Origin of the sequence: Kribbella steppae (assembly GCF_004342025.1) — a bacterium.
Classification (GTDB): Bacteria; Actinomycetota; Actinomycetes; order Propionibacteriales; family Kribbellaceae; genus Kribbella; species Kribbella steppae.
Map to the genome: position 1 here is coordinate 618,324 of NZ_SLWN01000002.1, position 56,204 is coordinate 674,527.

The 56,204-nt window shown below is 68.0% G+C and carries 57 protein-coding genes and 1 tRNA gene; 28 read left to right on the forward strand and 30 right to left on the reverse strand.

Translation table 11 applies throughout. From position 1 onward, the window contains the following. Positions 1-72 precede the first annotated feature (72 nt). Both EV652_RS07875 and EV652_RS07880 read left to right on the forward strand, forming a co-directional pair. Complete coding sequence (locus EV652_RS07875) at positions 73-1,122, forward strand: SGNH/GDSL hydrolase family protein (RefSeq protein WP_132208320.1); 1,050 nt, start codon at positions 73-75, stop codon at positions 1,120-1,122. Between the two features lie 124 nt (positions 1,123-1,246). Then, complete coding sequence (locus tag EV652_RS07880; RefSeq protein ID WP_132148165.1) at positions 1,247-1,477, forward strand: DUF4287 domain-containing protein; 231 nt, start codon at positions 1,247-1,249, stop codon at positions 1,475-1,477. 153 nt (positions 1,478-1,630) lie between these two features. Here EV652_RS07880 and EV652_RS07885 read toward each other — a convergent pair whose 3' ends face one another. Next, positions 1,631-2,470, reverse strand: coding sequence for a Bax inhibitor-1/YccA family protein (locus tag EV652_RS07885; RefSeq protein ID WP_132208321.1), 840 nt, complete (start codon positions 2,468-2,470; stop codon positions 1,631-1,633). Positions 2,471-2,953: 483 nt separating this feature from the next. Here EV652_RS07885 and EV652_RS07890 point away from each other — a divergent pair, with 483 nt between their 5' ends. Further along, on the forward strand, positions 2,954-4,147 hold the full coding sequence (locus EV652_RS07890; protein WP_132208322.1) for a bifunctional GNAT family N-acetyltransferase/class I SAM-dependent methyltransferase: 1,194 nt from the start codon (positions 2,954-2,956) through the stop codon (positions 4,145-4,147). 7 nt (positions 4,148-4,154) lie between these two features. Here EV652_RS07890 and EV652_RS07895 read toward each other — a convergent pair whose 3' ends face one another. Beyond that, positions 4,155-4,706, reverse strand: a complete 552-nt coding sequence (locus EV652_RS07895) for an AAA family ATPase (protein ID WP_132208323.1) — start codon at positions 4,704-4,706, stop codon at positions 4,155-4,157. 85 nt (positions 4,707-4,791) lie between these two features. On the opposite strand from EV652_RS07895, the gene EV652_RS07900 reads away from it, so the two are divergent. From EV652_RS07900 to EV652_RS07915, 4 genes are all read left to right on the forward strand, one after another. Beyond that, positions 4,792-5,382, forward strand: coding sequence for a DinB family protein (locus tag EV652_RS07900; RefSeq protein ID WP_132208324.1), 591 nt, complete (start codon positions 4,792-4,794; stop codon positions 5,380-5,382). Positions 5,383-5,489: 107 nt separating this feature from the next. Further along, a complete protein-coding gene (qcrB, locus tag EV652_RS07905; RefSeq protein ID WP_132208325.1) occupies positions 5,490-6,923 on the forward strand; it encodes a cytochrome bc1 complex cytochrome b subunit in 1,434 nt (477 codons plus the stop codon). A 210-nt stretch (positions 6,924-7,133) separates the two neighbouring features. Next, positions 7,134-7,697: a P-loop nucleotide/nucleoside kinase family protein gene (locus EV652_RS07910; protein WP_132208326.1), complete on the forward strand. Its 564-nt coding sequence runs from the start codon at positions 7,134-7,136 to the stop codon at positions 7,695-7,697. 148 nt (positions 7,698-7,845) lie between these two features. After that, positions 7,846-8,391: a DUF2231 domain-containing protein gene (locus EV652_RS07915; protein ID WP_132208327.1), complete on the forward strand. Its 546-nt coding sequence runs from the start codon at positions 7,846-7,848 to the stop codon at positions 8,389-8,391. Between the two features lie 72 nt (positions 8,392-8,463). On the opposite strand, the gene EV652_RS07920 is transcribed toward EV652_RS07915, so the two are convergent. The 4 genes from EV652_RS07920 to EV652_RS07935 form a co-directional block, all read right to left on the reverse strand. Next, a complete protein-coding gene (locus tag EV652_RS07920) occupies positions 8,464-8,829 on the reverse strand; it encodes a nuclear transport factor 2 family protein (RefSeq protein WP_132208328.1) in 366 nt (121 codons plus the stop codon). Positions 8,830-9,057: 228 nt separating this feature from the next. Continuing rightward, a tRNA-Leu gene (locus EV652_RS07925) sits at positions 9,058-9,138 on the reverse strand. A 64-nt stretch (positions 9,139-9,202) separates the two neighbouring features. Then, complete coding sequence (locus EV652_RS07930; RefSeq protein ID WP_242001625.1) at positions 9,203-9,745, reverse strand: peptide deformylase; 543 nt, start codon at positions 9,743-9,745, stop codon at positions 9,203-9,205. A 2-nt stretch (positions 9,746-9,747) separates the two neighbouring features. Beyond that, a complete protein-coding gene (locus EV652_RS07935) occupies positions 9,748-10,254 on the reverse strand; it encodes a glycine cleavage system transcriptional repressor (RefSeq protein ID WP_132208330.1) in 507 nt (168 codons plus the stop codon). Positions 10,255-10,358: 104 nt separating this feature from the next. On the opposite strand from EV652_RS07935, the gene EV652_RS07940 reads away from it, so the two are divergent. The 4 genes from EV652_RS07940 to EV652_RS45740 all read left to right on the forward strand — a co-directional run bounded on the left by EV652_RS07940 (position 10,359) and on the right by EV652_RS45740 (position 13,502). Then, positions 10,359-11,483, forward strand: a complete 1,125-nt coding sequence (locus EV652_RS07940) for a sensor histidine kinase (protein WP_132208331.1) — start codon at positions 10,359-10,361, stop codon at positions 11,481-11,483. After that, the gene (locus EV652_RS07945) at positions 11,480-12,145 is read left to right on the forward strand and encodes a response regulator (RefSeq protein WP_132208332.1); all 666 of its coding nucleotides are present in this window, start codon (positions 11,480-11,482) and stop codon (positions 12,143-12,145) included. The genes EV652_RS07940 and EV652_RS07945 overlap by 4 nt, the downstream gene beginning before the upstream one ends. Before the next feature lie 150 nt (positions 12,146-12,295). After that, on the forward strand, positions 12,296-12,709 hold the full coding sequence (locus EV652_RS45735) for a glycoside hydrolase domain-containing protein (RefSeq protein ID WP_255512585.1): 414 nt from the start codon (positions 12,296-12,298) through the stop codon (positions 12,707-12,709). A 7-nt stretch (positions 12,710-12,716) separates the two neighbouring features. Further along, entirely contained in the window at positions 12,717-13,502 is a 786-nt protein-coding gene (locus EV652_RS45740) for a glycoside hydrolase domain-containing protein (RefSeq protein ID WP_255512579.1), read from the forward strand. Here the strand turns inward: EV652_RS45740 and EV652_RS07955 are convergent. Then, complete coding sequence (locus tag EV652_RS07955; RefSeq protein ID WP_132208333.1) at positions 13,499-14,809, reverse strand: NAD(P)/FAD-dependent oxidoreductase; 1,311 nt, start codon at positions 14,807-14,809, stop codon at positions 13,499-13,501. The two genes, EV652_RS45740 and EV652_RS07955, sit on opposite strands and share 4 nt — an antisense overlap. 227 nt (positions 14,810-15,036) lie before the next feature. Between EV652_RS07955 and EV652_RS07960 the strand changes: the two genes are divergently transcribed. Continuing rightward, positions 15,037-15,408, forward strand: coding sequence for an ester cyclase (locus EV652_RS07960; RefSeq protein WP_132208334.1), 372 nt, complete (start codon positions 15,037-15,039; stop codon positions 15,406-15,408). A 60-nt stretch (positions 15,409-15,468) separates the two neighbouring features. Here the strand turns inward: EV652_RS07960 and EV652_RS07965 are convergent, their stop codons facing one another. Next, entirely contained in the window at positions 15,469-16,290 is an 822-nt protein-coding gene (locus EV652_RS07965; protein ID WP_132208335.1) for a uracil-DNA glycosylase, read from the reverse strand. Between the two features lie 295 nt (positions 16,291-16,585). Between EV652_RS07965 and EV652_RS45140 the strand changes: the two genes are divergently transcribed. Next, positions 16,586-16,825, forward strand: a complete 240-nt coding sequence (locus EV652_RS45140) for a hypothetical protein (RefSeq protein WP_500784488.1) — start codon at positions 16,586-16,588, stop codon at positions 16,823-16,825. Here EV652_RS45140 and EV652_RS07975 read toward each other — a convergent pair. Continuing rightward, positions 16,805-18,223 (reverse strand): MFS transporter, encoded by a 1,419-nt coding sequence (locus tag EV652_RS07975; RefSeq protein WP_132208336.1) that lies wholly within the window; start codon positions 18,221-18,223, stop codon positions 16,805-16,807. The genes EV652_RS45140 and EV652_RS07975 overlap by 21 nt on opposite strands. Before the next feature lie 130 nt (positions 18,224-18,353). On the opposite strand from EV652_RS07975, the gene EV652_RS07980 reads away from it, so the two are divergent. Then, the gene (locus EV652_RS07980) at positions 18,354-18,923 is read left to right on the forward strand and encodes a TetR/AcrR family transcriptional regulator (RefSeq protein WP_132208337.1); all 570 of its coding nucleotides are present in this window, start codon (positions 18,354-18,356) and stop codon (positions 18,921-18,923) included. Between the two features lie 96 nt (positions 18,924-19,019). Here EV652_RS07980 and EV652_RS07985 read toward each other — a convergent pair whose 3' ends face one another. Genes EV652_RS07985 through EV652_RS08010 form a run of 6 tightly spaced genes read right to left on the reverse strand, consistent with a single transcriptional unit; the run spans position 19,020 to position 23,728 of the window. Further along, positions 19,020-19,937 (reverse strand): Ppx/GppA phosphatase family protein, encoded by a 918-nt coding sequence (locus tag EV652_RS07985; RefSeq protein ID WP_199238057.1) that lies wholly within the window; start codon positions 19,935-19,937, stop codon positions 19,020-19,022. Further along, positions 19,930-20,412 carry a DUF501 domain-containing protein gene (locus tag EV652_RS07990; protein WP_132208338.1) on the reverse strand — a complete coding sequence of 161 codons (483 nt, stop codon included), beginning with the start codon at positions 20,410-20,412 and terminating at the stop codon, positions 19,930-19,932. Before EV652_RS07990 ends, EV652_RS07985 begins: the two co-directional genes overlap by 8 nt. Next, positions 20,409-21,017, reverse strand: a complete 609-nt coding sequence (locus EV652_RS07995; RefSeq protein WP_132208339.1) for an FtsB family cell division protein — start codon at positions 21,015-21,017, stop codon at positions 20,409-20,411. Before EV652_RS07995 ends, EV652_RS07990 begins: the two co-directional genes overlap by 4 nt. Positions 21,018-21,021: 4 nt before the next feature. After that, positions 21,022-22,302 carry a phosphopyruvate hydratase gene (eno, locus tag EV652_RS08000; RefSeq protein WP_132208340.1) on the reverse strand — a complete coding sequence of 427 codons (1,281 nt, stop codon included), beginning with the start codon at positions 22,300-22,302 and terminating at the stop codon, positions 21,022-21,024. Between the two features lie 38 nt (positions 22,303-22,340). Then, complete coding sequence (locus EV652_RS08005; protein ID WP_132208341.1) at positions 22,341-22,886, reverse strand: RNA 2'-phosphotransferase; 546 nt, start codon at positions 22,884-22,886, stop codon at positions 22,341-22,343. Continuing rightward, positions 22,883-23,728 carry a LysR family transcriptional regulator gene (locus tag EV652_RS08010; RefSeq protein WP_132208342.1) on the reverse strand — a complete coding sequence of 282 codons (846 nt, stop codon included), beginning with the start codon at positions 23,726-23,728 and terminating at the stop codon, positions 22,883-22,885. The genes EV652_RS08005 and EV652_RS08010 overlap by 4 nt, the downstream gene beginning before the upstream one ends. A gap of 69 nt (positions 23,729-23,797) precedes the next feature. Here EV652_RS08010 and EV652_RS08015 point away from each other — a divergent pair, with 69 nt between their 5' ends. Next, on the forward strand, positions 23,798-24,316 hold the full coding sequence (locus EV652_RS08015) for a hypothetical protein (RefSeq protein WP_132208343.1): 519 nt from the start codon (positions 23,798-23,800) through the stop codon (positions 24,314-24,316). Here EV652_RS08015 and EV652_RS08020 read toward each other — a convergent pair. Genes EV652_RS08020 through EV652_RS08045 form a run of 6 tightly spaced genes read right to left on the reverse strand, consistent with a single transcriptional unit; the run spans position 24,233 to position 31,694 of the window. Next, entirely contained in the window at positions 24,233-25,072 is an 840-nt protein-coding gene (locus EV652_RS08020; protein WP_132208344.1) for a phosphotransferase enzyme family protein, read from the reverse strand. The two genes, EV652_RS08015 and EV652_RS08020, sit on opposite strands and share 84 nt — an antisense overlap. A gap of 44 nt (positions 25,073-25,116) precedes the next feature. Next, the gene (locus EV652_RS08025) at positions 25,117-26,136 is read right to left on the reverse strand and encodes a nucleoside triphosphate pyrophosphohydrolase (protein WP_132208345.1); all 1,020 of its coding nucleotides are present in this window, start codon (positions 26,134-26,136) and stop codon (positions 25,117-25,119) included. A gap of 9 nt (positions 26,137-26,145) precedes the next feature. After that, the gene (locus EV652_RS08030; RefSeq protein WP_132208346.1) at positions 26,146-26,775 is read right to left on the reverse strand and encodes a SurA N-terminal domain-containing protein; all 630 of its coding nucleotides are present in this window, start codon (positions 26,773-26,775) and stop codon (positions 26,146-26,148) included. A gap of 29 nt (positions 26,776-26,804) precedes the next feature. Then, positions 26,805-30,431: a transcription-repair coupling factor gene (mfd, locus tag EV652_RS08035; protein WP_132208347.1), complete on the reverse strand. Its 3,627-nt coding sequence runs from the start codon at positions 30,429-30,431 to the stop codon at positions 26,805-26,807. Further along, positions 30,428-31,003 (reverse strand): aminoacyl-tRNA hydrolase, encoded by a 576-nt coding sequence (pth, locus tag EV652_RS08040; RefSeq protein WP_132208348.1) that lies wholly within the window; start codon positions 31,001-31,003, stop codon positions 30,428-30,430. The genes mfd and pth overlap by 4 nt, the downstream gene beginning before the upstream one ends. Before the next feature lie 43 nt (positions 31,004-31,046). Beyond that, positions 31,047-31,694: a 50S ribosomal protein L25/general stress protein Ctc gene (locus EV652_RS08045; RefSeq protein ID WP_132208349.1), complete on the reverse strand. Its 648-nt coding sequence runs from the start codon at positions 31,692-31,694 to the stop codon at positions 31,047-31,049. 302 nt (positions 31,695-31,996) lie between these two features. On the opposite strand from EV652_RS08045, the gene EV652_RS08050 reads away from it, so the two are divergent. Then, the gene (locus EV652_RS08050) at positions 31,997-32,665 is read left to right on the forward strand and encodes a hypothetical protein (RefSeq protein WP_132208350.1); all 669 of its coding nucleotides are present in this window, start codon (positions 31,997-31,999) and stop codon (positions 32,663-32,665) included. On the opposite strand, the gene EV652_RS08055 is transcribed toward EV652_RS08050, so the two are convergent. The 3 genes from EV652_RS08055 to EV652_RS08065 are packed head-to-tail and all read right to left on the reverse strand — an operon-like array spanning position 32,662 to position 36,069. Beyond that, on the reverse strand, positions 32,662-33,423 hold the full coding sequence (locus EV652_RS08055) for a DUF1932 domain-containing protein (RefSeq protein WP_132208351.1): 762 nt from the start codon (positions 33,421-33,423) through the stop codon (positions 32,662-32,664). The two genes, EV652_RS08050 and EV652_RS08055, sit on opposite strands and share 4 nt — an antisense overlap. Positions 33,424-33,446: 23 nt before the next feature. Continuing rightward, complete coding sequence (locus tag EV652_RS08060) at positions 33,447-34,091, reverse strand: LuxR C-terminal-related transcriptional regulator (RefSeq protein ID WP_439649045.1); 645 nt, start codon at positions 34,089-34,091, stop codon at positions 33,447-33,449. Between the two features lie 34 nt (positions 34,092-34,125). Continuing rightward, positions 34,126-36,069 carry a sensor histidine kinase gene (locus EV652_RS08065; protein ID WP_132208352.1) on the reverse strand — a complete coding sequence of 648 codons (1,944 nt, stop codon included), beginning with the start codon at positions 36,067-36,069 and terminating at the stop codon, positions 34,126-34,128. Positions 36,070-36,203: 134 nt separating this feature from the next. Between EV652_RS08065 and EV652_RS08070 the strand changes: the two genes are divergently transcribed. Continuing rightward, positions 36,204-36,863 (forward strand): hypothetical protein, encoded by a 660-nt coding sequence (locus EV652_RS08070; protein ID WP_132208353.1) that lies wholly within the window; start codon positions 36,204-36,206, stop codon positions 36,861-36,863. Positions 36,864-36,974: 111 nt separating this feature from the next. Next, a complete protein-coding gene (locus EV652_RS08075; RefSeq protein ID WP_132208354.1) occupies positions 36,975-37,454 on the forward strand; it encodes a hypothetical protein in 480 nt (159 codons plus the stop codon). A 44-nt stretch (positions 37,455-37,498) separates the two neighbouring features. On the opposite strand, the gene EV652_RS08080 is transcribed toward EV652_RS08075, so the two are convergent. Then, positions 37,499-38,479: a ribose-phosphate diphosphokinase gene (locus EV652_RS08080; protein WP_132208355.1), complete on the reverse strand. Its 981-nt coding sequence runs from the start codon at positions 38,477-38,479 to the stop codon at positions 37,499-37,501. Positions 38,480-38,492: 13 nt separating this feature from the next. Continuing rightward, on the reverse strand, positions 38,493-39,986 hold the full coding sequence (glmU, locus tag EV652_RS08085; RefSeq protein WP_132208356.1) for a bifunctional UDP-N-acetylglucosamine diphosphorylase/glucosamine-1-phosphate N-acetyltransferase GlmU: 1,494 nt from the start codon (positions 39,984-39,986) through the stop codon (positions 38,493-38,495). Positions 39,987-40,334: 348 nt separating this feature from the next. Between glmU and EV652_RS08090 the strand changes: the two genes are divergently transcribed. Further along, complete coding sequence (locus tag EV652_RS08090; RefSeq protein ID WP_132208357.1) at positions 40,335-40,664, forward strand: VOC family protein; 330 nt, start codon at positions 40,335-40,337, stop codon at positions 40,662-40,664. Between the two features lie 30 nt (positions 40,665-40,694). On the opposite strand, the gene EV652_RS08095 is transcribed toward EV652_RS08090, so the two are convergent. After that, positions 40,695-41,189, reverse strand: coding sequence for a hypothetical protein (locus EV652_RS08095; protein WP_132208358.1), 495 nt, complete (start codon positions 41,187-41,189; stop codon positions 40,695-40,697). Between the two features lie 38 nt (positions 41,190-41,227). Between EV652_RS08095 and EV652_RS08100 the strand changes: the two genes are divergently transcribed. The 8 genes from EV652_RS08100 to EV652_RS08135 all read left to right on the forward strand — a co-directional run bounded on the left by EV652_RS08100 (position 41,228) and on the right by EV652_RS08135 (position 52,255). Next, positions 41,228-41,899, forward strand: coding sequence for a nucleoside/nucleotide kinase family protein (locus EV652_RS08100; RefSeq protein WP_242001626.1), 672 nt, complete (start codon positions 41,228-41,230; stop codon positions 41,897-41,899). Between the two features lie 209 nt (positions 41,900-42,108). Further along, on the forward strand, positions 42,109-44,475 hold the full coding sequence (locus EV652_RS08105; RefSeq protein WP_132208359.1) for an arylsulfatase: 2,367 nt from the start codon (positions 42,109-42,111) through the stop codon (positions 44,473-44,475). Between the two features lie 697 nt (positions 44,476-45,172). Further along, positions 45,173-46,180, forward strand: a complete 1,008-nt coding sequence (locus tag EV652_RS08110) for an acyl-CoA desaturase (RefSeq protein WP_132208360.1) — start codon at positions 45,173-45,175, stop codon at positions 46,178-46,180. Positions 46,181-46,248: 68 nt separating this feature from the next. Beyond that, positions 46,249-46,890 carry a TetR/AcrR family transcriptional regulator gene (locus EV652_RS08115; RefSeq protein ID WP_132208361.1) on the forward strand — a complete coding sequence of 214 codons (642 nt, stop codon included), beginning with the start codon at positions 46,249-46,251 and terminating at the stop codon, positions 46,888-46,890. A 167-nt stretch (positions 46,891-47,057) separates the two neighbouring features. Then, the gene (locus tag EV652_RS08120) at positions 47,058-48,242 is read left to right on the forward strand and encodes a sensor histidine kinase (protein WP_132208362.1); all 1,185 of its coding nucleotides are present in this window, start codon (positions 47,058-47,060) and stop codon (positions 48,240-48,242) included. Continuing rightward, a complete protein-coding gene (locus EV652_RS08125) occupies positions 48,239-48,910 on the forward strand; it encodes a response regulator transcription factor (protein WP_132208363.1) in 672 nt (223 codons plus the stop codon). The genes EV652_RS08120 and EV652_RS08125 overlap by 4 nt, the downstream gene beginning before the upstream one ends. A 101-nt stretch (positions 48,911-49,011) precedes the next feature. Next, the gene (locus EV652_RS08130; protein ID WP_132208364.1) at positions 49,012-49,791 is read left to right on the forward strand and encodes an ABC transporter ATP-binding protein; all 780 of its coding nucleotides are present in this window, start codon (positions 49,012-49,014) and stop codon (positions 49,789-49,791) included. A gap of 1 nt (position 49,792) precedes the next feature. After that, complete coding sequence (locus EV652_RS08135) at positions 49,793-52,255, forward strand: ABC transporter permease (protein ID WP_132208365.1); 2,463 nt, start codon at positions 49,793-49,795, stop codon at positions 52,253-52,255. Position 52,256: 1 nt separating this feature from the next. Here EV652_RS08135 and EV652_RS08140 read toward each other — a convergent pair whose 3' ends face one another. Both EV652_RS08140 and EV652_RS08145 read right to left on the reverse strand, forming a co-directional pair. Then, complete coding sequence (locus tag EV652_RS08140; RefSeq protein WP_132208366.1) at positions 52,257-52,604, reverse strand: VOC family protein; 348 nt, start codon at positions 52,602-52,604, stop codon at positions 52,257-52,259. A gap of 3 nt (positions 52,605-52,607) precedes the next feature. Further along, positions 52,608-53,396, reverse strand: a complete 789-nt coding sequence (locus EV652_RS08145) for a methyltransferase domain-containing protein (RefSeq protein ID WP_132208367.1) — start codon at positions 53,394-53,396, stop codon at positions 52,608-52,610. Between the two features lie 98 nt (positions 53,397-53,494). On the opposite strand from EV652_RS08145, the gene EV652_RS08150 reads away from it, so the two are divergent. Beyond that, complete coding sequence (locus tag EV652_RS08150) at positions 53,495-53,992, forward strand: MarR family winged helix-turn-helix transcriptional regulator (RefSeq protein WP_132208368.1); 498 nt, start codon at positions 53,495-53,497, stop codon at positions 53,990-53,992. 458 nt (positions 53,993-54,450) lie between these two features. Here EV652_RS08150 and EV652_RS08155 read toward each other — a convergent pair whose 3' ends face one another. Then, positions 54,451-56,181, reverse strand: a complete 1,731-nt coding sequence (locus tag EV652_RS08155; RefSeq protein ID WP_439649046.1) for an ABC-F family ATP-binding cassette domain-containing protein — start codon at positions 56,179-56,181, stop codon at positions 54,451-54,453. Positions 56,182-56,204 lie beyond the last annotated feature (23 nt).

Below are 56,204 nucleotides of genomic sequence, written 5' to 3' on the forward strand. Positions count from 1 at the left end.
TCTGGGAAAGTCTGGGCGTGCCGATTCCCCTATTTCACTTGCGCGGGTGTCACAGCGTGTAATCCTGGACTCATGAGTGACCAGGGCGGTGGGGCGGGAAAAGTATCAAGCAGGGCCCGGGCCGCGAAGCGTCTGGCCCAGGCCGCCGCCCTCGGGGGCGGTGGACTCGGACTCATCGGTGCCACGTTGTACGGCGTACTGACGGCTGAAGCCGAGTACGCCAAACGCGTGATCGGACCGATCCGTTACTACCCGACTCCGGGCGACGGCCTGTTCGGCCGGTATCCAGGACGTCCGATCACCTTCGCCATGCTCGGCGACTCCAGTGCCGCCGGTTACGGCACCGATTCGCCGAACGAGACCCCCGGCGTACTGCTCGCCTCCGGCCTCACCGAGCTGGCCAAGCGCCCGGTGCGGCTGGTCGACGTGTCGAAGACCGGAGCCAAGTCGACCGATCTGGCCGCGCAGGTGGATGCCGCCCTGCAGGCCGGGCCACACGTCGCGGTCATCCTGATCGGCGTCAACGACGTCAAGGCGAAAATGCCGCCGTCAACCTCGGTGCAACTACTCTCGGCCGCGGTCCGCAGGTTGCGGGCCGCGCACTGTGAGGTGGTGGTGGGAACCTGTCCGGACCTCGGTGTGGTCCGGCCGATCATGCCGCCGTTGCGGCAGGTCGCCCGGTCCTGGAGCCATCGGCTGGCCGCCGCTCAGACCATCGCAGTGGTCGAGGCAGGCGGCCGAACTGTGTCCCTCGGCTCGCTGCTCGGCGAGGTGTTCCGGACCAACCCGACGATGTGGGGGCGGGACAACTTCCACCCGTCGGCCACCGGGTACGCCGCCGCATCCGCCGCGCTGCTGCCGTCGGTCGCGGCCGCGGTCGGGGTCGGGCCGGAGTCGTTCGTGCATCCGGAATCGTTTCGGGGCGAGGCGATCCTGCCGATCGCGGAGGCCGCCGCACAGGCTGCCCGGACGGCCGGCACCGAGGTCGCGGCGACCGAGGTCGCCGGGCGCGAACGCGGTCCGCGGGGTCGCTGGGCGGAACTGCGGCATCGGCGCCGGCACCCGAAGGCCGACGTCGACCGGGTCGACGAGGACTCGGCGCCAGTTCCTGTTGGGCAATAGCGCGTCCGCTGAGCGGCGATCTTCATACTGTGAGCTGGCGTTTTGATGAAGTCACTCTTGCCTAGCGGCGGCTGCGTGGTGCACAGTCGATAACTACGCGGTACCCCGATGACGGGAGGCGAAGATGGGCTTGAACCACTCCGAGGAGACGCACCAGCGTCTGGTGGAGAAGGTGCCCAGGTGCACCGGACGCGAGATGACCGAGTGGTTCCAGCTGATGAACGACGGACCGTCGTTCCTGCGCTTCGACGACAGAGTGAGATGGCTTTCCAGCGAGTACGCCCTCGCGCACGGGCACGCAACCGCCATCGTCCACGAGTACGACCTGGTCAGAGCGCACCGGCGAATGGGCTGACGAGCCGAACAGGAGTCTGAGAACACCGAAGACCTGCCCTTTCAGGTGGAAGGGCGGGTCTTCTTGTTGTCAGCCCGGGATTCCTCGAGAACCCTCCGAGAATGCCGAAGGGCCGGTCCACCTGGGCCGGCCCTTCGGGTTGTGCGTCTGGGGTCAGTCGCCACCGCGGAGGATGGCGAGGATGCGGAGCAGGTTCCAGTACAGCCAGACCAGGGTGACGGTCAGGCCGAACGCGGCCCGCCAGGCCTCGGCCTGCGGGGCACCGTGCTTGACGCCCTGCTCGATCATGTCGAAGTCGAGGATCAGGTTGAACACCGCCAGACCGGCACCGAGCGCGGCGAACAGCAGGCCCATCGCGCCGAAGCCGCCGATCCCGGAGTTGAAGCCGAACAGGCTGGCGACGAAGTTGATCAGGATCACGCCGGCGAAGCCCATCGTGGCGATGATGACCATCTTGGTGAACCGCGGCGTCACCTTGATCGCGAAGTACTTGTACGTCGCGAGCGTCAGACCGGCTGTGACCATCGTCGCCAGCACGGCCTGCACGATGATGCCGGAGTCACCGACCCATCGCGCGATGAACTCGCTGCCGATCCCGAGGAACACACCTTCGGCGGCGGCGTACACCATCACCAGCGCGGGGCTGACCTTACGGGAGAAGGACAGCACCATGCCGAGCGCGAACGCCAGCAAGGCACCAGCCAGGAACGCTGGGGTGACCAGGGTTTCCGGAACCATGTACCAGGCGAGCGCGGCGAAGACCACGACGACGGCCAGTGTGGCGGCGGTGCGGACGATGACATCGTCCATAGTCATGGGGCGGCTTCCGGCCGGCGCGCCTTGGTACTGCTGGGGCGGCGTACCGGGTCCGCCGTACTGGCCGGGCTGGCCGTAGGGACCCGGCTGACCGTACGGAGCTGCCCCCGGATAGGCCTGGCCTTGGCCAGGCGCGAACGCACTCGACCGGTTCAGCACCGGGTTACTGCTCTGCATTGTCATCCTCCTGGTGACCCACATCCGGGGCCGTAAAGAGATACTACGGTCACACCCTTAACAACGTCTGAGAATCACACCCCTGTTCCCCAACCGCAACCACCCTCTCGGCAAACGGTTGCACAAGCCAATCGCCTGCCGATCGGACGGCCCGGCGCGCCTCCGCAGGCCAGCTCGAGGGTCAGAGGTGGGGATGCAGGGCATCCCGGGAGGAGAGCGCGGCGCCGACCTGGTCGGCCAGGGCTACCGCGACCTTGCGCTGCTCGAGGTCGGGGCGGCCCTCACGTGCTCGATCAGATCGTCCGTGGATCCGCCGTTCGCGACCGCCTGCGACGTGGTGATCACGCCATCCAGGTATCCACGATGCCGCGACGCCCGGGCTTGTTGCCTCCGGCCCCAGATCTCCGGGAGGCCACGGACGGCGAGGTCGGCGCGTAGAAAACCCGTGGAGGATTGCGGGCGGGCTGCGTAGTTTGGCCAGTCATGGCAGAGCCGTACCGAATCCGCCCCGCAACCGCCGAAGACGTCGGCTTCCTCGCGGACGTCTCGCTGGCGACGGCCCAGGGGCGCCTTCCGGCCGACTTCGACGAGGTGGAGTGGCGGGCCGGGTTCTCCGACTGGACGATCGAAACGCTCGCCATGACCTCTGTCATCGAGCTGTCCGACGAACGCGTCGGCCGGCTGCGCATCCGCCGTACCCCCGAATCCATCGAGCTCTGCGGCATCCAGCTCCTGCCCGAGATGCAGAACCGCGGCATCGGTACGGCGGTCATCCGGGGTCTCCAGGCCGAGGCGGCGACAACCGGCGTACCGCTCGATCTTGGGGTCGAGAAGGACAATCCGAACGCCCGCCGGCTGTACGACCGCCTTGGGTTCGCGAAGATCGGCGAGTCGGACACCGAGCACAAACTTCGCTGGCTCGATCAGAAGGGGACTGCTGTGAACGACGACCTATGGGGTGCGGACACCGCGCGGCGCTACGACACACCTGGCGTCGGGATGTTCGCACCCGAGGTGTTGGGGCCGACGGTGGACCGGCTGGCTGCGCTTGCTGGTGAGGGCCGGGCGCTCGAGTTCGCGATCGGCACCGGGCGCGTCGGCGTACCGCTGTCCGAACGCGTATCCGTCACCGGCATCGAGCTGTCCACGGCGATGATCGATCAGCTCCGCACGAAGGTCGACGAGGAGACAATCCCTGTCGTCATCGGAGACATGGCCACCACGCAGGTTTCCGGTGAGTTCACCCTCGTCTACCTGGTCTTCAACACGATCTCCAACCTGCTGACGCAGGCTGAGCAGGTCGAATGCTTCCGCAACGCGGCCCGCCACCTCACCCCTGGCGGCCACTTCGTGATCGAACTCTGGGTCCCCGAACTCCGCCGCCTCCCACCCGGCCTCCCGGCCACCGTCGGCGTCGCCGATCCCGGCTACATCCTCCTGGACACGTACGACGTCCTGAACCAGCACGTCGTCTCCCACCACTTCCACTTCGACGAGGACGGCGGCACCGAAGCCCACCTGGCCCGCACCCCCCACCGCTACATCTGGCCCGCCGAACTGGACCTGATGGCCCAACTAGCCGGCTTCACCCTCGAATCCCGCCACGCCGACTGGTCAGGCGCCCAATTCACCGCCAACTCCCCCTCCCACATCTCGACCTACCGCCTGAACCCCTGACCCGCAGTCAGGTCACGAGGGCACGGCGGCTTGCTTCGCGGACGATGCGATCGGCGGTTTGATCGGGGGTAAGGGTCGCGGTGTCGAACCACCAGCCGACGTCGCCGAGCTCGCGTTTCATCTGGGCGTCAAGGGCTTCGTAGCCGTCGAAGTCGAACCGTTCACGTGGATCCCTGATGGTGTTGCGGTATTGGCAGACGTCGGCGCCCGGCGTGAGGACAACGAACAAGACCCGGCGAGGCGCGAGGAGCTCGAGGAAGAAGTCCAGCTTCTCGCGGGAGGGGATCATCGCGTCGATCAGGGGTGTGAATCCGGCGTCGGAGAAGTTGTTCGCCAGCGCGCACAGATTGCGGTGCAACAGCTCCACTTGCCGCGCTGCTTCGTCGGCGGGCTCGCCCAGGGCCCACACGAAACCGCTGACAATCATCCGGTTCAGCTCGTCGCCGTCGAGCCGAGCGGAACGTGCCAGCCGCTGGGCGACCAGCCTGGTCACGGTCGACTTTCCGGCCCCAGGCATCCCCGTCACAAGCAGACAGTCCGGTCCTCCAACACTGCTCATGACCGGCATCGTGTCAGCGTGCCCACAGGTCGGCAATCGTGTTTCCAGACGATCCTCAGTGAGAAGCGTGGCAGGCTGCTGTCCCATGATCGATGACTCCGCGAAGGCCTATCTGCACAATTACCTGCAACATCTCCGCGAGGCGATGCTCGCGAAGGTCGATGGGCTCTCCGAGTACGACGCCCGCCGCCCGCTGACCACTACTGGGACCAACCTCCTGGGCTTGATCAAGCACCTGGCGACCTGGGAAGCCAGGTACTTCGGCGAGGTCTTCGACCGACCCTTTCCCGAACCCTTGCCCCGCTGGGATGTCGAAGCCGAGCGCCTCGCCGACATGTGGGCGACCGAGCACGAGTCCCGCACGGACATCGTCGACCGATACCGGCGAGTGTGGGCCCACAGCGACGCGACGATCAAAGCCCTCGCCATCGATGCCCCTGGCCACGTGGCGTGGTGGCCTCGCCCCGACGTGAAGCTGTTCGGCGTCCTGGTCCACATGCTCGCCGAGACCAGTCGGCACGCCGGCCACGCCGACATCCTTCGCGAAGAGCTCGACGGAGCAGTCGGAACAGACGCCGAAAGCATGGCCCTGCAAGAACACGACCCGACCTTCTGGGCGGAGCGCCGCGCGACCATCGAGCACGCCGCCAGAGCAGCCGACCCAGCCAACGCTTGACGGTTACGTGAGGTGCGACACGCGATGTCACAGTCGCGAGGGCTGCGGGGTCGTATGGATGACCGCGGATTGCGGCCGCATGGAGGATGACTGAGGAGGGTGGAGCCATGCACCGCCCATGGAGCAACCTGCGAGCACGGGTATTCCCCGACCATTGGTCGCTGCTGTTCGGCCAGATCGCCTTCTACAGCTTCGTTGTGATCGTGCTCAGCGGCGTGGTCCTGACGGTGTACTACGAACCGTCGGTCGATCCCGTCGTGTACGACGGACCGTACGCACCGCTGCACGGCGTGGAGATGTCGCGGGCACTGGATTCGACCATGGCGATCACCTTCGAGGTCCGCGGTGGGCTGCTGATACGCCAGGTCCATCACTGGGCCACGCTGATCATGGTGGCGGCGATCACGCTGCACTTGTTGCGGCTGTTCTTCACCGCCGGGTTCCGTCGGCCACGGCGCCTGAACTGGCTCGTTGTCTTCGGGCTGCTCATCGTCATGCTGGCCGCAAGTCTCACCGGCACCTCACTCCCTGACGATATGGCGTCCGGCACGAGCCTCGCCGTACTCGACGGTGTCCTGCAGGCGACTCCGCTCGTAGGCACTGCCCTTTCGGCCCTGCTGTTCGGGGGAGAGTTCCCGGGCGATGTGCTCTCGTGGTTCTACCCGTTGCACATCGTCGTCCTGCCTGCCGTACTTGTCGGCCTCTTCATTGTCGGCGCGGTCCTTGCGCTCCGGCACAAGCCCGCGCAGCTCGCAGGACCCGGGCGAACCGAAGACAACGTGGTGGGACGTCCGGCGACTGTCGCCGCGGTCAAGGGTGTTGGCCTGCTCGGCATCGTCGCGGGGGTTGCGATCCTCATGGGCGCGACGGCGACCATCAACCCGGTGTGGCTGTACGGCCCCGCGGATCCGGCGAACGCCTCGGCCGGTGTCGGCCCGGCGTGGTATCTCGCCTTCCTGGACGGCTCACTTCGGCTGGCGCCAGGCTGGGAATTCGTCTGGTGGGGCAAGACTTTCAGCTTGGCGGTACTGCTGCCGGTCACGGTCTGCACGCTGTTCCTCGCGCTCGTGGCCGTCCACCCGTTCATCGAAGAGCGGCTGACCGGCGACCGGAGGCATCACCATCTCCTCGAGCATCCACGCAACAACCCGACCCGAACCGGCATCGGCCTCGCCGGTGTCACCTTCTACGGCATCCTGTGGGCCGCAGCCGGCGCCGACACCATCGCCGTGCTGTTCCACCTGTCGGTCAACTCACTCCTGCACGTCTTCCAGGTCCTCGTGATCCTGGGCCCGCCCGCAGCACTGGTGATCACCCGTCGCATCTGCTTTGGGCTGCAGGAACGGGATGCGCGGATCGCGATGCTCGGCGTCGAGACCGGCCGGGTAGTCCGGCGGGCGGACGGCGGGTACGTCGAGCAGCACCGTCCAGTCGACGTATATCGGCGCTGGCGGCTCGTGGGTTCAGCCGCGGAGACCCGCGCGTCGACCACGCAGACCATCCCCGCGACGAGGGACATCGAGCACGAAGGTGCTGAATGACACCTATCAGGAGCCTGCTCAGGGTGCAGTTCTTGTAGTTAGTGCCAGGACGGGATTCGAACCCGTACGCCTTTCGGCCGCGTCCGAACCACCCCGTACCAGAGTGAACTGCGACCGCCGATTCAACCGTGGGCCGCTGGTATCGAGTTGCTAGGGTGGCCCGCCAGAAGGCACGCAGACGTCGGGGTCGAGGCGCCGCGGCAGCGACGAATGGAGGATCGGGACGCGATGTTCCTGCTTCAGATGTCGGGCGTTCCAGGTTCTGGGAAGTCGACCGTGGCCGCCCACGTCGTCGAGACGTGTCGTGCGGTTGCCGTTGACTACGACGTCATCAAGTCCGCTGTTCTCGACGCGGGCTTCGACCTCGCCACGAGTACCAAAGCGGCGTACGAGGTGATGTACGCCCAGGCGCGTCATGTGCTAGCTCAAGGGCATCCCGTAGTCATGGACAGCCCGTGTTTCTGGCCGAGGATCCTGGCCGAGGGCATGGAAATCGCCAGGCAGCACGATGCGAGCTACAGATATATCGAGTGCCAGGTTCGTGATCTGAAGGTCCTCGACGAGAGGCTTGCTCGGCGGCCGAGGCTGAGGACCCACCGTCGCGGCGTGAACTGTCCGCCAGTCGACCTCGGTGACGAGCTGGTGGACGGCGAGGCGCTGTTCCGCGATTCGATGGACCGCGTTCAACGTCCCTCGGGCAACTACCTCCAGTTGGACATGCACCGACCGCTGTCCGAAGTGCTGCCCGAGGTCGACGTCTATCTGAAGCCATAGGCTGAAATGCGTCGACACCCATCCGCCAGGTGATCTGCGACAGCCGAAGGCACGGATCGCGGCAGGTCTGCGCTTCTGCCACCGGCGTACTCAGGACAGCGTCAGCGAGCGCTTCCAGGGGCGACGGCCGTGAGCGTATCTTGAGAGCGTGGCATCGAGATCCTTGCCGCAACGCGCAGTCCGCGCGGTCGGCGAAAGCCCGCTCTCCGAGCGGCTTGCCCGCGCTCAGGAGCTGGCTTACGGGCCGCTGATCGAACGGGTACGACGCAGCCCGCTGCACACCGACGTGCTCGGACATTCGTTGCATCCGTCGCTGACCGACGTGACCACCGGGTGCTGGCTCGGCACGTCCATTCTCGACCTCGCCGGTGGGTCCGAGTCGCGTCGCGGGGCGGCGCTCCTCGCCGGGTTCGGACTGCTGGCGTCCATGCCGACGGCTCTCGCAGGCGCCGCCGACTGGGCGGAACTGTCAGGCGCCGAACGCAGGATCGGTGCGGTCCACGGGCTCGGCGCGGACGCTGCGATGTTCCTCTTTGCCGGCTCGCTCGTCGCGCGTCTGCGCGGCAGGCACCAGCTCGGCACAAAGCTTGCTGTAGCCGGGAACCTGGTGATCGCGGGTGCGGGCTTCCTCGGCGGCCATCTGGCTCTGCACCGCGGAACTGCTCGCCGAACTTCCATGACTGAGCCCAACTAGAGCTCTCAACCCAACGCCTTGCCCAGTCGATGTGGAAGCCCGCAGCAGCCTGGGGGCTCAGATCAGTCGCTATTAGGGCGTACACCAGAGCGCATTCGCGATCTTCCAACCGTCGCGAGTGCGGACCAGGTGAAGGTACTCGTGGTACGGCTCAGAGCGGACAAGCACTGAAGCGATGTCGTGCTTGACGTCGAGCACGTCGACCTCGATCTTGCGGTCAGCGAGACCACTGGCGACCTGTACACCCTCGCCCTCGCCCGTCCAGGTGATCATCTGCTCGGCCGTCACGAACGAGAGCGTGGATGCCTGATCCTGCCCAGGCGACCGCTTGACGAGATCGCGGTGGAGCGCTCGCTCCATGCGCGACACGTCACCGTCGAACCACCCGGTGAAGTAGTCGTGAACCGTCGCGACGATGAGTGCTGTGTCGTTGTCCATGACGGTTCCCCTTCAGGGTCACAGCGGCCAAGGTGGCTGCCTCAACCCTATTCGTTGCTGCGCAATGAACGCATGTCACGGAGCACGCTCGTCGGCCTCATGATGCTCGCCGTACCGCCGCGACGTTGCTCCTGGAGCAGGGCGTTGACATAAGGAGCAACTATCGCGCTGATCGGTAAGTCGCGGCTTATGTCACAGTTCGTGATACCCGCAGGTCGAAGCAGGATGTGCCCGGGACGGGATTCGAACCCGTATGCCTTTCGGCCGCGAGGTTTAAGCTCGCTGCGTCTGCCGTTCCGCCACCCGGGCCCGCACGGCAAGGTCTGACCTTACAAGGAAAACATCCGGGCGGCTGGCGAGGCGGTGGCGGCGGCTACTTGTAGACCTTGCGGGGGTAGATGGCGTGGGCGCCGGCGACTCGGTCGAGGAAGAGTTTGCCGTTGCAGTGGTCGATCTCGTGCTGGAGGGCGCGGGCCTCGAAGGCGTCGGTGGTGATGATGACCTGGTCCGTCGTACCGGGGAGGATGCCGGTGACCGTCAGGCGGGTGGCGCGTTTGACATCGCCGGTGAAGTCCGGGACTGACATGCAACCTTCACGACCCTTCTCCTGTCGCGAAGCCTCGACCACGACCGCGTTGCAGAGCACGAAGATCCCGTGGCAGGTCCGCGTCTTCGGGTGCTCGGTCACGTCGAGCGAGAACATCTGGGCCGCCACCCCCACCTGCGGGGCCGCCAGTCCGACACAACCAGGTGACACCCGCATGGTGGCGACCAGGTCGGCGGCGAGCTGAATCATCGACGGGTCGAGCGGATCCACGGTCGCGCCTTCGGTGGCCAGGACCGGATGCGGCGCCCGTAGTACCTCGAGAAACGAGCCCTCGACGCCCAGCGCAGAAGGGGACCAACCGGTAATCACGGTCACAGCTCGTCGCTCTCCGCCGAACGCAAGGTGACGCCGACGCCGAGCTCCTCGGCGGTGATCTCCAGGGCGCGGTTGAGCATCTCGAGCTCGGCGGTCAGCGGCAGCTCGACCTCGGCGGTCAGCACGTACAGCTCCCCACTCAGCCGCGTCGTCAGGTCGGTGATCGTCCCGCCAGCCGAGGCAATCATCCGCGTCACCGCGGCGACGATCCCCGGTCGGTCCGCGCCGTGCACGCTCAGGATGTACGACGGCCCGATCGGCGCGTGCTCGTGTTCGGGGACGACCTTACGGACCGTGATCACCAGTTCCCCGCGCAGCGGCTCGACCGCGGCCTTGACCTCCTCGAACGGCCCGGAGCAGACGATCATCATCGCGAAGTGGCCGCGCAGCAGCGTCATGGTGGAGTCCTCGAGGTTGACTCCGGTGCCGGCCAGGGCCTCGGTGACGTCCGCGATGATGCCCGGGCGGTCCGGACCGATGACGGTGACTGCGAGCTGACTCATGCCCGGAAACCTACCGTCCGACCTAAGTAGCCAAAGAAACGACTTCGGTATCCGGACAGCCGCGAAACCTCCGGAGAGCGCTTACGCACCGCTACATTCGTGCCATGACCGAGTCCCCGCGCCGCCCGCGCCGCAGCAGGCGCGACTGGATCGTGGACTCGCTCGTCTTCGTCGTCGCGGTGTTCACCGGCTTCATCCTCTACGACGACGGCAGCAAGGACCCGGTGAGCCCGGACCTGCTCGCCTTCGACTTCGTCTTCGGGATGGCGCTCTGCCTGACGCTGTGGTTCCGGCGCCGCTGGCCGGTCCAGCTGGCGTTGATCGCGGCCGTGATCGGCACGTTCTCGGACACGGCCGGCGGGGCCGGCGTCATCATCATCCTGACCGTCGCCATCCACTGCCGGCTGCGCACCACGCTGCTCATCTTCGCGGTCAACGCGGTGAGCCTGCTGATCTACGTCCAGGTCAGGCACAAACAGGAGACAGAGGCCCTCGTCGTGGCCGCCGTGGCGATCTACATCGCCCTGATGGCCTGGGGTCTGTACATCCGCTCCCGCCGCCAGCTCCTTCAGACGCTCCGCGACCGCGCCGAGCGGGCCGAGATCATGGCCAAGCTCCAAGCGGAGCAGGCCCAACTGAGAGCCCGCGAGGAGATCGCCCGCGAGATGCACGACGTACTCGGCCACCGGCTGTCCCTGCTCAGCGTCCACGCCGGTGCGCTCGCCTACCGTCCCGATGCGTCCACCGAGGAGGTCGCCGGGGCGGCCGAGATCATCCGGGCCAGCGCTCATCAGGCCTTGCAGGATCTTCGCGAGGTGATCGGCGTACTGCGGGCACCCGTCGGTGAACTCCCGCAGCCGACGTTCGCCGACCTGCCTGTGCTCGTCGAAGGTTCGCGAGAGGCCGGCCTTCCGGTCGACCTGGTATTGGACGCTCCTGGCACGTTGCCGGAGCACGTCGGGCGTACGGCGTACCGGATCGTGCAGGAGGGGTTGACCAACGCGCTCAAGCACGCGCCCGGTGAGCCGGTCCGGATCAGCGTGACCGGTGCCCCCGGCAACGGTTTGTCCGTGGAACTGCGCAACCCCGCACCCAACCGTCGCCGAGGAGATGGGAAAGGCCTGCTCGGACTCGCGGAACGAGCCGCGCTGGTCGACGGCCGGCTGGAACACGGCCGAACCCCCGAGGGCGAGTTCCGGCTCTCCGCTTGGCTACCGTGGCCGGCATGACCATTCGGGTATTGATCGTCGATGACGATCCGCTGCTGCGGGCCGGGCTGAAGTTGATGCTCGGCGGCGCGCCGGACATCCGCGTGGTCGGCGAGGCGGGCGACGGCACCGGCGTACAAGGGCTGATCGACCGGCTCGCGCCGGACGTCGTACTGATGGACATCCGGATGCCCGGCACCGACGGCCTGACCGCGACGGAGGCGGTACGGCGTCGTCCGGGCGCACCCGAGGTCGTCATCCTGACCACGTTCGACGCCGACGAGCACGTACTGCGGGCACTCCGCGCCGGCGCGGCCGGGTTCGTGCTCAAGGACACCCCGCCAGGCGAGATCGTCGATTCGGTACGACGAGTGGCCGGCGGACAGCCCGTCCTCTCGCCGGCCGTGACCAAGCGCCTGATCACCCGGGTCGCGGCGTCCGGCAACGACCAGCGCAAGACCAAGGCGGTCGACCGGCTGGCCGAGCTGAACGTCCGGGAACGCGAGATCGCGGTCGCCGTGGGCGAGGGCAAGTCGAACGCCGAGATCAGCGCGACGCTCTACCTCAGCGTCCCGACCGTGAAGACGCACGTGTCGCGCATCTTGACCAAGCTCGATCTGAACAACCGCGTCCAGATCGCCCTGCTGGTCCACGACGCCGGCATGCTCGACGACACCCGCTGACTCAGGACGGGTGCAGTCGCTGCCAGAGCTCCCCGACCTCGCCGCGCTCCACCGACGCACGGAAGCGTCGGACGAACTTCTCCTCGGCCTCGGCCGCAGGCAACCGTCGATCGGATCGCGGCCGACGGATATCGCGAATGGCGGCGCGAGCTGGAGAACGTCCGCATCACCGGTGGAACGGACACGCAGCGCATAACCTTCTACACCGCGCTCTACCACGCGATGTTGCAGCCGAACGTCTTGAACGACGTGGACGGCCGCTACCTCGGCAGCGACTGGCAGATCCACCGGCTTGCGCCGGGTCAGCGAGCGCAGTACGGCACGTTCTCCGGCTGGGATCAGTACCGCGCACACATCCAGCTATTGGCCCTGCTGAAACCGGAGATCGCGGGTGACTTCGCTCAGTCGATGCACCAGTTTGCCCAGCAGAACCAGGGGATCTGGGACCGCTGGCTGCACAACAACGGACCCACCCACGTGATGACCGGCGATCCGGCCGCACCGACGCTGGCGACGTTCGCGGCGATGGGGGGTGCGCAACTTCGATGCCCGCAGCGCCTATGACTCATTGGTGCGCCAGGCAACCGTGCAGAACGTCGACGCCGAGAACGATGGCGGTTGCCCCGGGCAATGCACCGGGCAACGACAGGCCTTGAACACCTACCTGGCCAAGCAGTACGCACCGCAGGACGCGTGCCACTGCTGGGGCGGTGCCGCCGAAACGCTCGAGAACTCGCTCGCCGACTTCTCCCTGGCTCAGTGGGGGTCCCGGCTCGGCGCCGACGTCCAGTCCCTTCGCGAGCGCGGCGATTGGTGGAAGAACACCTACGATCCGGCCGTCGGATATCAACGGGCTCGGAAGGCTGATGGCACCTGGCAGCCCGGCTTCACCCCCTCGACCGATGTCGGCTTTGCTCAAGGCTCCAGTGCGACGTACACCTGGATGGTGCCGCAGGACGTCTCCGGGCTGGCTTCGCTGATGAACGGCTCGGCGGTCCAGCGTCTTGACGCGTTCTTCCACGACGAGAACGGCAACTGGGCCGTCAAGGGCGGCAGCGCACTCCGCAACGTGTTCGCCGCGATCGGCCTGTTCCCGCAGACCCCGGGCCGCGCGGAACTCCTGGTCGGCAGCCCGCTGTTCCCGAAGGTCGAGGTACGACGAAGCAACGGCGTACGACTGACCATCGAGGCTCCGGCGACATCGGACACCAATCAGTACGTGCAATCGCTGGCCTTGAACGGTCGCAACCGCGCCGAGTCCTGGCTGCCGGAGTCGTTCATCACGCACGGCGGACGCGTCGTCGTACAGATGGGAGCGGCGCCCACCGATTGGGGCGCCGCTCCGGTCGATCACTAAGACCGCGTTGCGCGGCGGAACTCCTCGTTCGGCATCTGGAGACTGCCGAGGCTGGTGACCTCACGGCGGAAGAACAGCGCGAGGGTCCAGTCGAGGATGACGCGGGCCTTGCGGTTGAAGGTGGGGACGCGGGACACGTGGTAGGTCCGGTGCAGGAACCAGGCCGGCCAGCCCTTCACCTTCACGCCGTACAGCTGGGCGACACCCTTGTGCAGGCCGAGGCTCGCGACCGAGCCGACGTACTTGTGCTTGTAGTCCTCCGGCGCCTTGCCGTCGACCACACGCAGGATGTTCTCGGCCAGCAGGTGCGCCTGACGGACCGCGTGCTGCGCGTTCGGGGCGCAGTACACCCCGGGCTTCTCGCTTGTCAGGTCCGGCACGGCGGCGTTGTCGCCGGCCGACCACGCGTCGGTGACACCCTCGATCCGCAGGTTCGCCAGGCACTTGACCCGGCCGCGCTCGTCCAGCGGGAAGTCGGTGGCCGCGAGCGCCGGGTTCGCCTTCACACCGGCGGTCCAGACGATCGTGTCGGCGTCGAACTCCTCGCCGTCACTGAGGATCACGCGACCCTTCTCGCAGGACTCCAGCCGGGTCTCCAGCTTGATGTCCATGTTGCGCTTGCGCAGCTGGTCGACGGTGTACTTGCCGAGCTCCTCGCCGACCTCCGGCAGGATCCGGCCGGTCGCCTCGACCAGCACCCAGCGCATGTCCTCCGGGTTGATGTTGTCGTAGTACCGGGTGGCGTAGCGGGCCATGTCTTCGAGCTCCGCGAACGCCTCGACACCGGCGTACCCACCGCCGACGAAGACGAAGGTCAGCGCGGACTTGCGCAGCGCCGGGTCGGGCTGTGACGACGCGACGTCCAGCCGGTCCAGCACCTTGTTGCGCAGCGCGATCGCTTCCTCGACGTTCTTGAACCCGGTCGCTTCCTCGGCCAGCCCCGGGATCGGCAGCGTCCGGGCGATCGAACCGAGCGCGACCACAACCTGGTCGTAGGCCAGCTCATACTCCGGGCCCTCCTCCGGCATCACCTTGGCGACCTTGTTCTCGTGGTCGATCCCGGTGACCCGGCCGGTCACCACCCGGCAGCCCTTGAGGGTCTTGCGCAGCGGCACCACCACGTGCCGCGGTTCCACCGAGCCGGCCGCCGCCTCGGGCAGGAACGGCTGGTACGTCATCACCGACCGCGGGTCCACCACGGTGACCCGGACCTTGCCCTTCCTGGCCGCGCGACGCAGTCCGTACGCGGTGTACATCCCGACGTAACCGCCTCCGACGATGAGGATGTGCGGCACCTGGGCTGTCATGCGGTTCACTCTCCCTGAGTGGATCTCTGACTTCATGTCTACTTCAGGTTACTGCACTCGTGAAAACTTTCACAAACCCTCTGCCGGGTGATCTCACCCACCGAAACACTCCCCCTCGAGAGGGATTTCGTCATGTAGTCATGGTGCTCCCCCACCCCCCGATCCACCGAGCCCCGACCACTCCCGACACACAACCGCAAGACCGCCCGACCTGCCAGGATGGGTCGATGGAGGCCTTCTACCGGCGCTACCTGACGCGCTGCAACGAGCACCGCTTCGACGACCTCGGCGAGTTCGTCGACGCCGACGTCCGGGTGAACGGAGTACCCACCGGGCTCGACCAGTACGCCGCCGGCATGCGCGCAGTCGTCGACGCGTTCCCCGACTACCACTGGGACCTGCAACATCTCCTCGTCGACGGCGACTGGCTCTCCGCCCACCTGATCGACACCGGCACCCACACCGGCACCTTTCTCGACGTCCCGGCGACAGGCCGAACAGTCAGCGCCGAGGAGTTCGCGATCTACCGGTTCTCCGACGGCAAGATCGTCGACTCTTGGGGCAACCTCGATTCCTCGGTCCGCCACCAACTCACCTGACACGCGCCGATCTGACCATCTGCACGTCGCTGGGCTGAAGTTGATGGTCTGAGGAGCTGCTCATGGGAGGTCTGCCAGGGACTTTGCGCGGGTGAGGACGGCGTCGAGCATCGGGGCGGTGAGTTTGCCGGTGAAGGTGTTTTGCTGGCTGGGGTGGAAGCAGCCCAGGACGGTCAGGTCGCCGATGCGGTGCTCTACTGCGTGACCGAACTTGGGGCGGGGTCTGGGTACGGCGGCGCCGACGGACGCGAGGGCGTTGAGGAGTGCGTCGTACCCGAACTTGCCCAGGCAGACGATGGCGCGGGTGGTCGGGAGGGCCAGTTGTAGTTCGCGGCGGAACCACGGGGCGCAGGTGTCGCGTTCCTCGGTAGTGGGTTTGTTGGCGGGTGGGGCGCAGCGGACGGCGGCGATCATGCGGGTGGCGGTCAGTTGGAGGCCGTCGCCGGCGTGTTCGCTGGTCGGCTGGTTCGCGAGGCCGACGCGGTGGAGGGCGGCGAACAGCCAGTCGCCGGAGCGGTCGCCGGTGAAGACCCGGCCGGTCCGGTTGCCGCCGTGGGCCGCGGGTGCCAGGCCGGCGATCAGGATCCGCGGCTCGGCCGCACCCCAGCCGGCGATCGGCCGGCCCCAGTACGGCTGGTCGGCGAACGACTTCCGCTTGCCTAGGGCAACTTCTTCGCGCCACTCCACCAACCGCGAGCAAGCCCGGCACACCGACACCCGAGCTTCCAGCTCCGCCAGCTCACCGGTCTCCGCGAGCTCGACCACCTCGGCAGCCGAGCGTGCCACCGGAGTACGCCGTACGGCGGGATCCTCCGGCCACCCGGACCCTGGCGGCACCGGACTCTCGAACAACTCCCCCGTCAACGGGTGCGGCAACTTCATACCCCTCAGACTAGAGAGATGAGCGTCGTAGGAGTCGTTGCGTCGGCAACGGGTGGGGTCGAGCAACTGCGCGAGCACCTGATCAAACCGCTGATCGCGCGAGGACATCAGCCCGCCATCACCCTCACGCCGACGGCGGCCGAGTGGCTCGCGCCGGCCGAGCGGTGGGAGCTCGAACGCCTCACCGAACTCCCGGTCCGCTCGCATCCCCGCCGAGGAACGCCCGCACCCTCCGATCGACCTGTTCATCGCCGCCCCGGCCAGCGCGAACACTGTCGCCAAGCTGGCACTCGGGATCGGCGACAGCCAGGCGCTGACTGTGCTGTGCGAAGGGCTCGGCGGTACGCCGATGGTCGTCTTTCCACGCGTGAACGCGGCCCACGCGAGGCATCCCGCGTGGGCCGGTCACTTGGACACCCTGCGTACGGCGGGTGTCGTGCTGGTGGAGTGGGAGCTGCTGGAGCCGCGGTCCGAGGACGGCCCACGGCGGCTGCCGTGGGACCGGATCCTCGAATCAGCCGACAAGCTCCTCTAGAACAGGCTCAGGTGTGGCAGTCACGCGGCGAGCCCGTGGGATGGCCAGGGCCAGGAGTACGGCGACCGCGCAGAAGGCGGCGAGGAGCAGGAAGGTGTCGGTGAAGCCGGACTCAGCCGGCAGGCCGCTCGTTTGGACATGGCCGGTGATGATCGAGCTGGCGATCGCCGTACCGATCGAACCGCCGATGGTGCGGATGTTGGCGCTCATGCCGGTCGCGGCGCCGGTCTGTTCACGCGGCACGTTCTGCACGATCAGACTCGTCATCGACGCGTAGGCCAGCCCCAGACCGAGGCCGAACACGGCGGTCGCGATCGCCACCTGCCACGGCTGGTCGTGGAACTCGGCGAAGGCCACGGACGCGACCAGGCTGAGCGCCGATCCCCAGACGACCTGCGCCTTCACGCTGAACCACGGCGCGATCGGCCCGCTCAGCGAACCGCTCACCGCCATCGTCACCAGCATCGGCAGCATCAGCAGCCCGGCCTGGCTCACACTCGACCCGAACCCGAAGCCGGCCACCGTCGGGATCTGCATGAACTGCGGCACGAACGCGTACACCGCGAACATCGCCGCACCGAACAACAGCGCCACCAGGTTGGTCGTCCAGACCGCCGGCAACCGCATCATGCGCATATCGATCAACGGGTTCCGCGACCGCAGTTCGACCGTGATCCAGCCGACGAGCAGTACGGCGGCCGCCACGAACAAACCGATTGTCGACAAAGAACCCCAGCCCCACGACCGACCCGCACTCAACGGCAGGAGCAGCGCGACCAGCCAGCCCGACAGCAACGCGGCGGCCAGCCAGTCGATCCGGCCCGGCACCCGCTGCGGCGACTCGGGCACGTACCGGCGAGCCATCACAGCGGCCAGCGTGACGACGACGAGCGGAATCCAGAACAGCCAGCGCCAGCCGAGCGCCTCGACGATCGGGCCGGCCAGGACGATGCCCAGACCGCCACCGACCGCAATGACAGCGGACAGTACGCCGACCACGGACGGCACCCGCTCCGGCGGGAACTCGTCGCGGATGATGCCGAACGCAAGCGGGAACACCGCGCCGCCGAGGCCCTGGACCACCCGGGCACCGATCAGTACGCCGATGTTCGGGGCGATCGCAGCGAGCAGACAACCGACCGCGAGGGCAGCCAGCGCGATCAGCAGCGTGCGCTCCTTGCCGACCATGTCGCCGATCCGCCCGAGCAGTGGGGTCGCCACCGAGACCGAAAGGAGCAGTGCGGTGAACACCCAGGTGACGGTGCCGGCCGTCGTACCCAGGTCGCGCTGGATGACCGGCAACGCCGGGCTGACCAGCGATTGCAACATCGAGAACGCGGCCACGACGGTCGCCAGCACAGCCAGCGTCAGGCGTGGAGAGGAACTACTTCCAGGCATGCAGAAGTCCTTCGAAAGGGTGTGAGTACGCCACTTGCGGCGGCGTCAGAAGTCCCCGGCCTGGTAAAGTCGAGGTACGCCTCCACTATAACGGAGGCATACCTCCGGTTCCAAGTCGTTAGGGTGAAGTGTGGATCAGACCAGGCCGGCGTTGCGGGTCGACGTACGACGGCCGCAGCGGGCCGACGCGCGGCGGAACTTCGACGCCCTGCTCGCCGCCGCGCGGGAGGCGTTCGCGACCAAAGGGGTCGATGCGTCGCTGGAGGAGATCGCGCGTCGGGCCGGTGTCGGCATCGGCACGCTGTACCGCAACTTCCCTACCCGGCAGGACCTGCTGAACGCGGTCTACCTGGGCGAGATCGAGGAGTTGTGCATCGCCGCCGAGGACGTGGCCGACCTGCCGCCGTGGGAGGCTTTGACCACCTGGCTGCGCCGGTTCGTCGGGTACGCCGCGACCAAGCGCGCGATCTACGAGTCGCTGAACCGGGAGTCCGAGAGCTTCAAGATCTCCCGGGAGGCGATGTTCGCCGCCGGCACCCCACTGTTCGAGCAGGCGCAGAAGTCCGGCGACGCCCGCTCGGACGTGAACTTCGACGACGTACTGCGGATGGTCAGCGGCCTGACCGCGGCCGGGTACGTCGACGACGCGCAGCGCGACCGGGTCCTGGCGATCGCCCTCGACGGCATCCGCAACCGCTGACCCGCGGACGCCCAGGCCATCACAACCGGGCCTGATGACCGGCAACAGGCGCGGTGACGTGGATTCGGCGTCATTGTGATGGCCTGGAGATCCGGCTCAGGCGAGTGAGAGTGCGACGCCGTCCAGGATGTCGTGCTCGGACACGAGCACTTCCTCCACGGCCAGCCGGTCGTACAACCGCTGCAGAATCAACGCGCCCGCACCGATCACGTCCACCCGTCCAGGATGAATCACCGGTACGGCGGAACGCTCGGCGCGACTGGAGTTTGTCAACCAGGCGGTGGTGTCGCGCAAGACCGGCCCGGCGATCCGCGCGTGGTGGATCTGCGACCAGTCGTACTCGGTCAGCTTGAGCGCGACAGCGGCGACTGTGGTGACCGTCCCGGCCACGCCGACCAACGCCCGGGCCTGACCGATCGGCACCGAGGTTGCGTCCAGCAACGCGTCCACGTCCTTGGCGATGGCGGCGAGCTCGTCCGGCGTGGTCGGGTCGGAGGTGACATGCCGCTCGGTCAGCCGCACCGAGCCGATGTCGAGTGACTCGGCTGCGATCACTCCGTCCGGGTCACCCAGAACCAGCTCGGTGGATCCACCGCCGATGTCGGCCACGAGGTAGGGGCCGGGTACGTCGAGCGCGGTCAGCCCACCGGTTGCGCCACGGAAGGTCAGCTCGGCCTCCTCGGCACCGGAGATGATGTCCGGCTCCACGCCGAAGCGCTGGGAGACTCCCGCGAAGAACTCGTCCCGATTGCTGACGTCCCGCGCCGCCGAAGTCGCCACGAAACGGGTCCGGGTCGCGCCGGACTGGCGGATCACAGCGGCGAAGTCGTCGGAGGCTGTGAACACCCGCTCGAGGGCTTCCGGTGCGAACGCTCCCGTCGCATCCACTCCCTGTCCGAGGCGGACGATCGTCATCCGCCGGTCGACCTCGACGAGCTCACCGTGTGCCAGGTCGGCGATCAGCAAACGGATGGAATTCGTCCCGCAGTCCACCGCGGCGACGCGGTCAGACACACGGACCTCGGCGGCCCCAGTCTTCGAGGGCTTCGAGGGTTTCGTCGCCGAGGGGGTTCACGCCTGGGCCGGCGGCCAGGGAGTGGCCGGCCAGGACGTGGAGGCATTTGACCCGGGTGGGCATGCCACCGGCGGTGATGCCGGCGATCTCCTCGACGTGTTCGATCGACTCGCGGTGGGCCAGGTAGGACTCGTGGGCGGCGCGATAGCGAGCGGCCAGGTCCTCGTCGGTGCCGAGCCGGTCCGTCATCTCTTTCATCATGCCCTCGGCCTCGAGCGTGCCGATCGCGGACGCGAGTCGCGGGCAGGTCACGTAGTACGTGGTCGGGAACGGCGTACCGTCCGGCAGGCGGGGCTCGGTCTCCACCACGTCGGGCAGGCCGCAGCTGCATCGGTGGGCGATGGACCGGATCCCGCGCGCGGTCCGTCCGAGCTGCTTGCTGACCGCTTCGAGGTCGTCAGGACTAACGGTCACCGGGTCGCCTTCGGAGATGGGGTCAAGATCGGCTTCGGGGTCGGCTTGGCCGGCTTCGGGGTCGACGGGACGGCGGGTTTGCCCGCGCCCTCGACGCTCCCCCACAGCCTGGTGTACCAGGTCGGCTGCTGCTCGTCGGCCGAGGCGTCGGACGGCGTCGAAGGCTCCGGCGGCGCACCGATCGGCTTCCCGTCCGCGCCGATCACGCGGTAGCCGACCTCACCCGGCATCACCCAGCCGAGCCGCTGCCGGGCCTGCGCCTTCACGTACGCGTCGTCGTCCCAGCGGGCGATCTCGTCGTTCAGCTCGCCGACCCGCTTCTCCCGGTCGCGGATCTCCTGCTGCAGCGCGGTGATCTGCTGGTGCTGGTCGAACCACACCCGCAGGCTCTGCGCGTACGACACGATCAACGCACCGAGCACGAGCAGTACGACGGCCGCCCGGCCGGTGAGGTTGCGGGAGCCCCGGGTCCGGGCCGGTTCGGCCGAGGTTCCCGTCGTACGGCGTTTGGGCTGGTCGCCCCGCCGGGCCGGTGGACGCGACTGGGTCCGACTCGACGGACGCGAGCCGGGGCGTGCACCGGATTCCCGACGGGACGAGGCCATCCAATCAGCCCTTGAACCGCGGGAAGGCCGAGCGGCCGGCGTAGACCGCCGCGTCGTCGAGCTCCTCTTCGATCCGGAGCAGCTGGTTGTACTTCGCGGTCCGGTCGGACCGGGCCGGCGCGCCGGACTTGATCTGGCCGCAGTTGGTCGCGACCGCCAGGTCGGCGATGGTGGTGTCCTCGGTCTCACCGGAGCGGTGGCTCATCATGCAGGTGAAGCCGCTGCGGCGGGCCAGGTCGACCGCGTCCAGGGTCTCGGTCAGCGAGCCGATCTGGTTCACCTTCACCAGCAGCGAGTTCGCCGCCTTCTCGGTGATACCGCGCTGCAGCCGCTCGACGTTGGTGACGAACAGGTCGTCGCCGACGATCTGGATCTTGTCGCCCAGCTGGGTGCTGAGGTTCTTCCAGCCGTCCCAGTCCTCCTCGTTCAGCGGGTCCTCGATCGAGACGATCGGGTACGACGCGACCAGGTCGGCGTAGTAGGCGATCATCTCGTCGGCCGACTTCTTGCCACCCTCGAACGCGTACACGCCGTCGGTGTGGAACTCGCTCGCAGCCACGTCCATCGCCAGCGCGATGTCCTTGCCCGCCTCCAGCCCGGCCTTCTCGATCGCGACCAGGATCAGGTCCAGCGCCTCGCGGTTGGTCGCCAGGTTCGGCGCGAAACCGCCCTCGTCACCGAGACCGGTGGACAGTCCGCGCTCCTTCAGCACCGCCTTCAGCGCGTGGTAGACGCCGGCGCCCTGCATCACTGCTTCGGCGTACGTCGGTGCGCCGATCGGGGCGATCATGAACTCCTGCACGTCGACGTTGCTGTCCGCGTGCGCGCCGCCGTTGAGGATGTTCATCATCGGCACCGGGAGCACGTGCGCGTTCGGGCCGCCGACGTACCGGAACAGCGGGAGGCCGGCCGACTCCGCGGCCGCCTTGGCGACGGCGAGGCTGACGCCGAGGATCGCGTTCGCGCCCAGCTTGGCCTTGTTCGGGGTGCCGTCCAGGTCCAGCAGGGCGTGGTCGATCAGCCGCTGCTCGTGGACGTCGTACCCGACGATCTCCTTGTCGATGTCCTCCAGGATGGCGGTGACCGCCTTCTGGACACCCTTGCCGCCGTACCGGGCCTTGTCGCCGTCACGCAGTTCGACGGCCTCGAACTGACCGGTGGACGCACCCGACGGCACGGCCGCCCGGGCTACGGTGTCGTCGTCGAGCAGAACCTCGACCTCGACAGTGGGGTTGCCGCGCGAGTCGAGGATCTCGCGGGCGCCGACGGCCTCGATGGTGGCCACATTGACTCCCAAGTTCTCGATGACGAATCAGCCTGAGCCTAGCTGCCAGACCAGCGAGCAGGGTGGACCGCGTCGGCCTCCACGATCGCATCCGGGGGTACCGACCGCGTGAGTAACACTCCGTTGGGTGCGCGATAGACGGCCAAATCCCTGGAATCCACGCCCAGCAAGACTTCTACGGCCGATCGCCGCCTGACCGGACTGTCCTTCGCAGGGGCCAGATGGACATGGGTACGCCGTCCCGGCAGCAAACCGTCACGCTGGATCGCCGGCAGCGCTTGCCGGTTGGTCCCGTGCCAGAGCAGGTGATCGGGGTGCACCCGTTCCCAACTGTTCTCCAAGGCTTCACACGTCACCGGCATCCCGGCGAGCGAGTGGCCCTGACACGCCCGGATCCGGTCGCCGTCCACCTGTAGGCGCTGCTTGTCGTTGTGCTCCACGGCGGCATCGAGCGCCGTACGGTCCATCTGCAGGACCCGAAGGACATCGTCGATCAGCGCCCAGCCGTCCGCACTCATCGTGAGACCGCGCTCACCTGCTGTATGCCTGAGCAGCCTGGAGACCTTCCGGCTGTCCCTGCTCACAGCAACATCCCCTTCAGCTCGTCCACCCGATCACTCGCATCCCCGCGCGTGACGATGTAGTACCGCACCGGCGGCAGGTCCTTCACCGGAATCCGCCGTACGGCGCTCGTCACCCGGACCGACCCGTTCACGACGGCCGGACCTACTCCTAGACGGACGAAGTGGACCAGCAGTTCCCACCCCTCCGCCTCCACCGCGACGGACCACCGGATGCCTTGATCCAGCATGCTCCGCTCCAGCTGCTGCCGGTGCGGACGCCCCTTCGGCGGTACGACGAGCGCCTCGTCCTGCAGGTCCTTCAGCCTGATGCTCCGCCGATCGGCCAGGCGGTGATCAGCCCGGGTGATCAGGGTCTGCGGGTACTGCGACAGCACCTCGCACTCGAGATCGTCCGGCGGAACTGTCAGCGCCGTGACCCCGACATCTGCCGTGCCCTCCCTCACCGCCGCGAGGGTCTCACTGGCATCTCCGGTCCTCAGCTGCAGCTCACGCCCTTTCGCCAGGAACCGTCTGATGGGGTCGCCCAGGAGGTACAGGTACGTGCCTGAGCCCGCCACGAGCACGAGCGGTCTGGACGGCGCCAGATCCAATGTGCCGAGGAACTCGGCCGCCCTGTCGCGGCTGTCGTTCGCGAAAGCCGCCAACTGCTCCCCGACCTCGGTCAGCCGCAGCAGCCGGCCCTGCTTGAGATACAGCGACCTGCCCAAGCGCGCTTCGAGCTTGCGGATGCGGGTGTGGAGGGCCGGCTGGCTGACGTGCAACTCGGCTGCGGCGCGGGTGAAGTTGCGGTGCCGGGCGAACACCGCGAACGCTTCCAGGTCCTCCGCGACCAATCCAATCATTACTTCAAACTATAGCTGTTGAGCTGATTGATAGTTCTGCTGGAGAGTCCGAGTCGTCAGCCTGAAGACATGAACAGATTGGGAATCGACATCGGCCGGGTGATCATCGACGGATCCTCGGGGACCGGTGACACGTCGTTCTTCTCCGGCGACACCACGGCCATGCTGCGGACCCCCGCCGTACCAGGGGCTTTCGAGGCGATCACGCGATTGGTGCGGTTGTTCGACGGGCAGGCGTGGCTGGTGTCCAAGTGTGGACCGCGGGTGCAGCAACGCTCACTGGAATGGTTGCGGCATCACCGCTTCTTCGAACTGACCGGCATTGCCGAGGGCAACGTCCGCTTCTGTCTGCAACGCCCGCAGAAGGCGATCCACTGCGCCGACCTCGGCATCACCCATTTCGTCGACGACAAGCCGGACGTGATCGCGGCCATCGAGGGTGTGGTCGCCTACCGCTACCTCTTCAAGAACTGGGCGTCGACCGAGGCCCAGATCCTCGATGACCTACAGGCCGAAGGCGCGGCGGGCGTCGGCAAGCCCTTTGCGGTTCTCGGCCGGGTCGGCGATCCCGGTGCGGACGTCGTTTGAGCACCGCCAGGCGAAGTAGCCGGCCTGGACGGCGTACCGCACCTGCAAGAACGCGTCGAGCCCGGCCTCGACCTCATCGCGCAACTCCGGCCGCTCCTTCAGGTACGCCGGAACGACTGAGCCGGGTCCGTTGACGTACATGACGGCCGAGGCCACGTCGTACAGCACCGGCCCGTGCATCGCCGCACCCCAGTCGATCAACGCGGTGGCGCCGTCCTGCAGACGCATGAACGCCTCCGGGGACGGGTCTCCGTGCAACCACCCCCAGGTCAGCGGACCGAGCCGTCGTACCCCTTCCATCGCACCCTCGACGGCAGGCCGGATCCACTCCTCGAGGTCCAGCGACGACTCGAAGACCCGCAGGAACTGAAGCCATTCGGCCACGTCCCCCTCGGCAGTCCGGCTCTCCTGATGCACCCGCCCCAGCAGCTCACCAACCGCAGCCGCGTCAGCGTCGGTCAGCGGCACCCCGTCGACGAACTCCAGTACGCCGACCCACCGGCCGTCGTACGCCTCGACCAGCCGGCGAGCGTTGCTGGGGACCGGCCGACCGGTCACAAACCCCGCGTCACCAAGCCGAGCCGCCAACTCCAGCCCAGGCCCGAACCCCTCGTCACTCGCATCCACCGCCTTGACGACAACCCGCCACTCATCGCCCTCAGCCAGCCAGGTCGTCGACCCCATCCCACCCGGCAACCGCGCCACCCGCGTCGCCTTCCGCCCCCACCGCTCCGCCAGCAACTCCGCGACATCCACCCGCCCCACCCTGCCAGCCCGGTCGCTGGGCTCGCATCGGGTTTTCAGCCGGCGGACTCGGTGGTGCGGATCTCTTGGGCCAGGTGCTGGATGGTGGTGCGGAGGGCTTGTTCGGGGTCGATGCCTAGGGTGCGGGACTCGCGGACCAGATCCAGCAACTGCTGCCCGATGCGGTCGGCATCGTCAGCAGGCTCGGCCCTCTTCACCTCCGCGGGGAGATGCTTGGCGGCTCGGCCGAGGACCTTGTCGGCCAAGGCCAGGGCGGGGAGGGCCAGGGGGATGCCTTCGAGGACTGAGGTGCGTTGTTTCTCGGCGGCCTTGATGGTTTCCCAGTTGGCTTCGACGGCGGCCGCGTCGGCTGCGTCAACGGTGCCGAAGACGTGCGGGTGGCGGCGGATGAGTTTCTCGACGATGTCGCCGGCCACGTCGTCGACGGAGTAGCCCTCGTCCGGGTCCTCCTCGGCGATCCGGGAGTGGAACGCGACCTGGAGGAGGAGGTCGCCGAGCTCTTCGCGAAGGTGGGCGCGGTCGCCGGTGTCGATGGCCTCGAGGGTCTCGTAGGTCTCCTCGAGCAGGTACTTCGCCAGGCTCTCGTGCGTCTGCTCCTGGTCCCACGGGCAGTTCCGGCGCAGCCGGTCCATCACCCGCACCAGGTCGATGAGCCGCGCGCCGGGTACGTCGTACGACCCGTGCAGGATCTCCACCTCGTACGGCGGACGGGGCTCCCGACTCAGCTGGTCGGCCACCACCCGCAACAACCCGGGCTCCCCGTCCTCACCGACCAGCCAGACGACTCGCTGACCCGCGCCGGCCGCAGCCGAAAGCCACGCCCAGTGCTCGGCGACTCCGCCTTCGACCTGGGAAACCACCAGGCCGGACCCCACCAAAGCCTGCACATCCGGCCTCGCCGGAACGGCCGCGCCGGCGCCGGAGGAGATCCCCGCGGCGCCGATGGCGTCGGCGTCGGCGAAGGCCTGCCAGGCCGCGCGGGTGAGCAGGCCTGGTGCCACCCGAGGGCTGGTCAGGACGACCTTGATCGCACCGCCCGCGGTGTCACCAGGCATCCAGGTACCTCAGCCCTGGGGCTGGTTCTGCTGGGCGGCCTGCTCGGCGGCTTCCCGCTTGGCCTTGGCCTGGGCGGACTCCTCGGACAGCGAGCCGGAGATCTTGCTGTCGATCCGGCCGTCGGTCCACTGACCGAAACGCGGCGAGATGTCGACGTCGACGTCCTTCGAGGCTTCCTTGATCGCCTGCAGACCGGCCTGCTGGGCCACCTGCACCTTCGGGTCCTTGACCCCGGTGCCGCCGCCGAGCTTGATGGTCGCGACCGCGGCCGCGGCGACCTGGTGCAGGAAGTCCCGCGCCACCGGGTCCGCCTCGAACTTCGCGTACGCCGTCGGGTCGTTGACCACCAGCTTGGCCGCCTCGGCGGTCTCGGCGTCGCTGACCGCGATCGACCGTTGCTCGCTGACATGGGCCACCAGCGCGTTGTTCACCAGTTCGCTCAGCGCCACCGTGCTGTTGAAGTCCTGCCCGAGCGCGGTGCTGACCGCACGGGAGGTGGTGTCGACGTCACCGACGGTGATCTCCGTGTCGCCGACCACGGCCGCCGCACCCGGGTGCGTCCCCGCCGCGCAGCCGCCGACCAGCAGCACTGTCGCCACTGCCGCACCGAGGGCCCGAAGCCGTCGCGATGTGCTCACCGAATCTCCTCGCCTTGTCCAGTTCAAGTTCACGCCGGCACCCCGATCGGTTCGGCGATCACGTCGTCGATCAGCCGGGTGCACCACTGCAGCAGCTCCTGGTCGCGGAGCGGCTGACCGGCGACCGGCCGGGTGGCAGGTCTCGGCACCAGGATCGTACGCAGTTGCGGCTTCACCAGACTCTTCGGGTACAGCCTGTTCAGCCGGAGCACCTTCGAATCGGGCAGCTCGACCGGCCCGAACCGGATCAGATTGCCCTGCAGCGTGACGTCGTGCAGACCGGCCTGGCGGGCGTGGTTGCGGAACTTCGCCACCTCGACCAGGTTCAGCACCGGCTGCGGGATGTCGCCGTACCGGTCGTGCAACTCCTCGACCAGCTCGGCGACGCCGTCCTCGTCGCGGACGGCGGCCAGCCGCTGGTACATCTCCAGCCGCAGCCGCTGCGACGGGATGTAGTCGTGCGGCAGGTGCGCGTCGATCGGCAGCTCGATCTTGACCTCGGGCTCCTCGGTCTGGGTGTCGCCGCGGTACTCGGCCACCGCCTCGCCGACGAGCCGGACGTACAGGTCGAAGCCGACGTCGGCGATGTGGCCGGACTGCTCACCGCCGAGCAGGTTGCCGGCGCCGCGGATCTCCAGGTCCTTCATCGCGACCGCCATGCCGCCGCCCAGGTCGGCGTGCTGCGCGATGGTGGCCAGCCGGTCGTGCGCGGTCTCGGTCAGCGGCTTCTCCGGCGGGAAGAAGAAGTACGCGTACGCGCGCTCCCGGCCCCGGCCGACCCGGCCCCGGAGCTGGTGCAGCTGGGACAGGCCGAGCAGGTCGGCGCGCTCGACGATCATCGTGTTCGCGTTGGAGATGTCGATACCGGACTCGACGATCGTCGTACAGACGATCACATCGGACTGCTTCTCCCAGAAGCCCTGGATCACCTGCTCGAGGTGGTGCTCCGGCATCTGGCCGTGTGCGACCGACACCCGCGCCTCGGGCACGAGCTGGCGGATCCGGGCGGCGGCCTTCTCGATCGTGTTCACCCGGTTGTGGACGACGAAGACCTGACCCTCGCGGAGCAGCTCGCGCCGGATCGCGGCGGTCACCTGGCCTTCCTCGTACGCGCCGACGAAGGTCAGCACCGGGTGCCGCTCCTCCGGCGGGGTGGCGATCGTCGACATCTCCCGGATGCCGGTGATCGACATCTCCAGCGTCCGCGGGATCGGCGTCGCCGACATGGTCAGTACGTCGACCGCGGTCCGCAACCGCTTCAGCTGTTCCTTGTGCTCGACGCCGAACCGCTGCTCCTCGTCGACCACGACCAGCCCGAGGTCCTTGAACGCGACCTCGCCGCTGAACAGCCGGTGCGTTCCGATCACCACGTCGACCGACCCGTCGGCGAGACCGTCGACCGTGGCCTTGGCTTCCTTGTCGGTCTGGAACCGCGACAGCGGCGCCACGTTCACCGGGAAGGCGGCGTACCGCTCGGCGAAGGTCGCGTAATGCTGCTGCACGAGCAGCGTCGTCGGCACCAGGATCGCGACCTGCTTGCCGTCCTGCACCGCCTTGAACGCGGCCCGGACGGCGATCTCGGTCTTGCCGTAGCCGACGTCACCGCAGACGATCCGGTCCATCGGCATCACGCGCTCCATGTCGCGCTTCACGTCGTCGATGGTGGCCAACTGGTCCGGCGTCTCCACGAACGGGAACGCGTCCTCCAGTTCGCGCTGCCACGGGGTGTCGACCGCGAACGCGTGGCCCTTGGTCGCCTGGCGGGCGGCGTACAGCTTGATCAGCTCGCCGGCGATCTGGCGGACCGCCTTACGGGCACGGCCCTTGCGCTTGGCCCAGTCGCCGCCGCCCATCTTGTCCAGGCTCGGCTGCTCGCCGCCGACGTACCGGGTGACCTGGTCGAGCTGGTCGGTCGGCACGTACAGCCGGTCGCCGGGCTGGCCGCGCTTGCTCGGTGCGAACTCGATGACGACGTACTCGCGGGTGGCCTTCTGCGTGCCGGTTCCGACGGTCCGCTGCATCATCTCGACGTACCGGCCGACGCCGTGCTGCTCGTGGACGACGAAGTCGCCGGGCTGCAGCTCGAGCGGGTCGATCGTCTTCTTCCGCCGGCTCGGCATCCGTTGCTGGGAACGCCGTTCGGCCATCGACCGCTGACCGGCCAGGTCGTTCTCGGTGAGGACGGCGAATTTGATGCCGTCGGCAATGAATCCGTGGTCGAGCTGACCCTGTGAGATCAGCACGACGCCCGGCTCGGGGATCTCGTCGATGCCCTCGACCACCCGGGCAGGCAGCTCGGCTTCGGACAACACCTCGGCCAGACGCTGGGCGGGACCATGACCCTCAGTCACGCAGACGATGCGCCAGCCGTTCCGCAGCCAGCCGCGGATGTCCTCGACGGCGGCCGCGGTCTCACCGCGGTACGGATCGACCTCGTGGGCGGCGATCGCCCGGCTCCGGACCGCACCCGCGTCCGGGTCGATGTCGAACGAGACCCGCTCGCCCATCGAGTCGCGTAGCTCGGGCGCGTCGGTCGGCGCCGCGGCGAACGGCGACATGCTCCACCAGGCCAGGCCGTTGCTCAGCGCATGCGACCGGACATCGCCGAGGGAGATGTACGCCGCCGCACCCAGATCGATCGGCGCCTCGCCACCACCGGCAGCGGCCGCCCACGACGCTTCCAAGAACTCCTGGCTGGTCGCGACCAGGTCGTGTGCCCGGGCCCGCACCCGCTCAGGGTCGCTGACCACGACATGGGTCCCGGCCGGCATCAAGTCGACCAGCAACTCCATCTCGTCGACGAGAACCGGGGCCAGCGACTCCATGCCCTCCACGGCATGCCCTTCGGCCAGCTTCTCGAACAGCTCGGCGAGCTCCGGGTGCTCCTTCGCCAGTACGGCGGCCCGCGAGCGCACCTCGTCGGTCAGCAGCAACTCACGGCACGGGGGTGCCCACAGGCCGTGCTCGGCGATCTCCAGCGACCGCTGGTCGGCGACCGCGAAGTACCGGATCTCCTCTACGTCGTCGCCGAAGAAGTCCACCCGCAGCGGGTGCTCCTCGGTCGGCGGGAACACGTCGATGATGCCGCCGCGGACCGCGAACTCACCGCGCCGCTCGACCAGGTCGACCCGGTGGTACGCCGCCCCGGCCAACTGCTCGACGACGTCCTCGAGCTCGACCGTGTCACCGACGTGCAACTGCACCGGCTTCAGGTCCGCGAGACCGGCGACCTGCGGCTGCAGCACGGACCGCACCGGCGCGACCAGGATCTTGATCGGCCCGGTGGTCTCGTCCGACGGGTCGGGATGAACCAGGCGCCGCAGTACGGCGAGACGCCGGCCGACCGTGTCGGACCGGGGCGAGAGCCGCTCGTGCGGAAGGGTCTCCCAGGCCGGGTAGTAGGCGACGTTGGCGGGATCGACCAGGCATTGCAGGGCCTCGGTGAGCTCCTCGGCCTCGCGGAACGTCGCCGTCACCGCGAGCACCGGGCGGTCGGCGCCCTTCTGCTCGGACGCGAGCGCGGCGAGCAGGACCGGGCGCACCGGGCCAGGCGTGCTCAGGTCGAGTGTCGTGACGCCCTCGGTTCGGGCGTCGCGAACGGCCTCGGCCACCACCGGATCGGTGATCAGGGTGTCGACCAGACCGCTCAGCTTCACGAGTTGTACTTCCCTTGGGTTGCATCGAGGCCGTCGGTGAGCAGCGACTCCACCGCGTCCGCCGTACGATCCACCGCGAACGGCAGGTCCTTGCGCTCGGTGGCGGAGAACTCGTTCAGGACGAAGTCGGCAGGGTTCTGCCGGCCCGGTGGACGACCCACACCGAACCGGACTCGATAGTACTCACCGGTGCCAAGCGATTTCCGCAGCGACTTGAGCCCGTTGTGGCCGTTGTCGCCGCCGCCGAACTTGGCCCGCAGGACGCCGAAGTCGATATCCAGCTCGTCGTGCACCACGACCAGGCCGGTCGGTTCGACCTTGAAGAACTTCATCAGCCCGGACACCGGTCCGCCGGACTCGTTCATGTACGACCGGGGTTTGGCCAGCACGGTCCGGATGCCGCTGATCCGGGTCTCGATCACCTCGGACCGGACCTGCTTGTGCTGCTTCCACTTGCCGCCGGTGCGGTCGGCCAGCTCGTCGGCGACGAGGTGACCGATGTTGTGCCGGGTGCGGGCATAGGAAGGGCCGGGATTCCCCAGTCCGACGACCAACCACACGTCGTCCGCCACGGATCCCGGCCCTCCTGCTGTGTCTGGGTGCTGAGGCGCAACCTTACTCGGCGGCCGCGGCCACCGGCTCCTCGGCCGGAGCCTCCGGCTCGTCCCGCTCGATGCCGGCCTCGGCCTCGGCGTCGGCCAGCTCGGCCTCGGCCTGCTCGGCGGTCTGCTGGGCGGTGACGTTCACGATCAGGGTGTCCGGCTCGATGGCCAGCGTGGTCCCGCTCGGCAGCTCGATGTCGGACGCGTGCAGCTGGGCGCCGACCTCGAGGCCCTCGATGGACAGCGTGACGCCGTCCGGGATGTGGGTCGCCTCGGCCTCGACCAGGATGCTCGGGTGCTCCAGCACGACCAGGGTTTCGCTGACGGCCTCGCCCTCGAGGTGGACGGCGATGTCCACCTGGACCTTCTCGCCGCGCCTCACGATGACCAGGTCGACGTGCTCGATGAAGCCCTTCAGCGGGTCACGCTGGACCTGCTTCGGCAGCGCGAGGTGGCTCTCGCCGTCCTCGACCTCGATCAGCAGCAGGGCGTTGGCGGTCTTCAGGGCCAGCATGGTGTCGTGACCGGGCAGCGTGATGTGCACCGGGTCACTGCCGTGGCCGTACAGGACTGCGGGAACCTTGTTGTCCCGGCGGATTCGGCGGGCAGCACCCTTGCCGAACTCCGTGCGCGATTCGGCTTGGATCTTGACCTCGGCCACGAGATGAACTCCTCAGGTGCGTTGCGGTGATCTGTTGTCAGGTGGAACTCGGCTGCGGCCTCAGCGGGCGCTTTGTGACCCCGGAGAAGGCGTCAGGCAACGAACCACCGCGTCGATCACGGAGCCGCGCCCAACAGTTCTCGGGGGGCGTCCCTCGCCGAGGCAACCAAAACAGTCTACCCATCACTGCGCCCGGACAGGAAATCCGTTCTTCAGCTGCCGTTCAGCGGCACCAGGCGGTGTTTTTTCCCCGGAGGGCTATACCGGAATCCACTGGACCTGCCGTCCGCTACGTTGCCCGCGTGTTTGCGTTCAGCCTGATCAGCGTCCTGTTCGCCGGTATGGTGCTCGCGGCCGTCGCCGTACTGATCGTCGTGCTGATGAAGAACCGCCAGGACTTCCTCCGGCGGCGGGCGGCGGAGGCGGCGTCCTTCGGCTGGGTTCTGACCCCGCCGAACCCCTGGCTGATCGAGGTCACCGCCCGGCTGTTCCAGCGCGGCCGGCCCGGCGAGATGTTCGCGGGCGACTTCCGCGGTCGCGGTCTGTGCGTCCTCGAGTACACCTACACGACCAGCTCGGGCTCGAAAGGTCAGACACAGAACCACACCGTGCACGTGGTCGCGCTCAATCTGCCGGTCGCGTTGCCGCCGCTGACGCTCACCAGGGACTCGGGTCTCAAACGGATGTTCGGCGGCCGTGATCTGGAGCTGGAGAGCGAGGCGTTCAACGACGCGTTCCGGGTCGGCTGCGAGGACGACCGGTATGCCTCGGCCGTCCTGCATCCGCGGATGATGGAGTGGATGCTGTTCAACCGCGGCCTGGAGTGGCAGTTCGCCGGGAACGCGCTCGTCTCCTGGGGCCACGGTTCCTTCGTCGTTCGCGACGTGCTCGCCCGGCTGGAGGCGATGGCCGGTGTGATCGACCGCATCCCGCCGTACGTCGTCCGCGACTACGGCAAGCCGACGTACTAGCTGAGCTTCGTCCAGACCTGGCGGAGGGCTCGGGCGGCGTCGCCTTCCAGACCGGCGTCGTCCAGCGTCTCCGCGAGCTCGTCGAACTCCGGGCCCCAGCGCCACGCGACGCGGCGGAGCTGCTCAGGCAGCGACGGGTCTTGGAGCGAGCTGGCATCGCCGCGGACCTGCTGTGCGGTCAGGGCCTCGGTGACGCCGTGCTTCTCGGCGAGCTGGAAGGCGAGGACCGCGAGGGCTGCCTTCCCCTTGTTGTAGAGCGCGTACGACGACTTGGCTGCGCTGGCCGCACCGGGCTGATCGCCGACCACCATGGGCGTGACCGCGGTCCCGGCCCACAGGCCGGCGGCCTGCTCGGCGGCTGAGCCGGACAGCATCAGGTGCGTCGGACTCGGCCCACCGGTCGGCGGTGGGCCAATCACACCGGCATCCACGAACGTGGCCTGGGAGACCGCCTCCTGCGCTTCCCGCAGCGACTTCGGCGACAACGGGTTCGCCTCGATGTAGAGACCGTCGAACCCGGCCCGACCGACCTGTACGGCGATGTCCACCGCGCCCTGTGGTGCACACGAGCACAACACCGCCTCGGCCGCACCGACCGCCTCGGCGAACGGCGTACCGATCAACCCTGCTGCCTCGGCGCGCGCCGTACTCTCCGGACTCCGCCCTTCCGGCACCCAGTGCACTTCGTGGCCTGCGGCAACCAGTTGCGCGGCCAGTTTCGAACCCATCGCGCCGGGGTGGAACACAGCGATCCGCATGGAGCCCATCCTCTGAGAAGCGGTCAGTGCTCCCCAAGATATGCCAGTACGGCGAGGACGCGGCGGTGCTGCTCGTCGTTGGTGTGGAGGCCGAGTTTGGACAGGATGCTGCCGACGTGGGTCTCCACGGTGCGCTCGGTCAGGAACAGCCGGCGCCCAATGCCGACGTTGGTGCAGCCCTCGGCCATCAGCGTGAGTACCTCACGTTCCCGCGGCGTCAGCGGCGCGAGCCGGTCGTCGGACCGCTGGCGGCCGAGGAGCCGGGTGACCACTTCGGGGTCGAGGGCTGACCCACCGGCCGCGACCCGGTCGAGCGCGTCCAGGAACTCGTCGACCGCGAGCACCCGATCCTTCAGCAGGTAGCCGAACCGGCCGGTCGCGACCAGCTCGACCGAGTGCCGGGTCTCGATGTGCTGGGACAGCAGCACGATGGCCAGCCCGGGATGCAGCATCCGGAGCCGGCGCGCCGCCCGGGCCCCGTCGTCGGTCTGGTCGGGCGGCATCCGGATGTCGATCACCGCCAGGTCGGGTGAGGTCTGCGCGACCACGGTCATCAGGCTTGGTGCGTCCGGCGCGAGGCCGACGATCTCGTGCCCGGCGTCGGCCAGCAACCGCGCCAGCCCTTCCCGGAACAACGCCGAGTCCTCCCCGATCACGATCCGCATCATCCGCCCCCGTTCACGATCGACCTCGTCCGCCCGTTCACGATCCGCATGGCAGCACCGCCTCGACCGTCGTACCGCGGCCGGCCGGGCTCCGGAGGTTCAGCGACCCACCCACCGCAGCCACCCGATCCAGCAACCCGCTCAGTCCCGACCCCGGACGCGGCGCCGCACCACCACACCCGTCGTCCTCGATCAGCACCGTGACCTGCTCGGTCGAGTGCGACACCCGGACCGCGATCGAGGTCGCGTTCGCGTACTTCGCCGCGTTCGTCACCGCCTCGGCCGCCACGAAGTACGCCGTCGTGGCCAGCTCCTCAGGCAGGTCCGACGGGATCTGCAGCCGGACTGGAATCGGCAGCGACTGCGTGATCGCGCTCAAGGCGGCATGCAGGCCGTCGTCCAGGCTGGTCGGCCGCAACCCGTGCGCGATCTGGCGCAACTCCGCGACCGCCGTGGCCAGCTCCGCGACCCCCTGATCGAGCAGCCCGTCGACGTCCACCGTCCCGTCGTCCAGGTGCCGCTGCGCCAACCGCATCGCCATCCCCAACGAGACGAGCCGCTGCTGAGCCCCGTCGTGGAGATCCCGCTCGAGCCGCCGCCGCTCTTCGTCACCCGCCTGCACAAGTCGCGCCCGGCTCGCCTCCACCTCCCGCAAGGCCCCGGCCAACTCAGCCCTGAGCCTCGTCACTTCAACCAGACTGGCCGCCCCAGCCGCCACTGCCTTCAGTACGGCGGGACTGGTCGAATCCGACGCGAGTACGCCGATCTGCGCACCACCCAGCATCACCGGAACCAGCTGTGGGCTGCCGACCGGCGTACCAGCGGCATCGACGAACCCCGACGCGCCAGGGATCAGCAGACCGACACGAAGACCCGGGTCGCGCAGTGCGGTGCGCAGAGCGGCCTCCAGCTCCTCCGGTTGGGCCTGCTCGGTGTGGATCCGGCGTTGCAGGTCATCGATCGCCAGCAACGCTGCGCGCCGCGGTGGGTAGAGCCGGCGATCCACCGAGCGCTGCAGTCTCGTCCGGAGTGGTGAGAGGACTAGGGCGCAGACCGCTGTGGCTGCGGCGGCCACAACTGCGGAGTCGCTGAGGACCAGCCCAAGTGATACTGCCGCCACCGCGTAGGTGCCCAGGAGGACGACCATCACGATGCCGTAGGTGACGGTGTCGGCCAGCACGCGGTCGACGTCGTACAGGTCGTGCCGGAGCATCGCCACCGCGACGGAGACCGGGAGGGATAGCAGCGCGACGAGACCGAAGACCGTCGCCACGATGCCGGTGTCACCGGTGACGACAATCTCGGCGAGGCAGACGAGCGGGTAGAGAACGGCGGCCACTCCGGCGAGCGACAGCCACTTGACCTGTGCCCGGACCTTGCCGGTCGACCGGCGGTACCGGATCACCACAGAGACGGCCGATGCCAAACACAGAGCCAGGAAGGCGGCGAACACGACTTCGCTCAGCACCTGGAGCGGCCGCGGCAGGGCGCCGTACGGGCGAGGTAGCTCCTGCAGAGGTGAGAGGAAGGGCGTTGTGGCGAACGCGCCGAAGACCTGTTGCGCGGTGCAGAGCAGCAGCAACGCCGGTGGAACGGGTCGCCAGCGCGGGCTGACCAGTTGACCGTTCGGGAAGTACAGCAGCAACAGGCTGACCGCGGCGAGCAGCCACCAACCACTCTCGTCCAGCCAAGCAACGACCCGGGTGTCCAGGCGCAGCCCCTCGGCGTTGTAGTAGACGTCGCGGGCCGTCAGGAAGACCGTGATCGCGCCGATCCAGCCGAGGAGTGCGCCGACCAAGGGTTCACGCCGGCTGACCACGAGTCCGAGCGCTGCGATAGCAGTCCCGATCGCGGCGAGGCCGATGAAGTTCCGGAGCGTGTGCGGGCCGGTGCTGTACGCGATCAGCAGCCAGGAACCTCCCGCGACCATCACCAGGACGAGCAGGAAGGTACCGAGCGCGACCCACCGCGGCCACCGCATGTCGTCAGAGTAAGTCCGCAGTACGCCGGACGGCTCCGAGCCAGCACGGAGACCGCCTCCGTGTCGGCTCCGATGTGTCGAGTGGCCCGTCCGACGTTTCCTGAGGTCGTCAGCTCACATCTCGGAGGATCACCATGACGACCCAAACTGCTCCCAGCCCGACCGTTGCCGATCCCGTGCTCCGGCGCCGGGTCGGAATCGTTGCCTTGCTGCTGGCGCTCACCGCCGTCGCAGCGGTCTCGGGCGGACTGCTCTGGCCGGAGCCGGCCGCAGGCGGCGAGACCTACGCCCACAGCGACATCCAGCCCGTCCGCGATCTGTGGTGGGGGCTGCTGGTGGTTCTCAGTGCCGCACTCGTGATCAACGTGACGGCCCAGGCGCTGCTGACCACGTTCCTCGTGCGCCGCCGCGGCTCCGCGTGGGCGACGACAGGTGCCGTCATGATGTGGATCGGCACCGCGCTGTACGCCGTCGGAGGCGCCGGCTGGGCGGCCGCGTACTACTTCGCCACCGCACCCGGGGTCGACGCGAGCGTGATCGAGCGGATCAACGACGACTCCGCCCACCTGTTCGGCATGCTGATCCCCGGCGCCCTACTGATTGCCCTCGGCACCGTGATCCAGGCCGTCGGCCTCTGGCGCTCGCACGCCGTACCACGCTGGATCCCCCTGCTCTGGCTGACGATCGTGGCGACCTTCATCGTCCCCGGCAACGGTGTCGCCGGCCTGCTCACCGCCTTGCCGATGACAGCCGCCTCACTGGGTACGGCGTACTACGCCTGGCGTCGGGCCTGACGGTCAGGAGGCGGGACGCTACCCCTCGTCGTCGTGGGGTCCGAACCGTTGCCCAGGGACGCGGCCGGGTGCAGCGTGGAGGAAACAGCGGATCTCTGGGGAGGGACTCCAATGAGCGAGAACGCAATGGGGCGCCGCCAGGCGCTGAGGGGTGCGGGCATCGCCGCGGGTGGTGTGGCGATTGCCGGACTGGCGACTGCCACGCCGGCGGTGGCCGACAACGACAACGGGCTGCTCGGCAGCTGGATGTGCCGCCGGCAGGACGACGGCTCATCCGAGACGGTACGGCTGGTTCTGAGCTTCGCCGCGGGTGACGTGTTCGTGTCCCACGACATCAGCCCGGCCTCACCGCCGTTCACCGGTACCTGGTCGCGGCACGGCAAGTCGTTCCGGGCGACCTTCTGGACCGGGTTGGCAGGCGAGGAAGGACCGGGATCGGTCGGACCGACGGTCCGGGTCCGGCTCAGGGGCGTCCTGTCACACGGCAAGATCTCGGGGACCTACCGGGTCACCGTGTTCGCGCCGAACAGCGAGACCGAGGTGCTCGACTCCGCGACCGGGAAGGTGACCGGACGCCGGATCAGCGCCTGACGGTGTGCGCGCCTGACCGGCCGGCTGGGGAGGACGTCTGACGGTCAGGCGCGGCCGTCGAACAGGCTGGTCACCGAGCCGTCCTCGAAGACCTCGCGGATGGCCCGGCTGATCAGCGGCGCGATGGACAGCTCGGTCAGCTTGTCGAACCGTCGGTCCTCGGCGATCGGCAGCGTGTTCGTGACGATCACCTCGCTGGCCTGGCAGTTCTTCAGCCGGTCCACCGCCGGGCCGGACAGGATCGCGTGGGTCGCGGCGATCACCACACCCGCCGCGCCGTCGGCGTACAGCGCGTCGGCCGCCTTGGTGATGGTGCCGGCGGTGTCGATCATGTCGTCGACCAGGATGCAGACCCGGCCCTTGACCTCACCGACGACCCGGTTGGCGACCATCTCGTTCGGCCGGTCGATGTCGCGGGTCTTGTGGATGAAGGCCAGCGGTGCGCCGCTGAGGCGGGCCGACCACTGCTCGGCCACCTTGATCCGGCCGGCGTCCGGCGACACCACGGCCAGCTGCTGGTCGCCGTACTTCTCCTGCACGTACTTGCTCAGGATCGGCAGCGCCATGAGGTGGTCCACCGGGCCGTCGAAGAAGCCCTGGATCTGCGAGGTGTGCAGGTCGACGCAGATCAGCCGGTTCGCGCCGGCGGTCTTGAACAGGTCGGCCATCAGCCGGGCCGAGATCGGCTCGCGGCCGCGGTGCTTCTTGTCCTGCCGGGCGTACCCGTAGAACGGCAGCACCACGGTGATCCGCTTGGCCGACGCCCGCTTCAGCGCGTCGACCATGATCAGCTGCTCCATGATCCACTCGTTGATCGGCGAGGTGTGGCTCTGGATCACGAACGCGTCGCTGCCCCGGACCGACTCCTCGAACCGGACGTAGATCTCGCCGTTGGCGAAGTCGTACGCCGAGGTCGGGACCAGGCCGGCGCCGAGCTGCTCGGCGACCTGCTCGGCCAGACCGGGGTGAGCCCGGCCGGAGAACACCATCAGGTTCTTCTCGGTGGTTCGCTTCATCCCGCTCATGGCCGGCCTCCCGTTACGCCTTGTCGCCAGTGTCGCCCACAGCGCCGTTGTCCGCCTGCTGTGCAGCGTCGGTCTGCTGTGCGGCCAGGGCCTCTTCCGCGGCCTTGGCGGTCTTGGTGCCGGCGCGCTTGCGGGCCACCCAGCCCTTGATGTTGCGCTGCCGGGCCCGCGCGACCGCGATCTCACCCGGGCCGACGTCCTCGGTCAGCGCCGTACCGGCGGCCAGATACGCGCCGTCCGCGATCGTCCGCGGCGCGACCAGCACCGAGTTGCTGCCGATGAACGAGTGCTTGCCGACGTGCGTCGGGTGCTTCGCGACCCCGTCGTAGTTGGCGAAGATCGTGCCGGCGCCGATGTTCGCGCCCTCGCCGATCGTCGCGTCACCGGCGTACGTGAGGTGCGGCACCTTGGCGCCGTCGCCGATGCTGGTGTTCTTGGTCTCGACGAACGTCCCGATCTTGCCTTTCACGCCCACCGACGTACCGGGGCGGAGGTAGGCGAACGGACCGACCGACGCTCCGTCGCCGATGACCGAGCTGGAGCCGTGCGCCCGGATGATCGTGGCGTTCTCGCCGATCTCTACGTCGGTCAGCGTCGTGTCCGGGCCGATCGTCGTACCGCTCCCGACCGTGGTCGCGCCGTGCAGCTGGATGTTCGGTAGCAGGGTGACGTCGCGGGCCACCTGGACGGTCTGGTCGACCCAGGTCGTGTTCGGGTCGACGATCGTGACACCGTCGCGCATCAGTTTGTCGAGCGTACGGCGGTTCAGCTCGGCCCGGAGCGTGGCCAGCTGGACGCGGTCGTTCACGCCCTCGGTCTGCATCGCGTCGTCGGTCGAGTAGGCACCGACCCGCTTGCCGTCCTGCCGGGCGATCGCGAGTACGTCGGTCAGGTAGAGCTCGCCCTGCGCGTTGTCGGTGGTGATCCGGGCCAGGCCGTCGCGCAGCGTGGCCGCGTCGAACACGTAGATCCCGGCGTTGATCTCGTCGATCTGGCGCTGCTGCGGCGACGCGTCCTTGTGCTCGACGATCCCGGCGACGGTGCCGTCCTCGCCCGGGATGATCCGCCCGTACCCGGTCGGGTCAGGCACCCGCGCGGTCAGTACAGTCACCGCGTTGCCGTGCTTGTCGTGCGCGCCGACCAGCTCCTGCAGGGTCTCCGCCTCGAGCAGCGGTACGTCGCCCGACGTCACCACGACCGAGCCGTCGAAGTCCGCCGGTACGGCGGTCAGGCCGGCGCGGACCGCGTCACCGGTGCCCAGCTGCTGCTCCTGGACGGCGGTCTTCGCACCTGGGTCGACGTCCTTGAGGTGAGCCTCGACCAGCTCGCGGCCGTTGCCGACGACGACCACCAAGTGCTCCGGGGCGAGTGCACGGGCGGTGACCACCGCGTGCCCGACGAGACTGCGCCCGCCGATCTCGTGCAACACCTTCGGGGTCGCCGATTTCATCCGGGTTCCCAGACCGGCGGCCATGATCACGACCGCCGCGGGACGATGGGAAGTCACGCGGTCTTCTCCTCGAGTTCCCTGCGAGTTCTGGAACAAGTATCTGCACAGGCACTCGAAACGGTGCCCGCGCAAGCCTACTTGCTCCCCCGACCGCACCCCGCACCCGGCCGGAGGAACCGCGTGACCGGTCTCACTCCCACCCTCTGCTCACCCCGGTAACTCTGCGTGCCACTCACTTGCGGGGCAGCTGGAGGTGACCACCGCGGTCGGCTGAAGGTTCCGGACGTAGATCGTCCGGAAACGGTTCTACGGTGGCTGTATGAGCAGGCCGGCATAACCAGCCGCCACCCTGAGCGCTGCAATCCTGGACGAGTCAGAGGCCGGTCCATCAGGCAAGGAGCTTTCATGAGTTTGTCGCTCGGAGCAGTCGTGTTGAACGTGCCGGACATCAACGGCTCGGCGCCCTTCTGGAGCGAGGCCCTCGGGTACGACGCCCGCCCGGACAACCCCGCCTTCCTCGGGCCCAGGAACGGCGCGGGCACCCGCCTTCACCTCGACGAGACCGACCGCACCCACCTCGACCTCTGGGTCGACCGCAACACCTCAACCCTGGAAACCGAGGTCGACCGCCTGATCGCCCTGGGCGCTCAGCGGGTCGAGTGGGAGTACCCGCCGGACGCCGACTTCGTCGTACTCGCCGCCCCGGACGGCACCCTCTTCTGCATCATCGAGTGAGCAGGCGATCTCCATGGCTACCCCGCGAGGTCAGCCGAATGATCGCTCGTCGAAGCTGAGGCTGCCGCGTTCGGCCGACGAGAGCATCTGGCGGCGGACGTGTTGGGGCGGTCGACGGAGGTACTGCGTGTAGCCGGCGGATCGGAGCCGGAGGTCGAAGTTCTGACCCTCGATGTGCCAGAGCGGATCGGGTGCGTCGTCCGGCGGATCGAGGCGATGGATGTCGGCGATCTCCAGCAGCTCGTGCAGCGGGCCGAGATCGCCCTCGATGCCCCAGGCCCGCTCGAACACGAGCGTCGCCGGCGAGATCCAGAAGGTGAAATACCGCTGCCCTCGGGCGGGATCCACCCACTTCAGGACGTAGTCGAGGTCGAACAGCATCCGCGCCGGCGGAAGCGTGTCGTCGTCGTACTCATCGATGCTCAAGGCATGGATCCGGCAGTCGTGCCAGCCCATCTCCGCGAAGTCGGCATCCGTCCAGGTCGCCTTCGTCAGCCCCGACGGCTCATGCGGCAGCACAATCACGGGGCCAGTATCTCTGCAGCTAGTGCCAGGATGGCGGAATGATGGACGCGATCCCCGAGAAGCGCCTGGAGGTTCTCCGACAGGTGGCCGAGCTGGTGCCCGGTGCGGTTGGTGAGAATTGCGTCCGGGTGGGCGTCGACGGCGTCGACGGCTCGGGCAAGACCGTCTTCGCCGATGAGCTGGCCGCTGTCCTCCGGAGCCTCGGCAGGTACGTCGTACGCGTATCCGTGGATGACTTCCACAACGTCCGCAGCACGCGATACCGCCGCGGCCGCCTGTCGCCTGACGGGTTCTGGCTCGACTCCTTCAACTACGACCGCCTACGCGCCGACGTCCTCACGCCGCGCGGACCCGGCGGCTCACGGCGGTATCGCCCGGCGGCACACGACCTCACCAGCGACCAGGTCCTCGACCCTCCCTACGAGGTCGCTCCACCCAGCACAGTCTTGGTTGCCGACGGCCTCTTCTTCCACCGCGACGAACTATCCGACGCCTGGGAGTTCTCGATCTTCCTCGACGTCCCCTTCGAGGTGACAGCCGCCCGCATGGCGACCCGAGACGGCACAAGCCCCGACCCCAACCACCCCACCATGCAGCGGTACGTCGGAGCCCAACAGCTCTACTTCAACGCCTGCACACCACACCAACGCGCCACCATCCTCATCGACAACACCACCCTCGAAGCCCCCCACCTGATCCACGTCAGCTAGCGCGGCCAGGACCCGTCGGCGGGGCGGGATGGCGTTGGGATGCCCGAACCGGTCTGCTCATCCTCTCGGGATGATCCGAGATCGAGCTGAGCGCGGGATCGTGAATTGAGTTTCCGCGCGGGGCGGTGTGTCAAAGCCGACTGAGGCCGGTCATCAAGGTTGTCCGCTGCGATCCGTCGGTTGGTCCAGACGAAGAGGGGTTGCGGCAGATGGGCGAGTTGGTCACATATGCGGACGGTGAGCCGTTCTCGGGGGTTATCGGTCGCACGAGTGACGAGTCGAGTCCGGCGTGGCCGACACCGCCGCAAGCACGCGAGGGAGCGCCGAACGTGCTGATGTTCGTCCTCGACGATGTCGGCTTCGGGCAGCTGTCGTGTTTCGGCGGACTGGTGGAAACGCCGGTGCTGGACCAGTTGGCGAACAACGGCCTGCGCTACACCAACATGCACACCACGGCGCTCTGCTCACCATCACGCGGAGCCATCCTCACCGGGCGGAACCACCACTCGCTGGGCCTGGCTACCATCGCCGAGACGTCCACCGGTTACCCCGGGTACAACGCCATCCTGCCGTTCGACAAGGGCATGCTCAGCGAGATGCTGCGGCCGCAGGGCTACAACACCTTCCTGGTCGGCAAGTGGCACCTCTCTCCACCCGAACACGAGACCCCAGCAGGTCCTTACGACCGCTGGCCCCTCGGTCGTGGTTTCGAGCGGTTCTACGGCTTCCTCGGGGGCGACACCAACCAGTGGTATCCCGAGCTGGTCTACGACAACCACTCGGTCGAACCGCCCGCACGTCCCGAGGACGGCTACCACCTGAGCAGCGACCTGGCCGACAGGGCGATCGAGTTCGTCAAGGACGCGCACGTCAACGCCCCGGACAAGCCGTTCTACCTGCACTACTGCACCGGCGCCGGCCACGCGCCGCACCATGTGTCGAAGGAGTGGGCCGACAAGTACAAGGGCAAGTTCGACGGGGGCTGGGACGAGTACCGCAAGGTCGTCCACGCCCGCCAACTGGAGATGGGCATCATCCCGCCCGGCACAGAGCTGTCCGCCCACGACCCCGACGTCCCTGAGTGGGACACCCTGCCGGAGAACGCGAAACGCGTCTACGCGCGGATGATGGAGGTGTACGCCGGCTTCGTCAGCTACACCGACCACGAGTTCGGACGCGTCATCAGCTTCCTGGAGGAGATCGGCGAGCTCGACAACACCCTCTTCCTGCTGATCTCCGACAACGGCGCCAGCTCCGAGGGCGGACCGGTCGGTTCACTCAACGAGATGATGTTCTTCAACAACGTGCCGGAGTCGATGGACGAGAACCTCGAACGGATCGACGAGATCGGTGGCCCCAACGTCTTCAACCACTACGCCTGGGGCTGGACGAACGCCGGCAACACCCCCTTCCGACGGTGGAAGCGCGAGACCTACCGCGGCGGCACCACCGACCCGTGCATCGTGTCGTGGCCGGCGCAGATCTCCGCACGAGGCGAGATCCGACGCCAGTACGCCCACATCATCGACCTGGTCCCCACGGTGCTCGACGCACTCGGCGTGGATCCGCCCAAGGACATTCGCGGTGTGACCCAGGCACCGATCGAGGGCGTGAGCTTCGCGCACACCTTCGACGCAGCTGATGCCGAGACCCGACACCACACGCAGTACTTCGAGATGTTCGGCCACCGCGCGATCTACCACGACGGCTGGCGCGCAGTCTGCCCGTGGCCCGGGCCGAGCTTCACCGAGGCAGCGAAGAAGGGGCGCCACTACGGGGACCCCATCGACGGCACAATCCTCGCTGACCTCGAAGCGAACGACTGGGAACTGTACGACCTCACCAACGACTACGCGGAGACCAAGAACCTGGCCGCCGAGAACCGCGACAAGGTGATCGACATGGTCGGCCGCTGGTGGGCCGAGGCCGGCAAGTACGACGTGATGCCGATCGACGGCTCGATGCTCCAGCGACTCAACGTCGAGCGCCCCTCCATCGCCAAGCCACGGGACACTTTCGTCTACTACCCCGGCGGAGCACCGGTACCGTTCTCAGCTGCCCCGAAGGTCTACAACCGGGCATTCAGCATCACAGCCGACGTACATGTCCCGGACAGCGGCGCTGAAGGGGTGCTACTGGCGCACGGCGGCCGCGTCGGCGGCTACTGCCTGTTCGTGAAGGACAGCAAGCTGCACTGCGCCTACAACTTCCTCGGCCGCGACATGTTCATCGTCGTATCCGACACGGACGTACCCCGAGGCGATGTCGCGTTGCGATACGAGTTCGAACCGACAGGTAAACCAGACTTCCAGGCTGGGAAAGGAGCGCCCGCCCAGGGCCAGCTCTACATCGACGGCAAGCTCGTCGGTGCCGTCGACATGCCGCACACCGTGCCCAACATCTTCAGCAGCGAGGGCCTCACCTGCGGCCGGGACGGCGGCAGCCGGGTGGCGAGTGACTACTACCAGGACGACTTCCCCTTCACCGGCACCCTCAAGCGCGTCACCATCGACCTCTCCGGAGACCTCATCGTCGACACCGCAACCGACATGAAAGTAGCCATGGCCCGCCAATAACGGCCAGTCCGGGTGGCGCATCAAACGCAGGCATCCCTGCACCGACCGCACCACTCGGACATCCGCAATCCGCACGTTGGCGCCTCGTGGACCCCGTCACGAGGCCGGCAGGCTTCAAGACCTGGCGCACGCCAGTTGGCGGAGCGCGCGTGGCGACGCGTGGGATGCAAGTCCGGGGCCCTGACCCATCGGGTGTGGGTCGTTGACAGCTGATGCGCTGCCGTGGGAAACGGTGCGACAGCCGAGCCCGCATGACAAACTCGTCAGGTGAGAGACAGTGACCCGACGACGGCGGAGCGAGGTTTCTTCGATGAGCTCTCGGCGCGTATGCCTGGGCTCCAGGATTGGTACCACGAGGATCCAGACGGCAGACCGTGGATGATTGTCTCCCCCGACGACGAGGGACCGGCCTTGGTCGTTTGTTAGCAAGTCCGTTGGCAAAACGGTCCCGGCATGACAGAACCCCTAGGTCAGAAGCGCTCTGACCTGGGGGTTCTTGTTGCTCCCCCGCCAGGTTTCGATCCTGGTCTTCGAGATTCAAAGTCTCGCGGGCTGCCGAGTACCCCACGGGGGATCGTGGTCGCCGGGACAGTTTGCCATGAATGGGGCGCACAACACGCTGAGGGGTTCCTTACCTACGCCTCCGTAGGTTACGGTAGCGTAGGTAAGCAGTCCTCCAGCCGAGGGAAACACGCCAATGACTCCACCCGCCGTTGCCGCACCGGAGGCGCCCACCCGCGCCCAGCAGGCCGACGAGCTCGACGTCGACACCGGAACGCTCGGGGGTGAGCAGAAGCGCCCGTGGGAGCAGGTGGCCCTGGCGTTGTTCATCGGTATTCCATTCCTTGCCGTCCTGGCCGCCGTACCGATCGCGTGGGGCGGGTTCCTGGGCTGGCGTGACATCGTGATCGCGGTGGTCTTCTACACGGTCGCCGGCCACGGCATCTCGATCGGTTTCCACCGGCTGTTCACGCACAAGTCGTTCAAGCCGAACCGGCCGATGAAGTACGCGCTCGCCATCGCCGGCTCGCTGGCGATCGAGGGCCCGGTGATCCGCTGGGTGGCCGACCACCGCAAGCACCACAAGTTCTCCGACCGCGACGGCGACCCGCACAGCCCGTGGAAGTACGGCACCAGCCTCGGCGCGCTGACCAAGGGATTCCTGCACGCGCACATCGGCTGGCTGTTCGACACCGAGCAGACCCCGCAGCGGCAGTACGCGCCGGATCTGTTGAAGGACAAGGACATCATCAGGGTGTCCCGGATGTTCCCGCTGCTGGTGACGATCTCGCTGCTCGCGCCGGCCGTCATCGGCGGGCTCTGGTCGTGGTCGATCGAGGGCGCGCTGACCGCGTTCTTCTGGGCCAGCCTGGTCCGGATCGCGCTGCTGCACCACGTCACCTGGTCGATCAACTCGATCTGCCACACCATCGGAGACCGGCCGTTCAAGAGCCGGGACAAGTCCGGCAACGTGTGGTGGCTGGCGATCCTGAGCCAGGGCGAGTCGTGGCACAACCTGCACCACTCCGACCCGACCTGCGCGCGACACGGCGTACTCCGCGGCCAACTCGACACGTCGGCCCGCTCCATCTGGTTCTTCGAGAAGATGGGCTGGGTCAGCGATGTCCGCTGGCCGGTGCGCGAGCGCCTGGAGGCCCGCCGGGTCGATGCGAACGCCAAGACGCCGCTGAAAGCGGCGGCTTGAGGCATCACCGGCAGTAAATCGCACCCCGGCAACACCCGAGTACGGCATGATGCTGACGTGATCTCGACGTGACGGAACCCAAACCGCGGCGGACCGGCCGAATCCGGATGACGAGTGCCGAACGTCGCGAACAACTCATCACCATCGCCCGTGGCCTGTTCGCCCAGAAGGGGTTCGAGGCGACATCGGTCGAGGAGATCGCGGCGCGCTCCGAGGTCTCCAAGCCGGTCGTGTACGAACACTTCGGCGGCAAGGAAGGCCTGTACGCCGTCGTCGTGGACCGCGAGGTCCGGGCGCTGCTCGACGGTGTCACCCAGTCGCTCACGGCCGGGCGCGCGCACGAACTGGTGGAGCAGGCGGCGCTCGCGCTGCTGGACTACATCGAGAACAACTCCGACGGCTTCCGCATCCTGGTGCGCGACTCGCCGGTCGGGTCGTCGAGCGGCTCGTTCATCTCGATCCTCAGCGATGTCGGCACCCGGGTCGAGCACATCCTGGCCGAGGAGTTCAAGCGCCGCGGCCTGGACCCGAAGAACGCGCCGATGTACGCGCAGATGCTGGTCGGCATGGTCGCGCTCACCGGTCAGTGGTGGCTGGACGCCCGCAAGCCGAAGAAACCGGACGTCGCCGCCCACCTGGTCAACCTCGCCTGGAACGGCCTGTCCGGCCTCGAGGCCAAGCCCACCCTGTCGACGAGACCGCACAAGTAGGTCCGAAGGACAGGAGGTACGGCGATCTCCGGCCGGCCGCCGAGCGTGAGCCACCCTCGCCGACCCGGTTGCGCACCACTACCTCCTGTCGTTAGGTCCCCGGTCGTACGTCGACATCCGCCCATGGAATGACCTCCCGGGCGACTGATCCCCGTAACCTGGCCCGCATGACGGGGATCCTCACCGCGCGGCCCGTGCCTGCCCGCAGCAAGGCGTTCGACCTGCTGCTCGCGGGCGGGATGTGCATGGTCCTAGGGCTCCTGGGCATCGCACAGGAGGGCTTCGCGGGAGTCTTGGGCTTCGGCATGCTGGTGCCGCTGGTCTGGCGCCGTACCCACCCTGAGCTCGTCTTCTTCGGCGTGTCCGCGGTCGCCACGCTGCAGTGGCTGGTCGGAGCCCGGCTGATGCCCGCCAACGTCGGCCTGCTCGTCGCCCTCTACACGATTTCCGTGTACGGCGCGGTCCGCTACAGCCGGATCGCCCTCGGGGTCGGCGGCCTCGGCGTCCTGATGGCGACCTCGCGGTACTGGTCGAACTCGGACTGGCGCCAGCAGGTCACCATGATGGTCGCCCTCGGCGCTCTCGTGTTCGGCGTCTGGGCGTTCGGCGAACGCCGCCGCACCAGTCGCCTGTACGTCGCTCAACTCGAGGAGCGGGCCGCCCAACTCGAGCGGGACCGCGACCGCGAGGCCAAGCTGGCCGTCTCCAACGAGCGGACCCGGATCGCCCGGGAGATCCACGACGTGGTCGCGCACGGCCTGTCGATCATGATCGTCCAGGCCGACGGCGGTCTGTACGCCGCGGACCAGTCACCCGAGCAGGCGAAGAAGGCACTCGCGACGATCGGCGACACCGGCCGCGCCTCGCTGACCGAGATGCGCAAGATGCTCGGCCTGCTCAAACAGGACGAACAACTCGATCTCGACCCGAACCAGCCACGCCCCCAACCGGGTGTCTCGAGCCTGCCCGAGCTGATCGACAACGTCCGCGACACCGGGCTCACCGTCGACTACCAGGTGACCGGCGAACCGCGTGATCTGCCCGCGCTGCTCGGCCTGACGGCGTACCGGATCGTGCAGGAAGGTCTGACCAACACGCTGAAACACGCCGGGCCGGGAGCACGGACCTCCGTCCGGCTGGACTTCGGTCGCGAGATGCTGACCGTGGCGGTCACCGACGACGGCCGGGGTGGCGGGGTCGCGCCGACCTCGGATCCGGGTCACGGTCTGGTCGGGATGCGGCAGCGCGCCTCGATCTCCGGCGGTACGGTGAGCGCCGGACCGAAGGCGGGCGGCGGTTACGAGGTGATCGCCAAGCTCCCGTACCACCTTCCGACTGGAGGACAGCAGTGAGCGAGACGGACGTGATCAGGGTTTTCCTGGTGGACGACCAGGAGCTGGTCAGGGCCGGATTCACGATGCTGGTGGACTCCCAGCCGGACATGCGGGTGGTCGGCCAGGCCGGCGACGGCGGCGAGGCGATCGAGAAGATCCAGGTCACCGCGTCCGACGTCGTCCTGATGGACGTCCGGATGCCGCGGCTGGACGGGGTGGAGGCCACCCGCCGGCTGCAGTCGTTGCCGCAGGCACCGAAGGTGATCGTGTTGACCACCTTCGACCTGGACGAGTACGCGTTCGCCGCGATCAAGGCCGGCGCGGCCGGCTTCCTGCTCAAGAACACGCCGCCGGCCGACCTGCTGTCGGCGATCCGGCAGGTGCACTCCGGTGATGCCGTCGTCTCCCCGAGTACGACGAAACGCCTGCTGGAGCATTTCGCCGGAGCACTGCCCGACGCCGAGGTTGAGCGGCCGGACCTGGCCGACCTGACCGCCCGGGAACGCGAGGTCCTGGTCGAGGTGGCCCGCGGGCTGTCGAACACCGAGATCGCCACGCTGTTCACGTTGTCCGAGGCAACGGTCAAGACCCATATCGGCCGGATCCTGGCCAAGACCGGCCTGCGCGACCGGGTCGCCCTGGTGGTCCTCGGCTACGAAACGGGCTTGGTCAGACCCACCAAGTAATACCCAGGTACTACGCCGACTCCAGCCTGCGGTCCGACGAGATCTCCCGGCGGAATCACTAACTTCTTGACCAACGACAGTCCGTTGAGTTGAGGAGTGACATGAGTTTGCAGACCGGTGAGCTTGCGGCGGGGCGGTTGCCGCAGGACGGGGTACCGCGGACCGCGATCCGGGCGCACGAGCTACGCAAGGTGTACGGGCAGGGTGACACCGCGGTGGCCGCGCTCGACGGCGTGTCGGTCGACTTCGGGGTCGGCCGGTTCACCGCGATCATGGGCCCGTCCGGTTCGGGGAAGTCGACGCTGATGCACTGCCTCGCGGGCCTGGACACCCCGACCAGCGGGCAGGTGCTGCTCGGCGAGACCGAGCTGACCCAGCTCCCGGACGCCGAGCTGACCAAGATCCGCCGGGACCGGGTCGGCTTCGTGTTCCAGTCCTTCAACCTGCTTCCGATGCTGTCCGCGAAGGACAACATCCTGCTCCCGCTCGAGCTCGGCAACCGCAAGGCCGACCAGCAGTGGTTCGCGACGCTGATCGACGTACTCGGGCTGGCGGACCGGCTCACACACCGGCCGTCGGAGCTGTCCGGCGGTCAGCAGCAACGGGTCGCGGTGGCCCGCGCGCTGATCGGCCGGCCCGAGGTCGTGTTCGCGGACGAGCCGACCGGCAACCTGGACTCCAAGTCCGGCGCCGAGGTGCTCGGCTTCCTGCGCCGATCGGTGCGCGAGTTCGGTCAGACCGTCGTCATGGTCACCCACGACCCGCTGGCCGCGTCGTACGCCGACCGCGTCGTGATGCTTGCCGACGGCAAGCTTGCCGGCGAGCTGCTCGAGCCGACCCCGGAGACCGTGCTCGACGCCCTGCGGCAGCTGGGGGCCTGAGGTGCGACGCTCCATCCTGTCCGCACTGCGCGCCCACCTGGGCCGCCTGATCGCCGCTTGTCTGGCGATCGTGCTCGGGGTCGGCTTCGGCACCCTGGCACTGACCGCGCACGCCTCCGCGTCGAACGGCGTCGACGAGACGATCGGCGCGCAGTTCCGCGGCGTCGACACCGTGGTCTACCCGGAGAACGCCGAGGTCACGCCGGCCGATCTCGCCAAGCTCCAGAAGCTCCCGCAGGCCGACTCGGTCGTCACGCTCACGAGCGCCTACCTGACCGCCTCGTTCCCCGACCTGGTCCGCCCGGCGGGCCTCGGCATCGACGCGCTCTACGACACCACCCGGATCGCCGGTCCTGGTACGTCGTCCGGACGGTTGCCGACCGCCACGAACGAGATCGCCCTGCCGGCCAAGCTCGCGGCCAAGCACCAGGTCTCGGTCGGACAGACATTGCGGATCAACGCGTATACCGGCAAGTCGTGGAACGTCACCGTGGTCGGTCTGCTCGACGACAAGAACACGGTCGGACCGGCGTCGGCGGTCGCGACCCCGGCCGCGCTGAAGATCTTCGAGCCGGACGCGTTCATCAGGGCGGTCGCGCTCGCCGCCAAGCCCGGCGTCGACCAGCAGACCCTCGCTACCGCGGCCCAAGGCGTCGTCTCCGGTGACCTGAAGGTCTACACCGGCCAGGCCTGGATCGATCACGAGGTGAAGGGCTTCACGAACGGCATCGACGTCCTCGGCGGCGTGCTCGGCATGTTCGCCCTGATCGCGCTGTTCGTCGCCTGCCTGGTGATCGGCAACACCTTCACCATCGTGATCGCCCAGCGCACCCGTGAGATGGCGTTGCTGCGCTGCGTCGGCGCGTCGCGCAAGCAGGTGTTCTCGTCCGTCCTCGCCGAAGCGTCCGTCGTCGGTGCGGTCGCGTCGGCGATCGGCGTCGTCTTCGGTGTCGCGCTGTCCGCTCTGGTGCTCGCGTTGGCCCGCGAGTTCGACTGGGGCCTCCCGCCGGTGTCTCTGCACCTCGACCTGTGGTCGCTGCTACTGCCGTTCGCGCTGGGTACCGTGGCCACGATCGCGGCGGCCGTCGTACCGGCTCGTCGGGCGACCAAGGTCTCTCCGCTGGCCGCGCTGCGGCCGGAGACTGCTCCGGCGGCTGCGTCGAAGGCCGGCGTAGTGCGGCTGGTCCTCGGTTTCCTGTTGCTGGCCGGTGGTGGACTCCTGCTGGCGACGGGTGCGTCGTCTCACCAGGTGCTGATCGGCGTCGCAGGCGGCGTGTTGTCGTTCCTCGGCATCCTTGCGACCGGTTCGCTGCTGGTGCCGGCGTTGATCAGGCTGCTCGGTGCGCTGCCGGCGCGTGGTGGCGGCGTACCGGCCCGGATCGCCGTCGCGAACGCCGTACGGAATCCGAGGCGTACGGCGGCCACCACGTCGGCACTGTTGATCGGTGTGACGCTGATCAGCCTCACCTGTGTCGGGATCGCGTCGGTGCGGCGGACGTTCGACGTGTCGATGGACGGGCAGTACCCGGTCGATCTCAAGGTGGCCGCCTACGACGAGAAGATGCCGGCCGGTGCCGAGCAGCAACTGCGTGACATCAAGGGCATCACCCAGGTCGTTCCGGTCAGTCAGGTGAGGGTCAAGGCCGGTAGCGAGGAGGTGCCGGTGACCGGGATCGACCAGGCCGCGGCCGGCTCCGTCATCCACAATCCGTCCCTGGCCGCGCAACTCACGCCGGGTAGCGCACTGGTGGACTCGCAGACGCTGAAGATGCTCGGAGTCGAGGACGGCAGCCAGGTGACCGTAGTGGCCGGTGGGCAGAAGCTCACGCTCACCGCACACCGGGCAGGCGGGCTGGACCCGATCACCATCACCACGGCGGACCTGAAGAAGCTGTCTGCGACGGCGCCGACCACAGGATTCTGGCTGGCGTCCGATCCGAAGGCTGACGGCTCGGCGGTGATCGAAGCGGTGGAGCAGTCCATCCCGACGGTCAAGGACCTCTCCGTCGACGGCGGCCTGGCCGAGCGGAGTAGCTACACCAAGGTCTTCGACGTCCTGCTGATCGTCGGTGTCGGACTGCTCGGGGTCTCGGTGCTGATCGCGCTGGTCGGTGTCGGCAACACGCTCAGCCTGTCGGTGCTCGAACGGACCCGGGAGAACGCGTTGCTGCGGGCCATGGGACTGACCCGCCGTCAGTTGCGCAGCATGCTCGCGGTCGAATCGTTGCTGATGGCACTTGTTGCCGCCGGCCTCGGGATCGCGCTCGGCCTGATCTACGGCTGGACCGGCACCAGCGCATTGATGGGCGGTCAGACCATTGACGGCAGCGTGGAGTACGCCGTACCCGTGAGCCTGCTGCTGATCATCGCCGCAGTCGCCGCCGTAGCCGGCCTGCTGGCCTCGGTGCTCCCGGCTCGACGGGCCGCCAAGGTGGCGCCCGCCGGAGCCCTGGCGACCGAGTAGGTCAGACGATCTCGACCCTGTTCCCGTGGCCGTCGGCGGTGTGGAACCGCCGGCGGCCCGGGATCGTCTCGTTGTCCCACGTCACCGGATATCCCAGCTTCTCGAGCTTCTCGGCCAGCGCGTCCAGGTCGTCGACGGCCAGCGCAGGATGCGCCTTCTTGGCCGGCTGGAAGTCGTGCTCGACTCCGATATGCACCTCCGCCGTTCCCTCGCGGAACCAGCAACCACCGCGGGCCTGCAGCAGCGGCGGTTTCTCCACCTCGGTCATCCCGAGCGCATCGCGGTAGAACGCCCGCGCGATCTCCTCGCCGCCAGGCGGACACGACACCTGCACGTGGTCGAGGCGCATCGCTCAGCCCTCCAGCTTCTGCGCGACGGCGAAGATCCGGCGGAACGGCAGCAGCGTCCCGTAGTCGCGCTGCCGGTAGACATCGGCCAGCCGAGCGCCGTACTCGTCCTCGAACCGCTGCCGCATCTCATCCGGCAACGACTGCAGCACCGGCCGTGCGCCCGTCCCCTTCACCCACTCCAGTACGGCGTTGTCCCCTTGCAGCAGGTGGTAGTAGGTCGTCTCCCACGCGTCGACGACACAGCCCTCGGCGCTGAGCGCATCGACGTACGTGTCCGGGCCGGGGACCTCGGCTCGTAGCGATGCGTTCTTCGCGTACTGCGCATAAGGCTCGGTCGCGGCCAGGTCGCGCAGGATCGAGTGCGACGGGGCGTTGCCGTTGCCGGGGATCTGGATCGCCAGCCAGCCACCCGGCCGCAACGCCTTGACGAAGCCGGGCAGCAGGTCGAGCTGCTCCGGGATCCATTGCAGGACCGCGTTCGTGACGATCACGTCCAGCGATCCCGGCTCGGCGGTCCACTCCAGCAGGTCGCCGATCTCGAAGGTGAGCTGGTCGTCGGCGTACTGCTGAGCCGCCTCGATCATCGGGGGTGAGCTGTCGATCCCGCGGATGGTCGCCTGCGGCCAGAGCTCGCGCAGCGTCACGGTCAGGTTGCCCGGACCACAGCCGAGGTCGACCACCGTGCGTACGTCGTCCGCCCGGACCCGGCCGACCAGGTCCGCGAACGGGCGGCCGCGCTCCTCGGCGTACGTGCCGTACTGCTTCGGGCTCCAGACCGGTGACGTTCGCATGCTGCTGCCTCTCTCCGAGGATTTATCTTGATGTCGAGATACTCTAGGCATGCGAGTTGTCTTGATGTCAAGAGTCTTGATGGCGTAATCTCAACAGCATGGAAGACGAGGTCGATCGGCTGCTCGAAGCCTGGCGCAGAGAACGCCCCGACCTCGACGTGGCGCCGATGGAGGTGCTGTCCCGAGTCAGCCGGCTCGCGCGGCACCTGGACCGCGCCCGCAGCCAGGCGTTCGAGACCCACGGCCTGGAGTCGTGGGAGTTCGACGTCCTCGCGGCCCTTCGCCGGGCCGGCGCGCCGTACCAACTGTCCCCCGGCAAGCTGCTGAAGGAGACCCTGGTCACCTCGGGCACGATGACGAACCGGGTCGACCGCCTCGCCGCTCGCGGTCTGGTCGAGCGCCTCCCGGACCCGGGCGACCGCCGCGGCGTGCTGGTTCAGCTCACCGCCGCCGGCCGGGACGCGGTCGACGCCGCGATGGCCGATCTGCTGGCCCACGAGCGCACTCTGCTCGGCTCGATCAGCGATCGCGACCAGGCGAAGATCGCCCGCGTGTTGCGCGAGCTGGTCCGGCCGTTCGACCTCGAAAAGCACTGAGCCACCTTTTTCCGGGCATCAGAGAAACCACCGGGAATTTCGCCGGAATAATCCGAAAAGACGACCCGTCACTTCGCCCCTGTTCCGATCGTTGCTAGTTGCAACGAGATCGAGAGACTGCTGTAGCGGTCGACTATCGACAGTGAGTGAGCGAGGCCACTAGGGTCCTCACAGTCGGTGGTTGATCGACCACGAAACGTACAATTTTATGGTGACTTCGGCGGCAAGAGGTGGTTCGCCGAAAGTGGCCGCGCGGTGTCCGGGGCTCGGGGCCCGAACAACGCCGGCCGGCACGGGGCCCGCTCACCCGGTAGTCGCGGCGCGCCCTCCGAAACACAGGGGATCGGAGGGGGCGCCGCGACTCAGTTCTGTTTCCACACGTTTTCCACAGGCACCGACATCGTGCGGCTGTTCACAACCTGGGGATTAACTCAGCGCGCGATTTCCACCGCTGACGATCATTCGGCGCGTTCGGCCGCGTCGAACCAGGCGGTTTCCAGTTCGGACCGTTCCTCGGCCAGCTTGCGCAGCTCGGTGTCGAGTTCGGCCAGCCGTTCGTAGTTGCTCGCGTTGGTGGCCAACTGGTCGTGCAACCTGGCCTCGGTCTCGGTGAGCTTGGCGAGCTGGCGTTCGATCCGGTTCAGTTCCTTCTTCGCCGCCCGGGCCGCTGCCGCATCAACCACCGGCTCGTCGGGCTCTTCCGTCGTACTGACGGCCGGACTGCTGACGGCCGGACTGCTGACCGTCGGACGGCGCGGAGCCTCGCCACTGAGCTCGTCGATGTACTGGTCGACGCCGCGCGGCAGGTGGCGGACCTGGCCGTCACCCCTGATCGCGTAGACCATGTCGCTGACACGCTCGAGGAAGTACCGGTCGTGGGTGACGGTGACGACGACACCCGGCCAGCTGTCGAGGAAGTCCTCGAGCACGGTGAGCGTCTCGACGTCGAGGTCGTTGGTCGGCTCGTCGAGGATCAGCACGTTCGGCTCGTCAAGCAGGATGCGCAGCAGTTGCAGCCGCCGGCGCTCACCACCGGACAGGTCGGAGATCCGCGTCGTCAGCTTGTCGCCGGTGAACCCGAACCGCTCCAGCAGCTGCGACGACGTCAGCTCGCCACCGCGGCCGGCGAGTGCCGCCGTACGACGGATGTCGGTGATGTGCTGCAGCACTGTCGCCGTACCGTCGATCTCCTCGAGGGTCTGCGACAGGTTGGCGACGCGGACGGTCTTGCCCTGCTTGACGATGCCGCTGTCCGGCGGCAACTGGCCGGTGAGGACTCGGAGGAACGTCGTCTTGCCGGCACCGTTCGGACCGAGCAGCCCGATCCGGTCGGCCGGGCCGAGGCGGAACGTGACGTGGTTGAGCATCACCCGGTCGCCGAAGCTCAGGCTCACGTCCTCGGCGTCGAACACGTCCTTGCCGAGCCGCGCGGTCGCCAGCTGCGACAGCGCGAGCTTGTCGCGGGGCGGCGGCTCGTTCTCGATCAGGGCGTTGGCGGCATCGATGCGGAACTTCGGCTTGCTGGTGCGGGCCGGTGCACCGCGGCGCAACCAGGCGAGCTCCTTCTTCAGCAGGTTCTGCCGCTTGGCCTCGGTGACCTGAGTTGTGCGGGCGCGTTCCGCCTTGGCCAGTACGTAGGCGGCGTACCCACCGTCGTACGACGCGACACTGCCGCTCTGCACCTCCCACGTGTCGGTACAGACCGCGTCGAGGAACCACCGGTCGTGGGTGACGACGAGGAGTGCGCTGGCCCGGTCGACCACATGGTCGGCCAGCCAGCTGACCGCCTCGATGTCGAGATGGTTCGTGGGCTCGTCGAGGATGAGCAGGTCCACCTCGGTGCACAGCAGCCTGGCGAGTGAGGCCCGGCGGCGTTCACCACCGCTCAGGGTGCCGACCAGCGCTTGGTGGTCGACTCCGCCGAGCAGATGCTCCATCACCGAACGCGCACGCGGATCGGCCGCCCAGGTGTAGGTCTCGACGTCGCCGAGCACCGCGTGCAGGACGGTTTGCTCGGGGTCGAGGTCGTCAGTCTGGCCCAGGTACCCGATCCGGACGTCGCGGTTGTGGGTGATCCGCCCGTTGTCCGGCTCCTCCCGGCGGGCGAGGAGTCGCAGCAGCGTCGACTTGCCGTCGCCGTTGCGCCCGACCACGCCGACGCGCTCGCCCCGGCCGATGCCGAGGCTCACGGAGTCGAGAAGTGTCCGAGTCC

Excerpts from the sequence above, each read along its gene's own strand:
- EV652_RS07875 (WP_132208320.1), top strand. The coding sequence starts at position 73 with ATGAGTGACCAGGGCGGTGGGGCGGGAAAAGTATCAAGCAGGGCCCGG.
- EV652_RS07880 (WP_132148165.1), top strand. The coding sequence starts at position 1,247 with ATGGGCTTGAACCACTCCGAGGAGACGCACCAGCGTCTGGTGGAGAAG.
- EV652_RS07885 (WP_132208321.1), bottom strand. The coding sequence starts at position 2,470 with ATGCAGAGCAGTAACCCGGTGCTGAACCGGTCGAGTGCGTTCGCGCCT.
- EV652_RS07890 (WP_132208322.1), top strand. The coding sequence starts at position 2,954 with ATGGCAGAGCCGTACCGAATCCGCCCCGCAACCGCCGAAGACGTCGGC.
- EV652_RS07895 (WP_132208323.1), bottom strand. The coding sequence starts at position 4,706 with ATGAGCAGTGTTGGAGGACCGGACTGTCTGCTTGTGACGGGGATGCCT.
- EV652_RS07900 (WP_132208324.1), top strand. The coding sequence starts at position 4,792 with ATGATCGATGACTCCGCGAAGGCCTATCTGCACAATTACCTGCAACAT.
- qcrB (WP_132208325.1), top strand. The coding sequence starts at position 5,490 with ATGCACCGCCCATGGAGCAACCTGCGAGCACGGGTATTCCCCGACCAT.
- EV652_RS07910 (WP_132208326.1), top strand. The coding sequence starts at position 7,134 with ATGGAGGATCGGGACGCGATGTTCCTGCTTCAGATGTCGGGCGTTCCA.
- EV652_RS07920 (WP_132208328.1), bottom strand. The coding sequence starts at position 8,829 with ATGGACAACGACACAGCACTCATCGTCGCGACGGTTCACGACTACTTC.
- EV652_RS07935 (WP_132208330.1), bottom strand. The coding sequence starts at position 10,254 with ATGAGTCAGCTCGCAGTCACCGTCATCGGTCCGGACCGCCCGGGCATC.
- EV652_RS07940 (WP_132208331.1), top strand. The coding sequence starts at position 10,359 with ATGACCGAGTCCCCGCGCCGCCCGCGCCGCAGCAGGCGCGACTGGATC.
- EV652_RS07945 (WP_132208332.1), top strand. The coding sequence starts at position 11,480 with ATGACCATTCGGGTATTGATCGTCGATGACGATCCGCTGCTGCGGGCC.
- EV652_RS07955 (WP_132208333.1), bottom strand. The coding sequence starts at position 14,809 with ATGACAGCCCAGGTGCCGCACATCCTCATCGTCGGAGGCGGTTACGTC.
- EV652_RS07960 (WP_132208334.1), top strand. The coding sequence starts at position 15,037 with ATGGAGGCCTTCTACCGGCGCTACCTGACGCGCTGCAACGAGCACCGC.
- EV652_RS07965 (WP_132208335.1), bottom strand. The coding sequence starts at position 16,290 with ATGAAGTTGCCGCACCCGTTGACGGGGGAGTTGTTCGAGAGTCCGGTG.
- EV652_RS07975 (WP_132208336.1), bottom strand. The coding sequence starts at position 18,223 with ATGCCTGGAAGTAGTTCCTCTCCACGCCTGACGCTGGCTGTGCTGGCG.
- EV652_RS07995 (WP_132208339.1), bottom strand. The coding sequence starts at position 21,017 with ATGGCCTCGTCCCGTCGGGAATCCGGTGCACGCCCCGGCTCGCGTCCG.
- EV652_RS08010 (WP_132208342.1), bottom strand. The coding sequence starts at position 23,728 with ATGATTGGATTGGTCGCGGAGGACCTGGAAGCGTTCGCGGTGTTCGCC.
- EV652_RS08015 (WP_132208343.1), top strand. The coding sequence starts at position 23,798 with ATGAACAGATTGGGAATCGACATCGGCCGGGTGATCATCGACGGATCC.
- EV652_RS08025 (WP_132208345.1), bottom strand. The coding sequence starts at position 26,136 with ATGCCTGGTGACACCGCGGGCGGTGCGATCAAGGTCGTCCTGACCAGC.
- EV652_RS08055 (WP_132208351.1), bottom strand. The coding sequence starts at position 33,423 with ATGCGGATCGCTGTGTTCCACCCCGGCGCGATGGGTTCGAAACTGGCC.
- EV652_RS08060 (WP_439649045.1), bottom strand. The coding sequence starts at position 34,091 with ATGATGCGGATCGTGATCGGGGAGGACTCGGCGTTGTTCCGGGAAGGG.
- EV652_RS08065 (WP_132208352.1), bottom strand. The coding sequence starts at position 36,069 with ATGCGGTGGCCGCGGTGGGTCGCGCTCGGTACCTTCCTGCTCGTCCTG.
- EV652_RS08070 (WP_132208353.1), top strand. The coding sequence starts at position 36,204 with ATGACGACCCAAACTGCTCCCAGCCCGACCGTTGCCGATCCCGTGCTC.
- EV652_RS08075 (WP_132208354.1), top strand. The coding sequence starts at position 36,975 with ATGAGCGAGAACGCAATGGGGCGCCGCCAGGCGCTGAGGGGTGCGGGC.
- EV652_RS08080 (WP_132208355.1), bottom strand. The coding sequence starts at position 38,479 with ATGAGCGGGATGAAGCGAACCACCGAGAAGAACCTGATGGTGTTCTCC.
- EV652_RS08090 (WP_132208357.1), top strand. The coding sequence starts at position 40,335 with ATGAGTTTGTCGCTCGGAGCAGTCGTGTTGAACGTGCCGGACATCAAC.
- EV652_RS08100 (WP_242001626.1), top strand. The coding sequence starts at position 41,228 with ATGATGGACGCGATCCCCGAGAAGCGCCTGGAGGTTCTCCGACAGGTG.
- EV652_RS08105 (WP_132208359.1), top strand. The coding sequence starts at position 42,109 with ATGGGCGAGTTGGTCACATATGCGGACGGTGAGCCGTTCTCGGGGGTT.
- EV652_RS08110 (WP_132208360.1), top strand. The coding sequence starts at position 45,173 with ATGACTCCACCCGCCGTTGCCGCACCGGAGGCGCCCACCCGCGCCCAG.
- EV652_RS08120 (WP_132208362.1), top strand. The coding sequence starts at position 47,058 with ATGACGGGGATCCTCACCGCGCGGCCCGTGCCTGCCCGCAGCAAGGCG.
- EV652_RS08130 (WP_132208364.1), top strand. The coding sequence starts at position 49,012 with ATGAGTTTGCAGACCGGTGAGCTTGCGGCGGGGCGGTTGCCGCAGGAC.
- EV652_RS08140 (WP_132208366.1), bottom strand. The coding sequence starts at position 52,604 with ATGCGCCTCGACCACGTGCAGGTGTCGTGTCCGCCTGGCGGCGAGGAG.
- EV652_RS08145 (WP_132208367.1), bottom strand. The coding sequence starts at position 53,396 with ATGCGAACGTCACCGGTCTGGAGCCCGAAGCAGTACGGCACGTACGCC.
- EV652_RS08150 (WP_132208368.1), top strand. The coding sequence starts at position 53,495 with ATGGAAGACGAGGTCGATCGGCTGCTCGAAGCCTGGCGCAGAGAACGC.